The sequence below is a fragment of the Corynebacterium gottingense genome, assembly GCF_003693265.1.
GTDB lineage: Bacteria > Actinomycetota > Actinomycetes > Mycobacteriales > Mycobacteriaceae > Corynebacterium > Corynebacterium gottingense.
Genome location: NZ_RDRE01000014.1, coordinates 1 through 45,923 on the forward strand (window position 1 = coordinate 1; position 45,923 = coordinate 45,923).

The following is a 45,923-nucleotide window of genomic DNA, read 5'->3' on the forward strand; positions in this document are numbered from 1 at the left end:
ACGGCAACATCCACTTCCTCATTACGGACCGCTTTGAGGGGGAAGAGAACCTCACCCGCTACAACGGGTTCAACGATGATTTGGCCCGTTTGATCATCGGCCGCCACGGCAACCTCAAAGCGGAGCATGGCACGGGGCGTGTGATGGCGCCGTTCGTGCGCCAACAGTTCGGCGACGAGCTGTACGAGGTGATGGTTGCGCTCAAGCGCGCGGTGGATCCTCGCGGCACGATGAACCCGGGCGTGATCATCTCCGAGGATCCGGAGGAACACCTGCACAATATGAAGCTCAACCCCACCGTGGAAGAAGCAGTGGATCGCTGTGTGGAGTGCGGGTTTTGCGAGCCCGTCTGCCCGTCGCGGGATGTGACCATGACGCCGCGCCAGCGCATCGTGGTGCGCAGGGCGAGGGCCAAGGCGCTTGCCGACGGCGACTTGGACACCGTGCGCGAACTGGATAAGGCCTACGTGTACGAGGGCGAGCAGACGTGTGCTGCGGATTCCATGTGCGTAAGTGCGTGCCCGGTGGGCATTGATACCGGCAAGTTTGTGAAGTCTCTGCGCGAACAGCGCAACGGAAAGGTCGCGCAGGCGGGGTGGAAAGCTGCAGCGAAGCAGTGGGACACCGTCACGGCGACCGCATCGAAGGCGCTGACCGGCGCGTACTTTCTGCCCGCGGGGTTGGTGCAGAAGGTCACGGATGTGGCCCGCGGCCTGATGAGTACTGAGCTCGTGCCGGGCTACCAGAAGCAGCTGGGGCGGGGAGGTGGGCGTCGACACGCATTGGGCCCCGTGGTTGGCGACATGTATGCCAAGCCCACTGCCGTGTTCTTTCCAGCGTGCGTGAACGCCATGTTCGGTCCGGAGCGGGAAGGGCTTGGCGCGACCGCCGCGTTTGTGCGTTTGGCGGAGCGGGCGGGGCTGTCACTGCTCGTCCCCGAACATGTGGATGGGCTGTGCTGCGGGACTCCGTGGGCGTCGAAAGGCATGTCCCAGGGACTCGGGGTCATGGGCGAGCGGGTACGCGAATCCCTGCTGCGCACCACCGATGGCGGGCGCCTGCCGGTTGTGGTGGACGCGTCATCGTGCGCGCACGGCGTGGCGGAACTCGCCGCCGAGGCTGGCATCGAGGTGCTCGACGCCGTGACCTTCATCGCCCGCGAGGCGCTGGACTCGCTCGAGGTGCGCGCGAAACTTGACTCGGTGACCCTGCACCCGACGTGCTCGACTGCGCACATGGGCACTATTGATGATCTGCGCGCCGTTGCAGAGGCCGCAGCCGAGGACGTGCACATCCCGGTGGACTGGGGGTGCTGCGGGTACGCAGGCGATCGCGGGATGCTGCACCCGGAACTGACGGCGTCGGCGACGAAAGCGGAGGCGACAACGGTGGCGGAGCTGGACTCGCGGTACCACGCGTCGTCGAATCGCACGTGCGAGCTCGGCATGACGCAGGCCACGGGCGAGCCGTACGTGCACGTGCTGGAACTGCTGGAGCGAGCCACGCGCTAGCCTGCGCAGGCTATCAGCGCGGGCTGGGGCGCAGTCTCCGAACATCATAAGCCTCCGACGTTCATATGGTGTACACCACTATCGGAAGGTAGCGTGACGTTCGGTATGTTTTAACATTAAATCTTTGCCCGCCACTCGGCGTAAAATTGCGTGCATGACTGCTACGATTCACGCCCCCAGCGCGCACCTCACCGACACCCTGCACCGCGAACTCGGCACTGACGAGACCGTCCACACCGAACTTGTGGATCGCATTAAGTACGCGCACGACGCCTCCCACTTCCTGTACACGCCGGATGCAGTGGTGGAGGCCCGCGATGCGTTCGACGTCGCCGCCGTATTCCGCGCCGGGCGCGCCTCGGGCACCCCGGTGGTGCTGCGCTCGGGCGGTACTTCGCTGTCGGGCCAGGGCGGAGGCAAGGGCCTGCTTGTCGACGTGCGCAAGCACTTCCGCGACGTCGAAGTCCTCGACCACGGTAACCGCGTGCGCGTGCAACCGGGCGCGACGGTGCGATCCGTCAACGCGCGCCTGAACCTCTACGGCCGTAAGTTGGGGCCGGACCCGGCGTCGGAAAGCGCGGCCACCCTGGGCGGCGTGATCGCGAACAACTCCGCGGGCATGGCCTGCGGCACCGAGTTCAACACCTACCGCACGCTGGAGTCCATGACCTTCGTGCTGCCGTCGGGCACGGTGATCAACACCGCGGACGCAGACGCGAACAACCAGTTCCGTGCGCAGGAACCGGAGCTGTTCGACACGATCGTGCGCCTGCAGAAGCGTGTGCGCGAGAACCCGGAATCGGTGGCAAAGATTGAGCGCCACTTCTCGCTGAAGAACACCATGGGCTACGCAGTGAACGCCTTTTTGGACTTTGAGGACCCGATCAAGGTCTTCGAGCACCTGCTCATTGGCTCCGAGGGCACCCTGGCCTTTATCGCGGAGGCGGTGCTGCGCACGGTGCCGGTGCCGAAGGTGAAGACGACGTCGGTGGCGGTGTTTAAGAGCATTGATGCGGCAACGCGCAGCCTGCCTGACCTCTTCGCTTCCAAGGCGGCGACGCTGGAGTTGATGGACTCGCACTCCATCGAGGTGGGCCGCAGCTTCGCATCCGTGCCGCAGGAGATTACCGGCTTCGACGTGGACGGTCAGGCCGCGCTGCTGATTGAGTACCACGCTGATAATGAGGAAGAGCTCATCGCCCGCGAAAAGGAGGGCGCAGAGATTCTGCGCAACCTGGATCTGCAGAACCCGGCAGTGTTCTCAACAGACGCGGCGGCAGCGGCGAAGGCCTGGGCATTCCGCAAGGGCCTGTACGCCCAGGTGGCCGAGGCCCGCCCGTCGGGTACGACCGCGCTGCTGGAGGATGTCGTCGTTCCGGTCGGGGACCTGGCGGATACGTGCTCGGGCTTGCAGGTCATGTTCGACCAGTACGGCTACGACGATGCGGTGATTTTTGGACACGCCAAGGACGGCAACATCCACTTCCTTATCACCGACCGTTTCGAGGGCGAGGAGAACCTCACCCGCTACAACGGCTTTAACGACGCACTCGTGGACCTGATCCTGGGCGCGGACGGCAACCTGAAGGCCGAGCACGGCACCGGACGCGTGATGGCGCCCTTCGTGCGCCGCCAGTACGGCGACGAGGTCTACGACGTCATGGTGCAGCTTAAGCGCGCGGTCGACCCGCACAACACGATGAACCCGGGCGTCATCATCACCGATGACCCGGAGGAGCACCTCCACAACATGAAGCTGTCCGCCACGGTCGAAGACGCCATCGACAGCTGCGTCGAGTGTGGCTACTGCGAGCCGGTGTGCCCGTCGCGCGACCTGACCATGACTCCGCGCCAGCGCATCGTCGTGCGCCGGGCCCGCGCGCAGGCGCTCCTCGACGGCGACATGGACACCGTCCAAGAGCTGGACAAGGCCTACCAGTACCAGGGCATTGACACGTGCGCGGTGGACTCGATGTGCGTCACCGCCTGCCCGGTGGGCATTGACACCGGCAAGTTCATCAAGTCCCTGCGCCGCGAGCAGGCCACGAAGCTGGAGAACGAGGGCTGGGCCGCGGCCGCGAAGGCATGGGCGCCGGCGAACAAGGTGGCCTCCGTCGCGCTGACCGGCGCGCACTACATGCCGACCGGCCTGGTGCAGAAGGTGACGGACGTCGCCCGCGCGCTGGTCGGCGAGGACACCGTTCCCGAGTACCGTCCCGAGCTGTCCAAGGGCGGCCGGACCCGCTCGAAGGCGTTCGGCGAGCGCATTGGCAGCAAGTTTGCGGAGCCGGTTGGCGTCTTCGTCCCGGCCTGCGTGAACTCCATGTTCGGCCCGCAGGGCGACGGCGTGGGCGCCTCGGAGGCGTTCGCTCGCCTGGTGGAACGCGCCGGGCTGGCGCTCATCGTCCCGGAGGAGATCGACGCGCTGTGCTGCGGCACCCCGTGGTCCTCCAAGGGCATGGCCAAGGGACACGACGTGATGGAGCAACGCGCCCAGGAAGCGCTCATGGCAGCGACCGACGGCGGCCGGCTCCCCGTGGTCGTGGACGCGTCGTCGTGTACGCAGGGCTTCCAGGGCATGGCGGAGAAGGTCGGCATCACTGTCATCGACGCGATCGAGTTTGTGGGGCAGCATGTCGTCGACAAGCTCGATGTGTCCAGCAAGCTGGATTCGGTGACGCTGCACCCCACCTGTTCCTCGACGCACCTGGGCATCAACGAGCAGCTGGTGGCAGTTGCGGAGCACGCGGCGGAGCACGTGCATGTGCCCGCGGACTGGAACTGCTGCGGCTACGCGGGCGACCGCGGCATGCTGCACCCGGAGCTGACCGAGTCGGCCACCAAGCGCGAGGCCCGCGAGGTGGAGCAGCTCGGCGCGCGGCACCACGCGTCGTCGAACCGCACCTGCGAGCTTGGCCTGACCAGCGCGACGGGCGAGGATTACCACCACGTCCTCGAGCTGCTGGAGCGCGTGAGCCGTTAGCTTATCGACGCCACTGTGACCGGGGCCACACCATACCGGTGGCCGTGGTCTGGGAGCTGCCTTAATTTAGAGTGCGTCAACCTCAATGGCTGACTGTCAGTCATCTGAAACCCCGCATTGAAGGAGCTTCACCGTGATGCGTTCCCGTTCGCTCGCACTCGCCACCGCCGCAGCTGTTACTGTCTCTGGCATCCTCGTCCCCGCCGCTTCCGCTGAGCAGCGCGAGGTGACCAACGAGTACATCGCCGACAATTTCCACAGCCCGTTCACGCTGCCGGAGAAGACTCCGGAGGGCGTGATCCTGCAGGTGGGCGGCAACGAGAACGAGGCCATGCTCAACTGGGTGACCCAGAAGGGGATCACCGGCCAGTCTGTGCAGTTCGCGCCGGAGGGCACCGACGTGGCCAAGGGTGAGGTCGTGGCCGCTACCTCTAAGGACTCCGTCGTCTCCCTGACCGAGGGCAAGCTCAAGGACCCCGAGGTCGAGCCGGTGTTCAATTCGAAGTACTACCAGTTCTTCGACTTCAAGACGGGCGAGCGCGACGAGGACACCAAGGAAAACTTCGACCAGACGGTCAAGGAAAAGACCATCCGCGATTACACCGCGCTGTGGAACCAGCAGGAGGTGCCCAACTACACCAACGTTGAGGTCACCCCGGAGGGTCTGAAGGTTTCCACGTTTGCGTACAACACCGGCGACCGCGTCGACGAGTTCACCCTGACCCGCGCTGCCGACGATGCAGGCCAGGCTGATCAGGGCAAGGGCGATCAGGACCCGCAGGAGGGCGGCTCCTCCGACAACACCCTGGCCATCGCGCTGGGCGTGCTGGCCGGCCTGCTCGCAATCCTGGGTGGCGGTGCCTGGGCCGCGCAGCAGGGCCTGATCCCGGGCGTGAACCTGGACAACCTGCTCCCGTAAGGGGTTAGGCCAGCTCTACTCCGGCCACGCGCGCGATGGGGAGGCGGACGACCTTGTCGGTCGCCTCGTCGAGCAGGTCGGCCCGCCCCTCCCGCACCGAGAGCGGCAGCGCCGCGAGTTGGCGCTGCTCGCCGGCACCGGAGAAATAGGTCACGCGCACGTGGCGCCGGCCGCGCGCCGCAGCGCGCAGCACCTCTGCGGGGGCCTCCTTGTCGCTTGTCGACGCCACCTTCGCCCCCGCAGTCAGCGCCCCGACGAGCTGCTCCACGCGGCCCTCGTCGATCTGGTAGTCGCGCGCCAACGTTGCAGGTGTCGCGCGCACCAGCGCCGGTTCCGGGGCGAGGTCGATGGTGGCGCCGTCGGCGTCTTCGGCGGCCGGTTGCAGGCCGGCGTCGCGAAGCCGGGCGATCAGCTGCGGCAGCGGGAGCTGGGAGACGGCGACGGTGGGGGCGAGGATGCGCAGCGGCGCGTGCTGCGCGGCGGCCGCGAGCGCAGCCGGGTCCTCGCTGCGCAGGTAGCTCAGCGCGGAGCCTGCGCGGACGGCACCGTGGGTGCGCGCGACGTCGTCAAGCAAAAAGCCCAACCCCTGCGGAACCTCTCCGCGGGCGTGGGCCTCGAGCCATGCCTTGAGCTCCTCGGCGGTACGTCCGGCGTCGAGGGCGCGGCGCACGGAGGCGTCGCTGACGCGCCAAACGCTGGCCAGGCCGGGTGACTCGAGCTGGGCGAAGGATTCGAGCATGGACGCCATCGCCGGCGGGAGGGGGCCAGGCGCGAGGATGGTGAGGTCCGCCTGGGCGATGACGGCGTCGATTTCCGCGGGGACCAGCTCGCGGGTGGCCGCGGCGACGTCGCCGCGCGCGAGCAGAACCCGCAGCGGCGTGGACGGGGTGGGGGCGAGGGCGCCGAATGTGCGCGCCTCTTCGGCGAGCTGAGCGACGAATTCCGGGCGCAGCCCCGCGGTATCGAGCGGGGCGTGGAAGAGGAGCTGCTCCATGTCGCCGCCGTGGCGAGCGACGACCTCGCGGGTGCGCCGCAGGTCCGGCTGGCGCGACTCGGTGCTGAGCAGGCGGCCCTGGTCAAGACGCCACGGGGAGGCGAGCCAGCCGGCGAGGAGGATCGCCCACTGGTCCGAGATCGGCGCGTCGAGCCAGCTCAACGCGTCCTTGGTGGCCGCGAGCGCGTTCGTGTCGTCCGCGCCGGTGCGGGAGTCGTCGACCGGGCCGCGCCCGATGAGGCCGGCGGCCTCGCCGACGGTGATGGTGAGGCCGGGGTCGAACCCGAGCTCCTTGGTCAGCGCAGCGAGGGTGCGCACGCCCACGGAGCCGTCCTTGTTCAGCGGCGCGGGTGTGCGCAGCAGGCGGGTGAGCAGCTGGCGCGCCTGTCGCACGGCTTCCAGGCCCGCGGCGGTGGCGTCGCGGTCTACGGTCGTCTGGTCTGCCTCTGGCTCCGGCGGGGCGGTAAGCGGGTGGACGCGCGGGGTGCGCCCGCGGAAGGCGAGGAGGACAGGCTCGGGGAGACGGACGGAGTGCGCGTCCATGCGGACCAGGAGTCCGTCCGCGACGAGGCGGGCGGCGGGAGTAGTGGGGTCGGCGTCCGGCGCGGCGGCCTTGGACAAGCCGATGCCGCCGCCTGCGGCCAGCGACTCGATCACTTTGCGCTGGCGCGCATCGAGGGCCGCGAGCTTTGCGTCCAGGTCGGCCGGAGGGCGGTCGGCGACGCGCCAGGCCTGGGGCAGGGGAGCGACGGCGCCGGGGGCCACGCGCACCAGCTCGCCGGAGCCAGCAGCGCCGCCGTCGTAGACGAGCGCTGCGTCGCGCAGCCGGGTCGTGTCGCCGAAGGGGACGGGGTCGATGGGGGAGAGCTCGGCACCGGCGTCGACAAGCGATTGCAACGTGGCGAGGTCTGCGGCGTTGAGCGCGCGCAGCGCACGGGCAGTGGAGGCGGGCTGCGTGAGGCGCGTGGCCAGCGACGCCAGCGAGGACGGAGGCGGGAAGAACGCGTCCGGGCGCAGGGCGATGAGGCGGCGTAGGGCGTCGGGGGTGAGCTGGTTGAGCGCGTCGGCGAAGTCAGTCATGTCGGGGTACAAGCTTAGTGGGTGACTTTGCGTGCGTTTTGACCACGGACGTGACAGAATAAGGGGCATGGCTAAAGATGTAGAGAAGATCGGTCGCGCAAACCCGGCGTGGCCTGAGCACACCCCAGGTAATGGTCACCCCGTGACGGAGATTTCCTCGAAGATCGCCGGCGCTTCCAGCCCCTTCGGCAACGAGCTCGTGCTGCCGATGCCGGCTGAGGAAACCGGTTACGTGCACCCGACCACGCGCATCAACCGCTAGCGCGCCCGCGGCACGAAAAAGCGCCTCCCCGGTTCCCAACAGGGATCCGCGGAGGCGCTTTGCTGTGCGCTGCACAGCCGCCGTTTAGCGCAGTGCCTGTGCCTGCACCTGGGCGATGATGCCGTTGATGTTGCCGTTGAAGACGGCGTCGATCAGCGGCTGGTTCGCCTTGTAGAACGCGTTGTAGTCGTGGCGGTTCGCAGCGTAGGTGCTGTGGACCTGCGCCGGGACGCCGAGGCCGGCGTTGTTCAGCGTGGTGACAACCTGGGAGTACAGCTCGTCGACGGCCAGAGTGGTGTCCTCCTGGACCGGAGCCTGCTCAGCCGGGGCGGCCGGTGCGGGCGCCGGAGCCGGCTCGGGGGCCGGAGCTGGCTGGGCTGCCTGCGCGTCGCGGTTGGTCGGCGCGGAGTTCAGGCCGAGGCTGGCGGAGCAAGCGGGCCATGCGCCCCAGCCCTGCTGCGCCAGGGTGCGCTCGGCGACGATGATCTGCTGCTCGCGGGTGGCCTGGTCTGCGGTCGGGGCAAACTCGCCGCCGCCGTACGCCTGCCAGGTGCCGTAGTTGAACTGCAGGCCACCGTAGTAGCCGTTGCCGGTGTTGATGTGCCAGTTGCCGCCGGCCTCGCAGCCTGCGAGACGGTCCCAGTCGGAGTCGGGAGCGGCGGATGCCTGCGGAGCAAGCGCGCCGGCACCTGCGAGGGCTGCTGCCGCTGCGGTGCCTGCGAGGGCCTTCTTGGCCGGGGAAGTGGTCTGCTTGGAGTGGCGACCCATAGGTGAAAAATCCTCTCTTGGTACTGCCTGTCTAGCGTTGCGGGTCAGCCTAGCGGTTTATAACGATTGAGTCACGCAATGGGCACGAAACGGGTGTCGGTGAGGCGTAGCGTCGACGAAAGCGGACCCGAAATCGCTGCTCACGGCGTTGCAGAAATATTCAGTGAGTTACGCCACAGTGGTGCGGTTTGGAAGCGGGAGGAGGTGGATGGGTACGATCACCTCTTTCGTTAAGGTGAAGGGAACGCCCTTACGGGCACGATACGAGTAAAGGAAGATGCATTATGCCTATCGGAAAGGTGAAGTGGTTCGACGCCGACAAGGGCTTCGGCTTCGCATCCAACCCGGGTGAAGAGGACGTCTTTATTGGCAAGTCCGTGCTTCCCGACGGCGTCGAGGAGCTCGTCCCCGGCCAGCGCATCGAGTTCGATTTCGCGGCCGGGCGCAAGGGCCCGCAGGCGCTACGGGTGAAGGTACTGGAGACGCCGAAGCGCCGCCCCGTGCACAAGCACACCCCGGAGCAGCTGGGAAGCATGCTCGCGGACGTGATGACCATGATTGAGACCGAGGTCCAGCCGGCGCTGACCAACGGCCGCTACCCGGACCGCAAAGAATCCCGCCAGGTGGCGGACATCCTGCGCGCCGTGGCCCGCGAGCTCGACGCGTAGCGGGGCATTGCTTATCGACGCCTACGCGTCACCCACACCAACCGACCACGTGGCGAGGACAGGGATTTCTTCCCCGTCCTCGCCACGATCTATTTCCAGCGCCGAGACCTCCGCAACCACGAGCCGCGCTCCCGACTCCGTCACCGCCTGCACGGTCTGCTCGTTGGACTCGTTCGACTGAAACACTTGCTCGTTGTTCGCCGCGGGGTCGTCGTAGATGGTGAGCAGGCGCCACCCGGAGCTGGAGATCTCTTCCGGCACGTTGAATCGCAGCTCGGTCGCGTCGCCCAGCTCAAGCGCGGGCGGCTCGCCGCCGTCGCACTGCTCATCCAGCGGGCAGACCGTGTACGGCGCCAGCTCCTGCGAATTGTCCCCCGCGGCGACCTGCACGCGGACGTCACGCACCGGTGTCGACGGCGCGGAGCGCTGCCACTCCAGGAACGCGTAGATACCCCCGACCAGCACAATCACGAGCACGGCGATGACCGCGATCTGCTTCAGCGCGCCGCCACCCGACGCCGCTCCGGACTGTTTTGCCGTAGATGCCATGCGCGCCAGTCTAACCGGGCGCGCTAGCCGGACTGGCCGTCGGCCGGTTCGAAGGTGACCCGGTATAGGTCCGGCCAGCGCTTGCCGGCCAGCAGGAATTCGTCCGTGCCCGGCAGGTGTGCGATGCCGTTGAGTACGTTGTTCGGGTCGGGGGAGGCGTGGTTGGGGAGCGCGGAGGCGTCGATAAGCGCTGTGACCTCGCCCGAGTTGGCGTCGATGCGCACAATATCCGTGGTGGTAAACACGTTGGCGTAGATGTCGTCGCCCACGCACTCGAGCTCATTGAGCCCGGTGACGGGGGCGCCGTCGGAGGTGACGCGGAACCGCTCGCGCTCCTCAAGCGAATCCGGATCCATGCGGCGCAGCTCCGCCGAGCCGTCGGAGAAGATGAGCTCCTCGCCCCGGTTGCACAGGCCCCAGCCCTCGCCCTCGTAGGAGACGCGACCCGTCTCTTCCAGCGTGGAGGCGTCGCGGCGGATGGCGGTGTTGTCCTGCCAGGTGAGCTGCCAGAGCGCATCGCCCACGCGGGTGATGCCCTCGCCGAACAGCTCCGGGTCCAGGTCCACCGACTGCGACTCGGCGCCGTCGAGCGAGCGCCGGTAGATGCGGGACTCGCCCTCCTGCCCGGTGCCCACCAGCAGCGAGCCGTCCTGGTCCACCTCCAGGCCCTGGGTAAAGCTGGTGGGGTCGAAATCGTAGCGCTCCTGCACGACCGCGCGCAGGCGCTCGGGGGCAGCATTTGGCACTGTGTCGGGCACGGTGTCGGGCAGGGCGTCGGGCACGGTGTCGCCGTCGCACGCGGTCAGGGATGCGCAGACGGCAAGGGAGGCAGCGGCTACTGCGGCTGCGCGGCGAGTGAAGATCATGCCCCTATCTTGCACCACCTGCACACCCGCTGTACTCGTGCGCCCGGTGTCGCGCATAATGGTGAGCGTGTCACATTCCAACAAACGCTCCCGCAAGCGGCCCGACGCGGCCACGCCACTGCTCAGCGCCAACGCGATCGACACCGCGCGCGAAGCGCTCGAAGAGATCGCGCAGCCCGAGGAAATCGGTGAGCACATCGGCGTGGGCGGGTTGAGCCACAACGTCGCGACGCATCGGTTTGCCGCGCAGGTCCCCGGGTACCCCGGCTGGGAATGGAACGTCGTCGTCGCCTGCGCCACGGGCTCCGACTGGGTGACCATCAACGAGCTCGCGCTCATGCCCGCTGCCGGCGCGCTCGAAGCGCCCGACTGGGTGCCGTACTCCGAGCGGCTGCGCCCCGGCGACCTCGGCCCGGGCGACATCATCGAGATCGCGCCTGACGACGATCGCCTCACCGAAGACTCCTTCTCCCGCCACGCCGTCACGTTCCCGGGGCGGGAAACGAAGCACTACCTCACCGAAAAGGGGCTCAGCGACGCGGAGAAGCGCTGGCGCACCGGCGACTACGGCCCGAACAGCGAGTTTGCAGAGAAGGCAGCGCTGCACTGCCGCAGCTGCGCGTTCTACGTCCCGATGGGCGAGCCGGTCGGCGACAACTTCGGCGTGTGCACCAACGAGTACTCGGCTGACGGTCACGTCGTCGCCGCGTCCTACGGGTGCGGCGCCCACGCCGATACGACGGTGGAATCGGTCGGGCTCTAGCGCGGCGTGCCTAGAGCGGTGTCGCCCGCCCGCGGCGCAGCTCGTTGACCTCGCGGTGCGTCGGCACTTCGCGGCGCTCCACCCAGCGGCGCGCCGGGCGCCGCGTCCCGTACTCCAGCCACGACGTGACCAGGCGCGCGCCGCACAGCGGGTCGACCACCCACACCTCGCTGGTGAGCAGGTCCGAGCGGACGAAGCCGCCGTCGAGGTGGCGCACCTCGACGCCCTGTCCAGCGAGGATGTCCACCACGCCGTCGAGCGCGATCGAGGCGGAGGTGTGCTCGTGGCTCGATACGTACGCGGCCCCGTGCCTGAGCAGGAGGAGGGGGTTCATGATGGCGGAGACGACCCGCCCCGTGGCGTCGACAAGCAGGCCCTCGTCGGCGCCCGCCTGAGCGAGTTCGAGCCGCTGCCACCCCAGGTCCGGGCCGACAAAGGCGGGGGTGGTGCGCTCGTCGCGCACCGGCTGGGCGGCGACCGCGATCTCCAGCGGCATAGGGGCCAGCGGGCGAAGCTCGAGGGAGGCCGAGCTGCCCTCGACCACGAGGACCGCGCGGCGCGTACCGTCGACCAGGCTCAAGCGGAGGCGGAGCCGATGTATCTCGGCGGTGGAAACGCCGAGGTGGCGCAGCTCGGAGGTGTACGCGGCGGCGTCGACAACCGCCCCCTCTTGCACGACGAAGGTGAATGAGTGCACCGCGGGCCTTTCCGTGGGTGGGGCAGTGGTTGCAATGGTCGTATTTGTAAAAATGCCAAGAAAAGTGACAGTCTATGTCACGGAAACGGCTGTATGTATCCAGGCCGTGCCATTCATAATTCAATCATCCTGAAAGGGATAGGGGAGAACATCCGACGTGAGTACCGTCACCTCAAACGCCTCGCCGCAGGGCGGGCTTGACCGATTCTTTCACATCAACGAACGCGGCTCCACCGTCGGCACGGAGATCCGCGCCGGCGTAGTGACCTTCTTCGCAATGGCCTACATCGTGCTGCTCAACCCGCTGATCCTGGGCACCAGCGCGGACCGCGACGGCGTGGTGCTGGGAATCCCGCAGGTCGCCGCCGTGACCGCGCTCGCCGCGGGCGTGATGAGCATTCTCTTCGGCGTGATTGCCAAGTACCCCTTCGGCATCGCCACCGGCCTCGGCCTGAACACGCTCGTGGCCGTCACGCTCGTGGGGCAGCAGGGGCTGACCTGGCCGGAGGCCATGGGCCTGGTGGTTATCGACGGCATTATCATCGTCCTGCTCGCCATCTCCGGCTTCCGCACCGCAGTGTTTGACGCGATTCCGGACTCCATGAAGGTGGCCATGAGCGTGGGCATCGGCATGTTCATCGCCATGATCGGCCTCGTGGACGCAGGCTTTGTCCGCCGCGTGCCCGATGCGGCAATGACCACCGTGCCGGTCCAGCTGGGCTTTAGCGGCTCCATCGCCTCCTGGCCCACCTTCGTCTTTGTGATCGGCCTGATCATCTGCGGCTTCATGGTCGCACGCAACGTGCCTGGCGGACTGTTCATCGGGATCGTCATCACCACCATCATCTCCCTGATCGTGGAGCACTTCGCCGGCGCCGGTTCCTCCGCGGATGATCCGCACGGCTGGTCGCTCGCCGTGCCGGAGCTGCCCAGCTCGCTCGGAGGCGTCCCCGACCTGTCACTCGTGGGCAACATCGACCTGGCGGGCGCGTTCGTGCACCTGGGCGTCATCGCCGCCTCGCTGCTGGTGTTCACCCTGGTCCTCGCCAACTTCTTCGACGCGATGGGCACCATGACGGCGCTCGGCCGCCAGGCCGAGGTGACCGACGAGCACGGCAACCTGCCCGACATGAAGCGCGCCCTGGTTGTCGAGGGCTTCGGCGCGGTGCTCGGCGGCGCCGCCTCCTCGTCCTCCAACACCGTCTTCGTCGACTCCTCCGCGGGCATCGCCGACGGCGCGCGCACCGGCCTGGCCAACGTGGTCACCGGCGTGCTCTTCCTCGCCGCCATGTTCTTCACCCCGCTGTATGAGATGGTGCCCATCGAGGCCGCAGCACCGGTCCTCGTCGTCGTGGGCGCCCTGATGATGATGCAGGTGGGCAGCATTGACTGGACCCGCTTCGACGTCGCCTTCCCGGCGTTTCTCACCATCGTCGTCATGCCGCTGACCTACTCCATTGCCAACGGCATCGGCGTCGGCTTCATCGCGTTCACCGTGATGGCCGTGTTCACCGGCAAGCACAAGCAGATCCACTGGATCATGTGGCTCATCTCGGCCCTATTCGTGGTCTACTTCGCGCAGGGCCCGCTGCTCGCCGCACTAAGCTAGGAGATTCATGCTTATCGACGACCCCCAGGACCCCCGACTCGACGACATCCGCGACCTCAAACACTCCGATAAGGAGAAAGGGCTGGTCTTCGCCGAAGGCCCGCTCGTCGCGGGCCGTCTCGTGGAGTCCCGCTTCCCGGTCCGCGCCATCTACGGCTTCGGCGGCCGGCTCGAATCCTTCCTTCAGGACTACGGCGAGGAGCTCGAGCGCCGCGAGATCCCGGTCTACGAGATCACCCGGAAGATCATGGGCGAGGTCGCCGGCTACGACATGCACCGCGGCCTGCTCGCCTCCGCGGACAAGGCGCCCGAGCGCAGCGTCGCCGAGGTCCTCGACGGCGCGCGCACGCTTGTCATCCTGGAGGGCGTGGGCGACCACGAAAACATCGGCTCGATCTTCCGCAACGCGGCGGGCATGGGCGTGGACGGCGTCCTGTTCGGCGCGGCGACCGCCGACCCGCTGTATCGCCGCAGCGTGCGCGTCTCCATGGGCCACGTCCTGCGCACCCCGTTTGCGCACCTCGAGGGCACGACCACGACCTGGCAGCGCTCCCTGCAAGAGCTCAAGGACGACGGATGGTGGCTCGTTTCGCTCACGCCGGCCGACGACGCAGTGCTGCTGCGCGAGGCCGTGGAAGATCACGACAAGATCGCCTTCCTCGTCGGTGGGGAGGGCCCGGGCCTGACGCGCCACGCCATGGCCGCGACCGACGTACGCGCGAAGATCCCCATGGCGCCGGGAACCGACTCGCTGAACGTGGCGACGTCAGCCGCGATTGCGTTCTACGAGGCGCAGCGCTCCCGGTCCTAGCGGTCCGAGTGCCGGATGCGGTCCTGGATCTGCGCCGCCAGCCGCTTGAGGCGGCGCGAGAGGCCGCGGCCGATGCGCTTGGTAGCGGCGAGGGAGGCGTCGGCAAGCTGCGCAAACTCGTGCCCGTCCTCATCCGGGGCTTCGACCTCGTAGTCGTCGTAGTCCTTCTCCGTATCTGCGAAGCGGGCGGCGACCTCATTGACCGACTTGGTCCGCGGCTTCGCCGGGCCGATCTTCGGCTCCGGGCGGCCGTCGATGGCGTAGCCCACCACGTGCACGTCCGGCCCCTCCGGGCTGACGGGGACACCCAGCCAGGCCTCCTGCGCCGCATCGGTAAGGTCCGACGGCTCGAAGGGGAGCGTGATCCCTCCCAGCTGCTCCGCTTTCTCGCCCGCCCAGTAGGGGGCCTCGAACGGGTCGGGCAGGCCGACGTCCTCGAGCACTACCTCGCGGGTCGCGGCCAGCGCGCGGCGTACCTGCGTGCCCGTGTAGTGGGCAAATCCGGCGTAGTCCGAGTCCGTGCCCTGCGCGAACACGTAGGTGTCCGTCGCCGGCAGCGCCTCGCGGAGGTGGGCGGTGACCTCGGAGGCGTCGGTCACGGTGTCCATCGATTCCACGAAGGTCTGCACGACGGCGACGCCCGGGTAGCCCGCGATGTAGAACTCGTCCGGCCCCGGGGTGGAGGAGCGGTTGAGGGGGAACTCGCCGATCGGGGTGATCGGCCAGGCGGGGTTGATCTGGCTGAGCAGTTTGCGGCCGAAGCCGCGGTCGGCCTTCGGCTCGGAGCGCAGCACGGCAGCGGGGGCGTCGGTGCTGACAAACCACACGGTCACAATGGCAGGGTATGACATGTCACTTAGTTTAAGGAATGTGGCGTCCGCTGCGCGGCCTTTGCTCGGCGTGTTCGCCCGCTACTTCTTTGGGCGCTTGGTATTTGTACGGACCCCGAGTAGGACGTCTTCCCAGTGCGGGGTCACTGCTTTGCGGCGCCGCTTCTGCGGGGCCTGGCTCTCCGGGTGCTGCAGGAAATCGCCCTCGGTCACTGCGGACTCTGTTGGCGCGGTGGGCGTGGTGGGTGCAGTGGGATCGGCCGGCGCGCCGGTTTCGCCGTCGGCCTCGTTGGCTTCCGGCGCGTTGAGCTCTTCCGGTGCTTCGCCGTCGTCCGCGCTCACCGCGGTGAGCGAGCGCACCGGCTGCACAAAGTTGGGGTCCGTGAGATCCGCCGCGACGCCGTTGCGCGCCTCGGTCGACGCGGTCGCGCCCATCGAGCGTTGCAGCGTCCACTGCGCCTCGTTCTCTGTCAGGCCGGCGCGCCAGCGCAGGTGCACGACCCACGCGTCGCCCGGCTGGCGGGTGGCGTCCCACTCCGCCTCGCTCAGCGAGTGGCCGCGGGCGGCGAACGCGGTGGCAAGGATCTCAAATAGGGAGAGCTTCGCGGGGCCGTCGTTGCGAACCGGGTGCGATTGCTTGGCGGCCTCCGCGATCTGCGCGCGCTCCAGCATGACGGGGTGGGCGTAGGGGTCGACGCGGCTTTCCGCCACGCCCATCTCCTGCGCCAGCTCGGCGGCCGTCGCGCCGGCGCGGATGCGCGCCTGGATTTCCTTCGGCGGGAGGGAAAGGGGAGTGGACAGGAGCGGGTCCGGCTCCGGCAGGGGGCGCTGCTTGGCCATCTGGCTCAAGGCGCTGTACTCCGGGGTGTCGTCGGGTACTGAGGGCTCTGAGGGTTCAGAGGGCTCTGGCGCCTCCTGCGGCTCCGGTGCTTCTGCGGGCGCGTCCTCGGCCTCGGTCGGCGCCGGGTGGAGCGGGTGGATGGTGCTGCCGGACGCGGGCGTGTCGGCGACATCGGGGGCGCTGTCGGCACTGTAGACGCTGTCAAACTCGGAGCGGGCGATCTGGAAGCTCACGCCGTCTGCGTCACGAAGCACAAAAAACTTCGCCGTCGATTCATCTGCCATCAGGTGCAGCTCGCGCATGGATCTCCCTTCGCCCGGTCAGTTCACCCCAGCCTAGCGCACCCCGCCGGGGCGCTGCGGTAGACACGGGGCGTTTGTGCTGGCCCTCGGGTTGTCGTTACTTTTGGCCGACGCCCTGGCCGAGCAACCAATCGATCGCCTGCGTGAGCGTGCGCACGTCCTGCGACTCAATCGCCGGGAACATACCGATGCGCAGCTGGTTCCGGCCCAGCTTGCGGTAGGGCTCGGTGTCCAGGATGCCGTTGGCGCGCAGCGCCTTGGCCAGCTCGGCGGCGTCGACGCGCGCATCAAAGTCGATCGTGCCCACGACCAGGGAGCGCTGCGCGGGGTCCTGGACAAAGGGGGCGGCTAGCTCGTGTGCGTCGGCCCAGCCGTAGAGCGCTTGTGCATTTGCGGAGGTGCGCTCGACCATGCCGTCCAGGCCGCCGTTCGCGTTCATCCACGACACCTGCTCCGCCAGCATGAGCAGCGTGGCGACGGCGGGGGTGTTGTAGGTCTGGTTCTTGCGTGAGTTGTCCACTGCGGTCTGCAGGTCCAGGAATGCGGGAATGAAGCGGTTGGACGCTTTGACCTCGGCGATGCGGTCGAGGGCGGCGGGGCTCATCGCCGCCAGCCACAGGCCGCCGTCGGAGGCGAAGCACTTCTGCGGGGAGAAGTAATAGATGTCCGCGTCCTGCATGGAAACGGGGAGTCCCCCGGCGCCCGAGGTGGCGTCGATAAGCACGAGCGCGTCGGTGTCGGGGCGGGTAACGGGCACCATGGCGCCTGTCGACGTCTCGTTGTGGGCCCAGGCGACGACGTCGGCGTCCTCGCTGTCGAGGCCGTTGAACTCGGCGGGGCTCGGGGCGGATCCGGGGTCGGCCTGAACGAGCCGCGGCTCGTCGAGCCAGGGCGCCTTCGCAGCGGCCTTGGCAAACTTGGAGGAGAACTCGCCGAAAGTCAGGTGCGCGGACCGCTGCTTGATCACGCCGAAGGTTGCGGCATCCCAGAAGGCGGTGGCGCCGCCGAGAGAGAGGACGACCTCGTAGCCGTCCGGCAGGTCGAAGAGCGCGGCGAGCCCCTCGCGGACCTCGCCCACCAGGTTCTTCACCGCCGGCTGGCGGTGGGAGGTACCGATCACGTCTGCGCCGCGGGCGATCGCTTCGAGCTGCGCCGGGCGGACCTTGGACGGACCGCACCCGAAGCGACCGTCGGTGGGGATCAGGTTGGAGGGGAGGGTGGGGTAGGTGCTCATGTGGCGTCTTTCCTCGTTTGGAGCCGGGAAACTTGCAGTGCAATGCATAATATAATGCATGACAAAACGGGGGTGGAACAGTTTAGTTTCACAGATTCTTGCGATTGCTGTTGTGGGCTGTGTGGCGGACGGGCTGCTCACGGCTACTTGTCATACGGATCACAAACTTTGCTAGGATGGCGGAGGTAATTCTTCGGCTTGCGCCGAACAACGCGATCAATCGTGGAAAGGCACACTGTGGCTACTGAGAACAACGAGAAGGCGGTACTCCACTACCCGGGTGGCGAGTACGAGATGGACATCATGAAGGCTTCCGAGGGCAACGACGGCGTTGTCCTTGGCAAGATGCTGGGCGAGACCGGCCTGGTGACCTTCGACCCGGGCTACGTTTCCACAGGTTCCACCGAGTCCAAGATCACCTACATTGACGGTGACGCTGGCATTCTGCGCTACCGCGGTTACGACATTGCGGACCTGGCCAACAACGCCAGCTTCAACGAGGTCTCCTACCTGCTGATCCGCGGCGAGCTGCCGACCACGGATGAGCTGGAGAAGTTCAACACCGAGATTCGCCACCACACGCTGCTGGATGAGGACTTTAAGGCGGCGTTCAACGTCTTCCCGCGCAACGCGCACCCGATGGCCGTGCTGGCTTCCTCGGTGAACATCCTCTCCGCGTACTACCAGGACCAGCTCGACCCGTTGGACGAGGAGCAGCTGGACAAGGCCACCGTGCGCCTGATGGCAAAGGTGCCGATGCTGGCTGCGTACGCTTACCGCGCATCGCAGGGCAAGCCGTACATGTACCCGGATAACTCGCTCAACGCGCGCGAGAACTTCCTGCGCATGATGTTTGGTTACCCGACCGAGCCGTACGAGGTCGACCCGGTCCTGGTCAAGGCGCTGGACAAGTTGCTGATCCTGCACGCTGACCACGAGCAGAACTGCTCCACCTCCACCGTCCGCATGATCGGCTCCGCGCAGGCGAACATGTTCGTCTCCATTGCCGGCGGCATCAACGCGCTGGCTGGCCCGCTGCACGGCGGCGCAAACCAGGCGGTGCTGGAGATGCTCGAGGACATCAAGACGAACCACGACGGCGACGCCACCGACTTCATGAACCGCGTGAAGAACAAGGAAAAGGGCGTCCGCCTGATGGGCTTCGGCCACCGCGTGTACAAGAACTACGACCCGCGCGCCGCGATCGTCAAAGACACCGCGCACGAGGTGCTCGAGCACCTGGGCGGCGACGAGCTGCTTGACCTGGCGATGAAGCTCGAGGAGATCGCCCTGAAGGACGATTACTTCGTCTCCCGCAAGCTCTACCCGAACGTGGACTTCTACACCGGCCTGATCTACCGTGCGATGGGCTTCCCCACCGACTTCTTTACGGTCCTCTTCGCCATCGGCCGCCTCCCGGGCTGGATCGCGCAGTACCGCGAGCAGCTGGAGATGAACACCAAGATCAACCGCCCGCGCCAGATCTACACCGGCTACCAGCAGCGCGACTTCATCCCGCGCGACCAGCGATAGGAAAACCGCAGGTAGCAGGCGCGGATAACCGTCGAGAATGAGATTTCCCTTATACTTCGGGGAAAACCGTTCTCGGCGGTTTCGCGTTTTCACGATTGTTTCTTCAAGGAGAATTCACATACATGGAAAAGCCGACCATCACTGTTCCGAACGAGCCGGCGCCGAAAGACCTGGTCATCAATGACCTCGTTGTCGGTGACGGCGCTGAAGCGGTGCCAGGCGGCTACGTCAAGGTGCACTACCTCGGCGTGTTCTACGAGTCTGGCGAGGAGTTCGACTCCTCGTGGGACCGCGGTAGCGTGGCAGAGTTCTGGCTCAGCGGCCTGATTGAAGGCTGGCAGGAGGGCATCCCCGGCATGAAGGTCGGCGGCCGCCGCGAGCTGATCGTCCCGCCGGAGAAGGGCTACGGTCCTGCGGGTGCCCCCAGCCCGCTCGCTGGGCGTACCCTCGTCTTTGTCATCGACTTGATCGACGTCCGCTAAGAGAGGACCACGCATGCGCATCCCAGTCACCACGCTCAACGACGGCTACGATTTCCCGCTCCTCGGCCTGGGCACCTACAAGCTTTCCGACGAGGACGTGAACAAGGTCATCCGCCGCGCCATCGAGCTCGGCTACCGTCACATCGACACCGCCTCCTTCTACGGCAACGAGGAGGCCGTGGGCAAGGCGCTCAACGACGCCATCTCGGCCGGTGATGTCACCCGCGAGGACCTGTTCGTGACCACCAAGCTGTGGAACGACGACCAGGACCGCGTCGCGGCCGCATACCAGGAGTCGCTCAAGCGTCTGGACCTCGAGTTCATCGACCTCTACCTGGTCCACTGGCCGTGGCCGCAGAAGGGGCTCTACGTGTCGGCCTTTGAGGAGCTGGTGCACCTCCAGGGGATGGGCCAGCTACAGTCCGTCGGCGTGGCCAACTTCTACCCGGAGGTCCTGGACGAAATCACAAAGGCCACCGGTGTCACGCCGGTGCTCAACCAGGTCGAGCTGCACGCCGGGTTCACCCAGCCGGAGCTGCGCGAGTATCACGCCAAGCACGGCATCGTCACCGAGGCGTGGGCTCCGCTGGCGCGCGGGAAGAACTTCGACGATCCCGCCATCGCCGGTGTTGCGGACAAGCATGGCGTGACGCCCGCCCAGGTCGTGCTGGCGTACCTGCTGCAGATGGGCGTGTCCGTCGTGCCGAAGACGGCGAACCCCGCACGCTTGGAGGAAAACCTCGGTGCGCTGAGCGTCAAGCTTGACGACGCCGACGTGGCCGCCCTCGACGGCGTGCAGGGTGAGCGCATGTCCGGCGATCCGCTGACGTTCCCCGGAGACGTGGAGTAGTAGTCCACTCAGCGCACACGGAGGGTCTACCCGATGGCGGGTAGGCCCTTTTTGCTGCGCGTTTTGGCGGGGGAGGGGCGCTGTACGGGGGTAGTCGTATGATCATTGGTTTTTCCTGCTAAAAGCATGTTTTGGATATTGGGATCACGTTTGTGTGAAAACGTTATCTGTTAATCATGCATGGCCCGCGTGTGGGGTAGGTAACATCCAGAGTGTCGAGTTGAAGGTGGCACATCATGATACTGCAAGCCGTGCTGGTCCGCCTCTGCAGACATTGCAAACAGAGCACTCGTGAACTTGTAAAAGACAAGAAAGGATAGAAGCCGTGACTGGATCGACTTCCATCCCACAACGTCGGGAACCCACCCCCGACGAATTTGTGGCTATGCAGCGCAGTCCCGAATTCCAAGACCTCCGCAAGACGTTCCGCGGATTTACGTTCCCCGTATCGGTGGCGTTCTTCCTCTGGTTCCTCGTCTTCGTCGTCGTGGCGACGCTGATGCCGGAGGCAATGGCCACGCCCTTCCTCGGGCTTAACGTCGGGCTGTGGCTCGGCCTGGCACAGTTCTTCACCACGTTCCTCATCACCTGGGTGTACGTGAAGTGGGCGAACAAGAACCTGGAGCCGCGCGCGGCTCACATCCGAGAGATCATGGAGGGCTAACACATGCAGGAATACATCCTCGCGGCGCCAGAGGCGGAAGGCGCCGGCAACCCGCTGCTGAACATTGCGGTCTTTGCCATCTTCATCATCGTCACCCTCTTCGTGGTGACCCGCGCTGGTAAGACGACCAGTGAGTCCGCCGACTTCTACACCGGCGGTTCCTCCTTCAGCGGTACCCAGAACGGCCTGGCCATTGCGGGCGACTACCTGTCCGCCGCATCCTTCCTGGGGATTGTGGGCTCCATCGCGCTGAGCGGCTACGACGGCTTCCTGTACTCCATCGGCTTCTTCGTCGCGTGGCTCGTCGCCCTGCTGCTGGTGGCAGAGCCGCTGCGCAACGTCGGCCGCTTCACCATGGCGGACGTCCTGTCCTTCCGCCTGCGCCAGAAGCCGGTGCGCGTCGCCGCGGCGTTTGGCACCCTGTTCGTGTCGCTGTTCTACCTCATCGCCCAGATGGCGGGCGCGGGCTCGCTGGTTTCGGTCCTCCTGAACCTGCACAGCTACTCCGCCCAGGCGATTTGCGTGGGCATCGTCGGCGTGATCATGATCGTCTACGTCCTCGTCGGCGGTATGAAGGGTACCACCTACGTGCAGATGATTAAGGCCGTGCTGCTCGTCGCCGGTGTTGCCGTGATGACGGTGCTGGTGTTTGTCAAGATCCGCGGCGGCATGAACACGCTCTTCGACGATGCGATCAGCGCCCACGCCGCCTCCGACTACCTGGCGTCGAAGGGCTACGAAGCCGAAGAGATTATGAAGCCGGGCCTGAAGTACGGCGCGACCCTGACCCAGCAGATTGACTTCATCTCGCTCGGTGTCACCCTGGTGCTCGGCACCGCGGGCCTGCCCCACGTGCTGATGCGCTTCTACACCGTGCCCACCGCGAAGGAAGCGCGCAAGTCCGTGACCTGGGCCATCGTGCTCATCGGTGTGTTCTACCTGTTCACCCTGGTGCTGGGCTACGCAGCCGCAGCCCTGGTCGGCCCGGACCGCATCCTCGCCGCTCCCGGCGGCGCGAACTCCGCGGCCCCGCTGCTGGCGTTCGAGCTGGGTGGCTCCTTCTTCATGGCGCTCATCTCCGCGGTCGCCTTCGCAACGGTGCTCGCCGTGGTCTCCGGCCTGGCCATCACCGCCTCCGCGTCCATCGCGCACGATGTGTACGCCTCGGTGATCCGTGACGGCGAGGCCACCGAGGACGAGCAGGTCCGCGTCTCCCGCATCACCGTGGTGATCCTGGGCATCGTTTCGATCGTCCTGGGCATCCTGGCGATGTCCCAGAACGTGGCGTTCCTGGTCTCCCTGGCGTTCGCCATCGCGGCGTCCGCAAACCTGCCGACCATCCTGTTCTCCCTGTATTGGAAGCGGTTCAACACCACCGGCGCGGTCGTGTCCATCTACACCGGCCTCATCTCCGCCCTGGTGCTGATCTTCCTGTCCCCGGCAGTCTCCGGCGCGGAGACCGCGATGTTCCCCAACGCCGACTGGGCCATCTTCCCGCTGTCCAGCCCGGGCATCGTGTCCATCCCGCTCGGATTCCTCGCCGGCATCGTTGGCACCTTCATGGGCAAGCCGGACAACTTTGAGGAGAAGCAGGCGGAGATGGAAGTCCGCTCCCTGACCGGTGTGGGCGTGGAGGCTCCGGTCGACCACTAGCCACACTCACCGCGTGCGACGCCGGCCTGACGTTGAAGTTGGGTCGGCGTTGGCGTCGTTAAGCGGGGGTGCCCTCGCCGAGCTGGACGAAGCGGACCTGGCCGTGGAGCTCCTCGATGGCCTGGCGCACGCCGGCGGCGGTGCCCGACTGCGGGTGGTTCATGTGCATGAGGACGATCGCGCCGTCGGGAGCGTGGCGGATCTGCTGCGTGACCTGGGCGGGGGAGGCGGTGGCGCCGAAATCACCGTTGGTGGCAAACCCGGCGATACGCGCGCCACTGTCGGCGAGGATGCGCACCGCGATGTCGTCGTAGTGGGCGGTGGCGGCCCGGAACCAGGTGGAGTTGACCCCGAAGGCGCGCAGCGTCTCCGCGTTCTCGGCGACCTCCTGAATCGCCTCGGCGGGGCTTGCGGTGCCCGGGATGCCGTAGACGTGCTGGCCGTTTACGCTCAGCGGGAGGTGGCGGGCCCCGTGGTTTTCCAGCTGGAAGAGGGGGTCGTTGGCCAACTCGCGGGTGAGGTCCGGGTGCGCCTGGATCCACGGGCCGGCGAGGAACAGGGTGGCGGGGACGCGGAGCTCGCGCAGAGTATCCACCAGCGCGTGGTCCACCTCGCCACCGCACGCGTCGAAGGTGAGCGCGAGGGTGCGCAGCGGGGGCTGGGTGGGGAGAAAATCCGTGATCCCCGGCAAGTGCATGCCAAACTGCGTCGGCTGCGCGTCCGCGTAGGCGGCGGGGGAGGGGAAGCGCAGCGCGGCGGGCGTGCTCGGCCGTGGCTGACTCGTCTGCGTCTGGCTCGGCTGTGAAGAGCGCGAGGTCCGCTGGACGGGGCGCGTGCTTCGCTCCGCCTCGCAGGCGGCGAGCGCCAGGCCGGAGGCGATAGTCAGCAGCGCGGTACGTCGATTCACACGAGAGAGCTTAAGCGGTCAGCGGGGGTTCCGCTGGCTTCGTCTCGACGGCCTTGCGCGACAGCGGCCCCTTGAGCAGTGCCCACAGGAGGGCGAGCGTACTGACGGTCATAGCGGAGTACATCGCCGCCGGTCCGAGTTGCATCATGCCGACCGCGATCGAGTTGAACGCGATGTGGATGGCTACGGCGGCGAGCCACAGGACCCAGCGGTGCTCGCGAACCGCACGCAGCACGAGGACCGACATGGCGACGTGGAGGGTGATGGCCAGGATGCGCTCGTAGAGACTCATGCCTGCCAGCGCGGCGGTGATGCTGTGAACCGCGTCGATCTGTTGGTTGACCGCTTCGGTGGCCTCAGGGTTCTGCTGCGATTCGACGGCCTCCAGGATCTGGTCCGCGGCGAGGAGCAGGACAATATTGTTGATGCTCACAGACCCGATGGTGAGGAGTGCCTCGATCCCGCCGTGGCCGAGGCCGAAGCCGACGCCGTCGCGCCAGGCGCGAGTGCGCTTGGCCCAGAAGCGCATGACCACCCAGCGGGTCGCCTCCTCGAACAGGCCGGAGGTGGCGATGAGGGTCAGCGTTGTGGCGATGAGGGCTGTGTGGGCGTCGAAAATAGCTCCCCACAGCATGTTGACCGGGTATATGAGCAGGAAGCGGAATACCTGTGAAAGGGGGAACGCGAGGACGCCCCATCCGAGCGCGGACCACGGGTAGCCGAGGAGCTTCTTGCCGAGGAACCACGCGGCCAGGACGATGGCGACGATGCCGATGAGCTGCAGGCCCACGAGAACAATTGGGGTCATGGGGGAGAGGCTACCAACCCTTGGCCTGCAAATGCGCTCAGCCGGCTTGCACCACGACCATCCAGATGGCAACGAGGTGGCAGACGGCTGCGGCGATCGTCGCCGCGTGGAAGTGCTCGTGGTAGCCGTAGTAGCGGGCGGTGCGGCCGGGCCACTTGAAGCCGTAGATGAGCGCGCCGAGGGTGTAGACGATCCCGCCGGCGAGCAGTAGCCACACGACGGCCGGGCCCGCGGAGTGCCACAGCGTGGGGATCAGCGGGACGATGATCCAACCGAGCCCAACGTAGACCACTACGTCCAGCCAACGCGGGTGGTTGATCCAGACCAGGTTGAGGATTGCCCCGCCCACGCCTCCAAGCCACGCCACGGTGAGCATGATTGCTGCGGTCTTCGGCGCGAAGACGATGAGGCACAGCGGCGTGTACGTCGCGGCGATGAAGATGGAGATCGTCGCGTGATCCGCCCGCCGCCACCACTGCACGGCCTCCGAGGTCCGCCAGGGCACCAGGTGGTACGCGGAGGAGACGCCGAAGAGGAGCACGACGCCCGCGCCGTAGAGGGTGACGCCGAGCGCTTCATGCCAGTGCAGCGTCATCCACGCAAACGTGATGAGCACCGCCGACGACAGCGCGGACAGCGCCGCCGCAACGAGGTGGAACCACCCGCGGATGATGGGCCGCTCCCCGCGGTCAGCCACGATGTAGGAACGCTGAATCTGTCCTTCGCGCAACGCTGTCATGATTCTCCCGAGTCTCGGTGTACCTGGGACTCACCCTAGCGCGGTTTCGCCTATCGACGCCCCCGCCTACGGCAGGAAACGCCGCCAATCCACCTGCGACGAGAGCTGGCTCGACCCCTGGACCAGCGCGTTGATGTCCGGGATGGGCAGCGGGTTTGCGCGCCCCGGGGTCCACTGGCCCCAGTCGGAGGCGTACACGTTGTTGATGTCCACTTGCACGCCGCCCACCGTGCCGACGAACCCAGCCTTCTGGTGGATGTTGGCGCTGGGGTGGAGTCGACCGTTGGAGCCCCAGTCGTGCTGCCAGAAGAACGAGCCGATGCGGTCTTCGACGCACCACTGGATCACGTTGTAGTTGCCGTACACACCGGTGAGCAGCCCGGCCGCCTTCAGTGCGAGCTGGAATGCCTGCAGGTAGGGGCGGATCTGGTTGACGTACTGGTCGCGAGTGGGGTTGTCATCAATCGCGATGTAGACCGGCCGCCCGTTCGGGCCGCCCGCAGCCTGGTGGAGGCGGATGGCCTGCGGGGCATGCTTAGCGACGCCAGCCGCCCCCTCCTTCCAATCCGCATTCTCCGCCCGCCCGAACTGGTACACCGACGCGGTAGCCAGCCCGTTGGCGGCGAAGTCCTGGGTCTCGCCGATCGTGACCGGCTTACCCTTCATCCATTCCGCGCCGGGGCGGGGCTGGGAGACGTACCGGACCGCGCCCATGTGCCCGGCGGCCTTGACGGCTGCGCCGGACGGGACGCCCGCTGAGTAGTCGATCACGGTGCCGAGGATGCGGGACTGTGCGTGGGCTTGCACGGTGGAGCCAAGGGTTGCGCCCGCGACTGCGAGTGCGGTGGTTTGAAGGAGGCGGCGTCGATTGAAAGTAGTCACAACCGTGACTCTAGCAACATTACGGTGTGGGTTGGGGAGCGCGGATCGTCCATGCGGCAATCGCCGTGGTGATCGGCACCGCCAGGACTAATGCGATCGCGCCGATACTCGAGCGCATGATCTCGGTGGCCACCACGTCGGAGGTGAGCACCTGCGTGAGGGGACGATCGGCGACCTGGAGCAGCATCGACAGCGGGAGGGCAGCGCCCATGTATGCCAGCACCAGGGTATAGACCATCGAGGCGATGTGATCGTGGCCGACCTTCATTGCGGAGGCGAACACGGCGCGGGGCCGCGCATCGGGCGAAGTTTCGTACAGCTCCTGCACCGTCGAGGCCTGTGCAATGGTGGCGTCGTTGAGCATGCCGAGCGCGCCGATGATGAATCCGGCGAGCATGATTCCTGGCACTTGCACCTGGGGGAGGTACATGTGAATGAGGAGGTTGTTTTCGTCGGCAAGCCCGCGAAGCTGCGTCGTGTCGATGGCGAGGTGTGCCGCGAGCGCCGCAAGCCCCAGCGCCGTCAGGGTGCCGGCCAGGGCCGACGCGGACTTCCAATTCCTGCCGTGCACAACAAAAATGACAGGGAACAGCACCGCGGCACCCGTCACCAGGGAAAGCCCCACGGGGCTGTAGCCGAGCAGAAGCCCGGGGACTAGGAAGCCGAAGATGACAAGTAAGGTGCACAGCAGACCGAAGATTGCGCGCAAGCCGCGCCACGCCCCAACGGCAACCACCACCAGCAGCGTGAGCGCGAGCCACAGGCCGAGCGGCACCGAGCGGTCCATGTCGAGGAAAGAATACGAAGTCTTAGGGTTGTGGTGCACTGAGAGCACTACGCGGTCGCCGACCGAAAGCTCTGGGGTGCCCGGCTGCTGGGCAGCCTCGATGGTTGTGGTTCCCCCGGATTCGAGCTCGACGCGTAGGAAGTCGCACTCAGGGTGGTTTGGCGTTGCGACGCCACCACAGGGAGCCACCGAATGTTCAATGACGGTGGCCTTCACAGTTTCAGCCGTCGACGTCTGTGTCTGCTCAAACCCGGGCAGGACCTCCGGGTGCTTGCCGCCCGGCCACAGTAGTGCGAGCCCGGCTACGGTGACGACGCCCGCAATCGCGAGGAACGCTGCGAGCACGCCGCGCGCCGTGCGCAGCGGAGACGGTGAGGACTGGGTTGCGTGGCGTGCCAACGGAGCTCCCTTGTGAGATCAGTACTGGGACAATCAGACTGATTTTAAAGCTACTTCACGACAAGCGCGCGATGCGCCGCTTCGAAGCGGTCGCGGAGCTCCCTGAAATACTCGCGGTGTGCATTGACGCTGCGGTGGCCTTGCCCGAACGGCGGGGTTGCCCGCCGCACCTCGGGGGGCGACGACGTCCAGCGCGATGAGCACGGTGCCACGTAGAGTGGCGCGCTTCATCTCCAGGGGAACGACCTCGCAGCCGAGCGCATCTGCGAGCACCGACAGCCATGTCGGGTGGTCGGCCGTGACACGACCGGAGGCCACGACGCGCTCGGGGAGCGCGCCTGCCTCCTTGAGCTGCTCGTAGACGCGCAGATACGACATTGCGATGCCTTCAAACACACCCCGCCACAGGTCGGCTGGTGTGGTTGCCGCAGTGACGCCCAAGAGCTGCGCCTGCGCGGTGGCGGCCCAGCCCGTGGAACGCTCGCCGGTGAAGAACGGAAGCACTAACGGTTAGGTGATTGTGCGCGGTCGAAGTGTGATCTTGATTCTGCTGTTGTTGCTCGCTTTTGTGCGCTTGTACGGACGACCCAGCAAAAACGCTCCATGTCCCTATCCGCACTCGAACACACCAAACACCGCATGCACCGCACAGGAGACAACCATGGTGACGAACACCAGCTAGCCGCCTAACCCAACCCTGAACTTCAAACCGAGCCGAAAGTTAGACGGCTACACCACTCCACGGGACTTGACCGCGGGCAACCCCACGTCTTTGTAACTGGTGCGGTGGTTGTTGCCAGTTGGGCCTTGCGTAGGTCCGTTTTATGGAACATGTCACTCTGCGGCCGCAGAGCGCAACGCCGATCGCAACCGTTTTGCGTAGCGCACGTCACAGAAGTCGGCCATAATGGAGAGGCCTGAAAGCAGATCAAGATGGGGGATTGATGGGGAAGTATAAGACGATCGTGCTTGGCGCGGTTCTGGTGGCGATGCTTCTCGCGGGGTGCGGCGACCAGAACGCGGTGCTCGAACAGCACGCCGAGGCTGAAGCAGCTTCAAGTCCGGGGACTACCGAGGTTCCGGCATTCCATTTCGAAAGTGGGACTCTCGAACTCGGGGACTTTGATCCGCAAACGCTTGGCGACGACCTCTTCGATCCTTGCACCGAGATCTCTGAAGAGGAATTTGCTGCGGCGGGGATTACGGGGGTTGCGAAAACTCAAAGCATCGGAAATTTTGCAAATGGTCTCGCCCAGGGGTGCCGCACTGATCAGCCTGAACCTGGGTTAACCCGAATGATTTTATCGACTCGAACGGACGAAGCTGATGCATCTAGCGCTCCAGGCTATATCTTTAATATTGCGGACTCCGGCGTAAACGGCCTTTTTACGTTCCAAGATCCCGCGGCTAACCCTTATATGTGTGTAGCGCAAGTAGATACTGTCCGCGGTGGCGTAGGTGTTGGCATTACGGTCAGCGGATTGAAGAAGCGAAAGGTAGAGCCTTGCCAGCGAGCGATTGAGGAATTCGAAAGCCTATTCTTTACCGTCAACGAAGACTAAGTGGGTGTAGCGAACAATCGCGAGATTGCGGTAGATTTATTGAGCGTGGGGCAGGGGGCTCCACGTACTTGAAAATGGGGAACGAGAAATTTAGTGGGGGGACAATGGGGAATCGAATTAACTTAGACGTAGATGCAGTTTTCAAAGCTGCTGATGCTCTCGCAGTGCTTACCGAAACCTTGGATGGTGGAGGAATTGGAAGCCTCTTCAACGGAATGGCCGCCTTCTCGCCGGTCTCCGGCTTGGACGGCGCGGGACGGACACACTCGCGGGTGTCGTCGACATCGGCGCCCGAGGCGAACCGCGTGCTGGGGGAGTGGCTGCAGACGATTGCCGACGTGCTCCGCGTGAGCACCGAGAACACGGCGCGGGCGGACAACTCCGTCGCAGGGATTCTTGGCTCGATCGGCGTGGTGGAGCGCTCCGGCGGCGCGGGGGCCGTGTCTGGGCTGATGACGCAGGCGATGTCGCACTATGACAACGCCAAGAACTTTTCTAATCCACGGCCGACGGCTGGGGCGCAGGCGTCGTTACCCGTGCTCCATGGGCAGCTGATGACCACGCAGGTTGCGCAGGCCACCGCGGCGGCCGCGTTTTGGGGCCAGAATGCGGCGCTGATCCAGTCGGTGATTGCGCAGCTGCCTGGGGTCGCCGCGATGCTCGCTGATTCGGCGGATACTGAGTTTGTGGCGCGTGCCGTCGATAAGCTTGGCGACGTCGCCCGCGTCGGCCAAGAATACGTCGCTAGGTCCGTCGCGATGCAGGGGCACGCGGCGGGCCTCGCGCAGGTCGCGGGCGCGGAGCAGCTTATGGCACACGGCGCGATGTCCGTGTACGCGGGGTTGCCGGGCCCGTCGCGGCTCGCGTTTGAGCGCTCCTACCTGGGCGTGTTCCCGCCGCGGCTCACCGCGTCGCTGCAGCCGGTGGTCCCGGTCTTTGACCGTCTGCTGCCTGACCTCGGATCCATCCCGGGCAACGGGTTTGCGGTGCCGGACATGCCGGAGGCAGTATCTGCCGCATTCGAGGATTCGCCGTTGCCGCGCACGCTTCGCGACGCCTTCTCCGCCGCCGGCCTCTCCGCGCTCGGGAACGCAGCAACGCCAGCACACGTCGTGGCCGAGTACGGGATGCCAAACCCGGAGGTCCTCGAGCAGGTGGCCGCGAAGGCACCGGGCGGATCCGCAGCAACGCAGGCCGCCTCCGCGGGGCTCGGGCAGATTGCCCCGCAGCCCGGCGCCGCATTCGGCGGCGGGGCAGTCCCGGCCGGCGGCGCGCCCCTCGGCGGTGCCGCGATGCCCGGCCCGGCAGGCGCCGGTGCTGGAGCGGGCGCTGGTGCTGGCGTTGCCGGCGGGTTCGCGCCCGGCCAAACCATCGCCGCGGGCAGCGGATTCGGCTCGGGTGCTGGTGGCGCAGCCGCCGGGCCGATGGGCGCTGGTGCACGAGGTCGAGGCGCAGGGCGCGTCGGTGGCGGTCGTCATGCTGCGCGCGAGGTTGGGGGCTCCGCGGCGTCGGCGGCGGGCGCTATTGGCGCCGGGGCGGCCGGAGCGGGCGTCGGCGGCGCACTGGGCGCAGGGGCCGGGATGGCGGGTCGCCCGCTGTCCGGAGCTGGCAACGGCATGCCTGGCGCGGGCGGGAATGGAGCACCGGGTCTCGCGCAGGGCGCAGCGGGCGGCACCGGCGGTAACGCGGCGGGGAGCCGCGGCGGCGCGATGGCTGCCGGGCCCATGGGTGCGTCCCGCGGCGCCGACAAGAAAGGGAAGCCGAACGCCAAGGTGAAGGCGGTGACGAGCGCGGTCGAGCGCGACGGCAACCTGGAGGCGCTGCTTGGGGAGTCGCCGCTGGTCCTGCCGACGGTGATAGGCAGCAACGTCCGCGGGTAAGAAGCAACCCCCGTTGACCTATTTATGCAGGTCATCGGGGGATTTTGCGCCCCAGAGAGGAATCGAACCTCCGGCACCGGCTTTCGATCGTCCGAAAGGTCACGCCGGTGCCAAAGAACGACTGAAGCCCTCGGGGACGGCTAATTGAGGGAGATCCCCGCGTCGTTGAGCGCTGCCCGCCCGGCGGGAGTGAGACGCACGGCCCGGGTACGACCCCTGCGGGAAAGCCATTCCTTATCCAGCAGAGTCTTGCAGATTCCCGTGCCGAGAGGGCCGGCGAGGTGGAAGCGGCGTTCGGTGGAGTCCATGCACGACCTGCCCGTGTCGAGCATCTTCGGGGGCACACCCCACTGTATGAACAAGCGATGACCTTGATTAGTGACCTGACAGTGCGAGTCGATGAACTCGCGCTCTTCCAGTTGTTCAGCCAGGCGCACCCCGAGCTTACCGGCGAGGTGCTGATAACAGGTGCGGCCTTCACGTAGGTTCGCATTCGCCCGTGACGCGCTGAGGCTGTGAGGAGTGGGCAGGGGCGAGCGGGCGACCACGCCAAGGCTCTCGACCACTCGTGCGATGTCTTCCCCGGCCAGGCGAATGTAGCGGTGCCGGCCCTGCCGAATGTCGTGGACGAGACCGTGGGTGACGAGCACGTCAACATGCTCGCTCGCCGTCGACCGGGCTAGGCCCGCGTACCTGCCCAGTTCACCAACCGTCCAGGCCCGCCCGTCCATGAGCGCAGCACACATGGCCGCCCGCGACGAGTCAGCCAGAGCCGACGCGACTGTCGAGATATCCGGGACCGCTTCAGGAAACACGCGCGCAACCATGCCTCCAGTGTGCACCCGGAACTGTTCGGTGACGACCGAACAATCGCAGACGTAGTCTGAACTCACCAGATTCATTGCATCAGGAGACGAAGGGAGCGATCGCGATGAACGGGGACCGCCAACGGCTACGCGGGCACTACGATGAGGACTTCTACTGGGAACGCGTTGACCGCAACCTGGGTTGGCTCGGCGACACCACCGAGGAACAGCGTGAACGCCAAGCACGGTTGCGCGATGCCGTGATCGGCATCGTCGGCACCGGGGGCATCGGCGGTGCCGCAGCCGCCCGCCTGGTGCGCATGGGCGCACTCAACCTGAAACTGGCCGATCCCGACCACTTCGACCTGACTAACGTGCAACGCCAGTACGGCGCCGGGCGAGACACGATCGGCCGCAACAAGGCCGAGATCCGGGACATGCACTTCGCCGCGTCCTGGCGCCTGTTCGATCTGGTGCTGCCGACACTGCTGGACCGGTCCTACCGGACCTGGGATCAAGACCTGAGCAAGCGCACCTACTTCGGCCACCCGCCCGCCGAGGCTTCGCTGGAGTCTCGCGTATGACCGCGCATCGGCGCACGGCGCTGGTCGCGACCCTCCTTGGTTTCTTCATCGTCATGCTCGATACGACCATCGTCAATGTCGCCCTCGCCGAGATCGGCACTGACCTCGACATGACGGTGGGCTCACTGCAGTGGGTCGTCGACGCTTACACCCTCGTGTTCGCCGCGTTCCTTCTCACAGCTGGGGCCGCATGCGACCGTCTTGGGGCCCGCAGGGTCTACCTCGCTGGCCTGGTGGTCTTTGCTGTGCTCTCGGCCGTGTGCGCCCTCGCTCCCACAGGCGGGTTCCTCGTCGCTGGTCGCGCCGTCCAGGGCGTGGGCGCGGCAGCGATCGTGCCGGGCTCTCTGGCATTGCTGTCGGCTGTGTACGACGATCCGAAGGAACGAGCACGCGCCATCGGGCTGTGGGGCGGCGCAGGAGGTGTTGCCGCCGCGATCGGACCGGTCCTGGGCGGAGCGCTGGTGTCGGCGATCGGGTGGCGGGCGGTGTTCTGGGTCAACCTCCCCATCGTCGCGATCGGCTGTCTGCTCACCTTGTGGGCAATTCCCGTGCTCACGGGCAGTCGCGCGAGACGGGTGGACCTACCCGGACAGGTGCTCTCCGTGCTCACGCTGGTGGCAGTAACCTATACAGTCATCACCGCAGGCGAACACGGATGGTCACCCTGGCAGGTAGCCGTGCTGATCGCCGGGGGCGTCTTCCTCGCCCTGTTCATCATCGCAGAGCGACGACACCCGGACCCGATGCTGCCGATGGCCTTGTTCACTCGTGCCCGGTTCTCCGTGGCCGCAATGGTAGGGCTCGCGCTCAACTTCAGCTTCTTCGGACAACTCTTCGTGCTCTCCCTCTTCTTCCAGCAGTACCTGGGATACGAGCCGTGGCTGGCAGGCCTCGCGCTGGCACCACAGGCGTGCAGCGCCGTGGTCGCGTCACCGCTGGGCGGCCGTGCCGTCGCCCGGTGGGGCGCGTTCCCCACCATGCTCACCGGCCTGGTAGTCGGCACGATCGGCTTCAGCAGCCTCGTGCTGCTCACCGCAGAAACCCCTTACGTGGTGGTCGCGGTGTTGACCTTCACGGCTGGATTCGGGATGGCCTTCGCGATGCCGGCCGCGACCTCGGCCGCAGTGGCCTCGGCCCCGCCGGAACATGTCGGCATCGCAGGAGGAGTCATCAATGCCGCCCGCCAGACCGGCAGCGTCGTCGGCGTCGCAGTCCTCGGCGAAATGGTCGCCAGTGGAGCGTTCCTCACAGGCTTCCGCAGAGCCGTCGCGGTCGCCGGTGGAGTCTTCGGTGCCGCAGCGCTCGTAGTTGCTGCCACCATCATCAGTCACCTACAGGAGCCAGTTACACCTGAAGTTTAGAATCATTGTGTGATGAAGCACCATCGGAGGAGGTCGAAGAAGCCGCCAGTCGAACGCGTACTGTGCTCCGAAACTGGTAAACGCGAATACGAGCACTATGATGACGCCGTGCATGTAGCACTGAAATGGTCGCGACGGGCAGGGCCGCTGCGGATCTACGAATGCCCCTCGTGCGGGTCGTGGCACCTAACCAAGCGCCCTGACTGGGGCAAACCACCGGCGAACTAATGACACTGTACGGGTCTGTCTCGGCGAGGAACGCTCCGGAGCGCGTCTTTCCTGGACGCTCCAGGAGTTTCGTTCTCATGCATAGGCAGCCGAGGCGCGCTGCAAGGCTTGTAGCCCTGAGGTCAGTACACCTAGGGCTTTGTACAACGTGAGGGGGTTAAAAGAGACCGGCGAAATCATCGCCGAGCACTACATCGACACTTCCCGCAACTACCAAAAACCATACTGGCGAAAAGGCCAACCCCCACTGACCTAAAACACAAAACCGGTGCCTCGGAAAAATAAAAACCGAGGCACCGGTTTGTCCACCATGTCGCGACTGAGTTGTCAACTATGTCGCGACTGAGGACAAGAGCGCCCCAGAGAGGAATCGAACCTCCGACACCGGCTTTAGGAGAGCCGTGCTCTATCCACTGAGCTACTAGGGCATTGGTGCGAGCGTACCGCACCCGCGCGCGGCACAGAAAATCAGCTACGCACCGGCGAGCTCGGCCTGCTTCTCGCGCACGGCGGATGCGGGCGGGTTCGTCGCGTGGGTGCCGTCGGAGTAGAGCACGGTCGGCACGACGCGGTTGCCGTCGTTGACGGACTCCACCCATGCGGCCGCGTCCTCGTTGCCGGCGGCCTCGACGTCTACCACGTCGTAGGGCGTCTCGGTGCGGTCCAGGTTCTGGCGCAGCTTCGCGCAGAACGGGCACCAGCTGGTGGCGAAGACGGTCACGTGAGCGTTGGTTTCGGGGGTCGCAGTCATGCTACGAGTCGGTCCTTTCAAATCGTTGGTGCTTAAAGCGGGTGCCAGTTCGGGAAATATTCCACTCGCCGTCGCGCACGAGCGCAAATTCGGCGCCGAGGCGGGGTGCATAGACCGGGTGGGGGAGGGAATCGGCCACGCGGGCGTCGATAAGCGTGAGCTCGACGACGTCGACCTCGTCGAGCGTGGCTTCGTAGATCTGGCCACCGCCGATGATCCACGCGTCCGTCTTCAGGTCGGGAAGATCGGGAGACACGAACGCCCCGTCCGACCACGCGCCCGCTTCGCGCGAGCTGAGCACGTGGTTTGGGCGGCCCGGCAGCGGCTTGAACGGCAGCGACTCCCACGTTTTGCGGCCCATGATGACGGGGTGGCCCATCGTCACCTCTTTGAAGAACTTCAGGTCCTCCGGCACGTCCCAGGGCATGCCGGTGCCGTCGCCGATGACGCCGTCGAGCGATTGCGCCCAGATTGCGCCCAGCACTAGACGGACACCTGCGCCTTGATCGTCGGGTGCGGGTCGTAGCCCTCCACCTCGATGTCGTCGAAGTCGTAGTCAAACAGCGACTTCGCTTTGCGCAGCTTGAGCTGCGGGTACGGGCGCGGCTCGCGGGAGAGCTGCTCGCGCACCTGCTCGACGTGGTCGTTGTAGATGTGACAGTCGCCGCCGGTCCAGATGAGCTCGCCAACCTTGAGGCCCGCCTGCTGCGCGAACATGTGCGTGAGCAGCGCGTAGGAGGCGATGTTGAAGGGCACGCCGAGGAACATGTCGGCCGAGCGCTGGTAGACCTGCATGCTCAGCGTCCCGTCCACCACGTAAAGCTGGAAGAGCAGGTGGCAGGGCAACAGCGCCATCTTGTCCAGCTCGGCGACGTTCCAGGCGGAAACGATGTTGCGGCGCGAATCCGGGTTCTCTTTCAGCGTGCGCAGCGCCTCCGCGATCTGGTCCACGTGTGTCCCGTCGGGGGTGGGCCAGGAGCGCCACTGCACGCCGTAGACCGGGCCGAGCTCGCCGTCCTCGTCGGCCCACTCGTTCCAGATGCGGATGCCGTTGTCCTTGAGCCAGGCGATGTTGGACTCGCCGCGCAGGAACCAGAGCAGCTCGCCGACAACACCTTTGAAAAAGACCTTCTTGGTGGTCAGCAGCGGGAAGGAGTCGGCCAAGTCGTAGCGCAGCTGGTGGCCGAACAGGCTCACCGTGCCGGTGCCGGTGCGGTCACCCTTCGCCTTGCCGTGTTCGGAGATCTCGCGCAGCAGGTCCTCGTACGGGGTGGGGACCGTCACTTCGTTGCGACCCCCTCGTAGCTGCCGTGCTCGTCGTGGTACTTCGCGCAGGCGGCGAGGATGTCGTCCGCGATCTCCGGGCGGCAGATGAGCACGTCTGGCACGTAGGTGTCCTTGTTGTTAAAGCGCAGCGGGGAGCCGTCGAGGCGGGAGCAGTGCAGGCCCGCGGCCAGGGATACGCCTACCGGCGCGGCCTGGTCCCACTCGTACTGCCCGCCGGCGTGGACGTAGGCGTCATAATCACCAAGCAGGACGTGCATCGCTTTCGCGCCGGCGGAGCCCACCTTCGCAGTTTCAAACCCGAGCGCGTCCGCCACTGCCTCCGCCACGGCCGGCGGGCGGTTGCGGGAGATCGCAATCTTCTTGGCAAAGGGGCCGGCGACGTGGCGCACGTCTGAGGACTTGAACACCACGCCCAGGTCCGGCAGGCCGACCGCGGCGTGGGTGGGCACGCCGTCTTCCACGAGCGCGATGTGCACAGCCCAGTCCTGGCGGCCGGTGGCGAACTCCTTGGTGCCGTCGAGCGGGTCCACGATCCACACACGCTTGTTGCTCAGGCGGGTCTGGTCATCCGCAGCTTCTTCGGAGAGGAATCCGTCGCCCGGGCGGTGCTGCTCCAGCACGCGGGCGATCCAGTTCTGGGCCAGGTCATCGCCCGCCTCGCCGAGTTCGCGCCCTCGCAGCAAGCCGACGCCGCGGATCCCCTTGAGGATCTCGCCGGTGCCTTGGGCAATCAGGTTGGTCAGCCGGGAGTCTGAATACTGCGCAGTCATAGTTCAAACACTACCGCAGTTGGCGGCCCATTATCCTTGCAGCCATGAGCACGGAGATCCTCAACCGCTTCCACCCCCAGGTGGCCACCTGGTTTTCGGAGGTCTTCGCGGAACCGACCCCGGTCCAGCAGGGGGCGTGGGGAGCGATTGCCGACGGCGAGAACGCCCTGGTGGTCGCGCCCACCGGCTCGGGTAAAACGCTCGCGGCCTTTCTCTGGTCGCTGAACTCGCTGGTCGAGCGCGCGGGCCAGCAGGCATTGCCTATCGACGGCGCGCAGTCCTCCACCCACGGAGGTGTGCGCGTCCTCTACATCTCCCCCTTGAAGGCGCTGGGTGTGGACGTGGAGAACAACTTGCGCGCGCCGCTCGGCGGGATCGCCCGCGTGGCCCAGCGCATGGGCCGCGACATGCCGGACATCTCCGTCGGCGTGCGCTCCGGCGACACCCCGCAGGCGGAGCGCAACCGGCAGCTCCGGAAGCCGCCGGACATCTTGATCACCACGCCGGAGTCGCTCTACCTCATGCTCACCTCCAAGGCGGCGGGCATCCTGAAAACGGTCGACACCGTAATTGTGGACGAGATCCACGCGCTGGCCGGCACGAAGCGCGGCGTGCACCTCACGCTCTCGCTCGAGCGCCTGCGCCGCCTCGCGGGGAACTTCCAGCGCATCGGCCTGTCCGCCACGGTGCGCCCGCTGGAGGCGGTGGCGAACTTCCTGGGCGACAAGACCACCATCATCAATCCGCCCGCGGAGAAGCGCTGGCAGCTGGACGTTCACGTCCCCGTCGAGGACATGTCGGACCTGCCGGTGCCGGAGGATGCTTCCACGATTGGGGAGGCCGTGATTGAGGGTGACGTCGAAAAGCTTTTGCTTGACGACGCCACCGAGCCCCCACCACCGGGCGCCGCGAAATCCATCTGGCCACACATCGAGCGCGCCGTGTACGACGAGGTGATGGCGCACCGCTCGACCATCGTCTTCGTCAACTCCCGGCGCACCGCGGAGCGGCTGACCAGCCAGCTCAACGAGCTGTGGGCGAAGGAGCACGACCCGGATGCGCTCTCGCCGCAGACCCGGCGCCCGCCCGCGCAGCTGATGAAGTCGGTGGACACGGCGGGCCACGCGGAGCAGGTCATCGCGCGCGCCCACCACGGCAGCGTGTCCAAGGACGAGCGGCTGCAGACCGAGACGATGCTCAAGGAGGGTGCGCTGCGGGCGGTGATTTCGACCTCGTCGCTGGAGCTGGGCATCGACATGGGCGCGGTGGACCTGGTGATCCAGGTCGAATCGGCGCCGTCGGTGGCCTCGGGGCTGCAGCGCGTGGGCCGCGCCGGGCACACCGTGGGCGCGGTCTCGCAGGGCAGCTTCTACCCCAAGCACCGCTCCGACCTGGTGCAAACTGCGGTGACGGTGCCGCGGATGCGCGAGGGCGCGATCGAGGAGCTGCACACCCCGCGCAGCCCGCTGGACGTGCTCGCGCAGCAGACGGTCGCCGCGGTCGCGTTCGAGGACCTTGACGTAGACGAGTGGTTCGACACTGTGCGCCGCGCCTGGCCCTACCGGGACCTGGCGCGCGAAGTTTTCGACTCCGTGATCGACCTGGTCACTGGGGTCTACCCGTCGACTGACTTCGCGGAGCTTCGGCCCCGCGCCATTCTGGAAGGCACGACGCTAAAGGCCCGGCCGGGCGCGCAGCGCGTCGCGGTGACGAACGCGGGAACGATCCCGGACCGCGGCATGTTCGGCGTGTTCTTGCTCGGCGCGGACGACAAAGCGCCCCGCCGCGTCGGCGAGCTGGACGAGGAGATGGTCTACGAATCCCGCGTGGGCGACGTGTTTACCCTCGGCGCGTCGAGCTGGCGCATCGAGAACATCACCCGCGACCAGGTGCAGGTCACGCCCGCGCCCGGGCACACTGGCCGGCTCCCGTTCTGGAACGGCGACGGCCTGGGTCGCCCATACGAGCTGGGCAAGGCGCTCGGCGAGTTCCGCCGCCAGGCGCGCTCGGGCGAGGGCATCGACCCGGCGCTCGACGAGTTCGCGCGCTCCAACCTCGTTGCCTACCTGCAGGAACAGGAAGAGGCCACGGGCGTGCTGCCGGATGAGCAGACGCTGGTGCTCGAGCGCTTCACTGACGAACTTGGCGATTGGCGCGTGGTCCTGCACACCCCCTTTGGCAAGGGCGTGAACGCCGCCTGGGCGCTGGCCACTGGCTGGCGCGTGGCGCAGGAGACCGGCATGGACGCCCAAGCGGTCGCCGGCGACGACGGCATCGTCCTGCGCCTGCCGCAGGGGGAGAAGGAGCCGGACGGGTCGCTCTTCCAATTCGACGCCGACGAGATCGCCGACATCGTCACCGAGCAGGTCGGTAACTCCGCCCTGTTCGCGGCCCGCTTCCGCGAGTGCGCCGCCCGCGCCCTGCTCCTGCCGCGCCGCAACCCGGGCAAGCGCGCGCCACTGTGGCAGCAGCGCCAGCGCGCGGAGCAGCTGCTCGACGTCGCGCGCAACTACCCGTCGTTCCCCATCATCTTGGAGACGGTCCGCGAGTGCCTCCAGGACGTCTACGACCTGCCCGCGCTCCAGGAAGTCGTGCGCGAGCTGTCCACCCGCCGCATCCGCATCGCGGAGGTGACCACGGATCAGCCGAGCCCGTTCGCCTCGTCGCTGCTGTTCAACTACACCGGCGCCTTCATGTACGAGGGCGACACCCCGCTCGCCGAAAAGCGCGCCGCCGCCCTCTCGCTCGACCCGTCGCTGTTGGCCAAGCTCTTGGGCACCGTGGAGCTGCGGGAGCTTCTCGACGCCGACGTGATCGCCGAAACCGACGCGAAACTCCGCCGCCTGGGGCGCGCGAAAACCAGCGAGCAGTTTGCAGACACACTGCGGATGGTGGGGCCAGTCGCCGTGGATGCGCTTGCGGACTACACCGACGTCCCCCTGGCCACGCTGGAGGAGAGCCTGCACGGCCGGGTGATGCGGGTGCGCATCGGCGGGCGCGAGCACCTCGCGCAAACGCTCGACGCCCCGCTGCTTCGCGACGGCTTGGGCATCCCCATCCCGCCCGGGGTGGCAGCACAAGTGGCCACCATCCCGGACGCGCTGCAGCAGCTGGTCGGGCGCTGGGTACGCACCCGTGGCCCGTTCACCCTGCGCGACCTGGCCGACGCCTTTGGGCTTGCGGTGGGAGCGGCCCACGAACCCTTGACCCGACTGGTGGACCAGGACAAAGTGATCCCGGGGCGCTACCGCCAGGGCGTGGACGAGGAAGAGTACGTCGCCGCCGAAGTCTTGCGCATCATCCGTTCGCGCTCGCTGGCAGTCGCCCGCGCGCAAACCCAGCCGGTGACGCAGTCCGCCTACGGGCGTTTCTTGCCGGCCTGGCACAACGTGGCCCCAGCCGGCGTGCGTCCGGCACTCCGCGGCGCGGACGGCGTGTTCACCGTGCTCGAGCAACTAGCCGGAGTACGCCTGCCTGCCAGCGCGTGGGAGTCGCACATTCTGCCCTCGCGCGTGGGCGACTACTCGCCGGTAATGCTCGACGAGCTCACGGCGGGCGGCGAAATCCTCATCGTCGGCGCGGGCAAGGCCGGCGCGCGCGACCCGTGGATCATGCTGCTGCCCACCGACTACGCCGAGCAGCTCATGCCGCAGGTGGAAGAACCGCAGCTCAGCCTCACCCAGACGCAGGTGATGGAGCGCATCCGCGGTGGCGGCGGCTACCTGTTCGCGGACCTACTCGGCCCGGTCACCGAGCGCACCACGACCACTAAGGAGCTGCGCGAGGCCATGTGGGACCTGGTCGAGGCCGGCAGCGTTTCACCCGACTCCTTCGCGCCCATCCGCGCCCGCCTCGCCGGTGGCAAAGGCAAGTCGGCGCACCGCACGCGGCGCCGCCCGCAGCGCAGCCGCATCCGCTCGGGGCGCACCTCCTTCGCCAACACCACGCCGCCGGACATGGTGGGGCGCTGGGCCGCGACACCCCGCGCGGACACCGACGCCACGCGCCGCTCCGTCGCGCTGGGGGAGAGCCTGCTCGACCGTTACGGCGTGGTCACCCGCGGCTCCGTCGTGGCAGAGGACATCCTCGGCGGCTTCGCTCTGGCGTATAAGACGCTGTCCGGCTTCGAATCCTCCGGCAAGGCGATGCGCGGCTACCTCATCGAGGGCCTCGGCGCGGCGCAGTTTTCCACCCCGGCCACCATCGACCGCCTGCGTGGTCACGCCGATTCCGACGACGTCATCGGCTGGCCGTCGGGCACCCGCGAACCGCACGTCCACGTGCTCGCCGCCACGGACCCCGCCAACCCTTACGGCGCCGCCCTGCCGTGGCCCGTGCAGGGCCCCACTAGGGCAGCAGGGGCCATCGTCGTGCTTATCGACGGCCTCCTCGCCGCCCACATCACCCGCGGCGGCAAAACCATGACCACATTCTTCGACGGCTTCCCGGAGGGGGTGGGCGACCCGCTCCCGCTGGTCATCGGTGCGTTGGATGAGGCGGTGCGCGCCGGGCGGATGCAGCCCGTGGGCGTCGAGAAGCTCAATGGTGGCCCAGCGTTTGGCCTGCGCGACTACGGGGCGCGGGTGACGCACAAGGGCGTGAAGATTGGCGCGAAAGCTGCGGCGCCGCCGAAGCGGCGGGGCAGGAGCGTGGCTGAGGCGCTGGGGGAGATGGACGAGGCGCGCGGGCCCGCCGAGGGGCTCAGCTTCGACGATTAGCGCGCCAAAAATCTGCAAAACATCAAGTACGATGTCTGCAAAACATAAAGTATAAATCCTGCAATATGTAAAACAGGGGGAGTTTTGGATACACAACAGCTGGCTGGCCGTCGATACCGCCCGAGAATCGTCGATAAGCGGCTTGAGTTTCTGCTCGAGGCGAGCGGTGCAGTGATTATTGAAGGACCTCGCGGGTGCGGGAAGACGATGACAGGGCTCCACCACTGTGCGTCGTATGCGCTTATCGATGACCCGGCGACAAACCACATTGCGAAACTCGCGCCGGCCGCGGTGATAGACGGTCCTCGACCGCGGCTCCTCGATGAGTGGCAAGCTGCCCCCGACCTGTTTAATCTCGCCCGACGAGAAGTGGACCTAGCAGCAGCACCTGGACAATTTATTTTAGCCGGTTCAGCGGTTCCTGCGGATAGCATTACTCGACATACCGGTGCGGCTCGATTTCTTCGGCTTCGGCAACGCACACTCACGCTGTGTGAGAAGGCAGATTACGCCCCCGTTGTATCGCTGGCTGGACTCCTACAGGGGGAGCCGGTCACCCCCGACGCTGGTCAGATTTCCTACACCCACGTCATCCAAAATCTGCTCACTCCGGGGTTTCCGGGATTCCAGACCGGAAATGAGCAGATCGTGTTGGCCCAGTTACACGGATACCTGTCGGAGGCGGCGCGTTCGGACATGCACCGCGTGGCGGACTTGCGCGTCACTCCACTTGCTACAGAGCGGCTGATTGCGGCAATCGCAAGGTCCGTTTCTGGGGAAGTTTCCGTCTCCACACTGCGAAAGGATTTGGATACGGTAAGTCCAGGAATCTCGCTACCGACGGTGACGAAACTCCTCGACAGTCTGCAGCGGATCTTTGTCGTGGAGGCGGTCTCCGCATGGGCCCCGCGGCTCCGCTCGAAAGCGAGGTTGCGTGTCTCGCCCAAGTATCATCTGGCCGATCCCGGGCTAGCCATTGCGGCACTCGGAGCAACATCCGCCTCATTGACCGCGGATCCTGAGACAGTGGGCCTTCTCTTCGAATCGGCCGTGATCCACGACCTCGCAGTCATGATCGAAGCAATGGGAGGTTCCATCTACCACTACCGGGACTCAAACGGCAACGAGATCGATGCGGTGCTCACACTGCCTGATGGGCGCTGGGGTGCTGTCGAAGTGAAAACTGGGTTCAGTGGGGTTGAGCGAGGCGTAGCCTCGCTGAAAAAGGCGATCGCCTCGATAGATCACGAATCCGGACCTCCAACGTTTAGCGCGGTGATCACGGGCACAGGCATCACAGCTCCGCTCGACGACGGGATTGTCACCTTCCCGCTGCACCAACTCCGTCCCTAACCCGCGACTAGCGCCCCCGGGGCCTAGAATCGCACCATGCCTGAAGGGGATTCCGTCTACCAGCTGTCCAAGCGCCTGCAGTGGATGACCGGCCGGGAGGTCACGCGCACGAGCCTGCGCGTGCCCCGCTACGCCACGGTCGACTTCACCGGCATGACCTGCGAGCGCGTGTGGCCCTACGGCAAGCACCTGTTTATGCAGTTCGGCGCGCCCGACCACGCGGCGCAGATCCTGCACACACACCTGAAGATGGAGGGCACCTGGGCCTTCCACCGGGCGGGCCAGCGGTGGCGCAAGCCCGGCCACGCCGCCCGCGTCGTGCTCTCGCTTGCCGACGCCCCCGCCCCCGACATCGAGCTCGTCGGGTTTTGGCTCGGACTCGTCCGGGTCTTCCCGGCCCGCGAGTACCCCCAGGAGATGGGGTATTTGGGCCCGGACCTGCTTGCCGATGACTTCGACGCCGCCGAGGCGATCCGCCGCATCGAGGCGGACCCGGACATGGAGATCGGGCGGGCGCTGTTGGATCAGCGCAACCTCGCCGGGATCGGCAACGAGTACCGGGCCGAGATCAACTTTCTGGCGGGGACCCACCCGGCGTTGAAGGTGGGGGACGTGGACGTCGCAAAGCATGTGGCCCTTGCGCGCCGGCTGATGTGGGCAAACAAAGACTCGCCCGTGCGCGTGACCACCGGGATCAAGCGTGCGGGCGAGACGAGCTACGTGTTTGGGCGGAACCGGAAACCGTGCAGGCGCTGCGGCACGCTCATTACCAAGGGGTTTCTCGGGGGCGAGGGTGACCTGGAGCGCGTGATCTGGTGGTGCCCGCGGTGCCAGCCCGCGCCGTGAGCCGCTACTGGGCGGGGGCGCCTTCCTTGCGCTCCTTCATGGCGCGGCGGATGAAGAAGGCGAGGAAGCCGACGATGATCAGGATGAGAATGACGTAGATGACCTTGGAATACGCATCGACGTACCCGGTGACCTCCTCCCACCGGTCGCCGAGCGCGTAGCCGAGGGAGACCAGGATGGTGTTCCAGATCGCGGAGCCGAGCGTGGTCCAGATACCAAACGTGAGCAGGCTCATGCGGTCCAGGCCGGCGGGGATGGAGATCAGGGAACGGATGCCCGGGATGAGGCGGCCGATGAATACGGAGGTCCTGCCGTACTTGTCAAAGAATTTCAGCGACGCATCCACGTCGGAGGCTTTGACCAGCCACATCCAGTCCGCGATCTTGCGCAGGCGGGCGGCACCCAGCCAGGCGCCGATGCCGTAGAGGAGGTACGCGCCGACGACGGAGCCGACGATGGACCAGATGAGCACGGAGGCGAAGGACAGGGAGCCCTGCGCCACGGTGAAGCCGCCGAGCGGGAGGACCACCTCAGATGGGATTGGCGGGAAGAGGTTTTCTAGCAGGATGGCGATGCCAACGCCCGGGCCGCCGAGGATCTCCATGAGGTGGATGATCCAGTCGATGATTCCTTGCACGGCTACTCCTTGTATTCCATTTGGGCCGAAGCTAAACGCTTATTGTGCCCTACGAGACCTCCAAGGACCAAGTGTGCACAGGCGCGCCGGACTGCTGGTTTGCTACGTATTGCCTGAGCACGCGGGCGAGCGCGTCGCCGCGCTCCTTGGTGGCCGGCCGCGACTGCGGGGCGATGGAGTTGAGCGCGTTGAGCTGCCACATCGCCCCGTTTTGGCGCGTGCGGGCTCGGCCCTCGATGATGCCGAGGTATTCGTCGGCGAGGTGGGGTGCGACGTCGAGAAGCTCCAAACCCTCGTGGGCGAGGGGCAGCAGGTGCTTTGCGACGAGCTCCGTGACGTCAATACTGCCCAGCGTCGGCCAGGTCATCTGCGCGGTGAGCCCGTGGCGCGCGCCCTCGTGGAAGTTGCGCTCGGCGTCCTCGAAGCTGAGGCGCGACCAGACGGGGCGGGTCTGCTCGCTGAGCGCCTTGACCATGCCGTAGTAGAAGGCGGCGTCCGCGATGATGTCCTTGACAGTGGGGCCTGCGGGCAGGAGGCGGTTTTCCACGCGGATGTGGGAGAGCTCCGTGTTCGGGTCGTAGATGGCGCGGTTCCAGCGCCAGATCGTGCCGTTGTGCAGGTTGAGGTAGTGCAGCCCGGGGCTGTCGCCCCTCATGAACGGGGCGCCGGCCTGCATGCGGCCCTCCGGGAGCAGCGGGGAGAAGTACCGGACGTTCTCCTCGAAGAGGTCGAAGACGCTGGTGATCCAGCGCTCGCCGAACCAGACACGCGGGCGCGCGCCCTGGTTAATCAGCTCCTGGGTGCGCGTATCGATGGACTGCTGGAACACGGGGATGCGCGATTCGTGCCAGACCCGGTGCCCCATAAAGAGCGGGGAGTTCGCGGATAGCGCGGCCTGCACGCCCGCGATCGCCTGGGACGCGTTCCACGCGTTGGCAAAGCGCGCGGGGGAAACCTGCAGGTGCAACTGGATGGACGTGCAGGTGGATTCGGTGGCGATGTCCTCGAAGTTGTGGCGGTAGCGCTCCTCGCGCCACAGGTTGAGGTGGACGAGCTCACCGCGGGTATCCATGATGGAGTTGTTCAGCCCCGCGTAGCGGTTCTCCGGCGTCATCCACGCCGGGTTTTTGAGGAACTTCGAGGTCATGGTGGGCAGGGTGCCGATCATCGCGACGGTGGAGCCGGCGGCCTCCGCGGCCTCGGACACCTCTTTGAGGCGCCGGCTGAGCCCCTCCTCGAGCTTGGTCAGGCCGTCGCCCGCAATGGACAGCGGCGGGTGGTTGAGCTCGACGTTGTAGGCGCCGATTTCAGACTGGAACTCGTCGCCGAGGCGCTCGAGCACGGCCTGGTTGTTGGCGTGCGGGCGCATCTCCGCGTCCACCAGGTTGAGCTCCAGCTCCAGCCCGATCGTGCCGTGGCTGACAAACTCCGCCTCCTGCAGGTGGCGGTCGAAGAGCTCGAGCTCGTCCTCCAGGCGCCTCCGGTACACAGAGCGCTGGCGCGGGGTGTAGGAATCTGCGGAGATTTGCTCGCCCATGGGTGCCTACTTCTTGCTGCGGTACCAGGAAATCAGTGCATCGGTGGAGGCATCGCCGGTGTTCGGTGCCTCCTTGCCCGCGACGGCGGCTGCGAGGTCGTTGGCCTGCTGCTTGCCCAGCTCAACGCCCCACTGGTCGAAGGAGTTGATGTCCCAGATGACGCCCTCGGTGAACACGATGTGCTCGTAGAGCGCGATGAGCGCGCCCAGGG

41 protein-coding genes, 1 tRNA gene and 1 pseudogene are annotated in these 45,923 nt (G+C 66.5%); 20 read left to right on the forward strand and 23 right to left on the reverse strand.

Features of this window, described 5'->3' with window-relative positions; translation table 11 throughout:
* The 3 genes from EAW56_RS08710 to EAW56_RS08720 all read left to right on the forward strand — a co-directional run.
* On the forward strand, positions 1-1,511 hold a 1,511-nt coding region (locus EAW56_RS08710), incomplete at its 5' end, for a (Fe-S)-binding protein (protein ID WP_122086154.1).
* A 154-nt stretch (positions 1,512-1,665) separates the two neighbouring features.
* Positions 1,666-4,494, forward strand: a complete 2,829-nt coding sequence (locus EAW56_RS08715) for an FAD-binding and (Fe-S)-binding domain-containing protein (RefSeq protein WP_122086156.1) — start codon at positions 1,666-1,668, stop codon at positions 4,492-4,494.
* Positions 4,495-4,627: 133 nt separating this feature from the next.
* The gene (locus EAW56_RS08720; protein WP_147453270.1) at positions 4,628-5,413 is read left to right on the forward strand and encodes a fibronectin type III domain-containing protein; all 786 of its coding nucleotides are present in this window, start codon (positions 4,628-4,630) and stop codon (positions 5,411-5,413) included.
* A gap of 4 nt (positions 5,414-5,417) precedes the next feature.
* Here the strand turns inward: EAW56_RS08720 and EAW56_RS08725 are convergent, their stop codons facing one another.
* Entirely contained in the window at positions 5,418-7,487 is a 2,070-nt protein-coding gene (locus tag EAW56_RS08725; RefSeq protein WP_122086159.1) for a helicase-associated domain-containing protein, read from the reverse strand.
* 67 nt (positions 7,488-7,554) lie between these two features.
* On the opposite strand from EAW56_RS08725, the gene EAW56_RS08730 reads away from it, so the two are divergent.
* Positions 7,555-7,749, forward strand: coding sequence for a hypothetical protein (locus tag EAW56_RS08730; RefSeq protein WP_095277162.1), 195 nt, complete (start codon positions 7,555-7,557; stop codon positions 7,747-7,749).
* An 84-nt stretch (positions 7,750-7,833) separates the two neighbouring features.
* Here EAW56_RS08730 and EAW56_RS08735 read toward each other — a convergent pair whose 3' ends face one another.
* Positions 7,834-8,517, reverse strand: coding sequence for a resuscitation-promoting factor Rpf1 domain-containing protein (locus EAW56_RS08735; RefSeq protein ID WP_095535798.1), 684 nt, complete (start codon positions 8,515-8,517; stop codon positions 7,834-7,836).
* A 284-nt stretch (positions 8,518-8,801) separates the two neighbouring features.
* Here EAW56_RS08735 and EAW56_RS08740 point away from each other — a divergent pair, with 284 nt between their 5' ends.
* On the forward strand, positions 8,802-9,185 hold the full coding sequence (locus EAW56_RS08740) for a cold-shock protein (RefSeq protein ID WP_095277157.1): 384 nt from the start codon (positions 8,802-8,804) through the stop codon (positions 9,183-9,185).
* A 21-nt stretch (positions 9,186-9,206) separates the two neighbouring features.
* Here the strand turns inward: EAW56_RS08740 and EAW56_RS08745 are convergent, their stop codons facing one another.
* Together EAW56_RS08745 and EAW56_RS08750 are read right to left on the reverse strand one after the other, a co-directional pair.
* On the reverse strand, positions 9,207-9,734 hold the full coding sequence (locus EAW56_RS08745; RefSeq protein WP_095277155.1) for a DUF2771 domain-containing protein: 528 nt from the start codon (positions 9,732-9,734) through the stop codon (positions 9,207-9,209).
* A gap of 23 nt (positions 9,735-9,757) precedes the next feature.
* Positions 9,758-10,600 carry a glutaminyl-peptide cyclotransferase gene (locus tag EAW56_RS08750; RefSeq protein ID WP_122086188.1) on the reverse strand — a complete coding sequence of 281 codons (843 nt, stop codon included), beginning with the start codon at positions 10,598-10,600 and terminating at the stop codon, positions 9,758-9,760.
* A gap of 58 nt (positions 10,601-10,658) precedes the next feature.
* Here EAW56_RS08750 and EAW56_RS08755 point away from each other — a divergent pair, with 58 nt between their 5' ends.
* A complete protein-coding gene (locus EAW56_RS08755) occupies positions 10,659-11,363 on the forward strand; it encodes a DUF3027 domain-containing protein (RefSeq protein WP_095277153.1) in 705 nt (234 codons plus the stop codon).
* A 10-nt stretch (positions 11,364-11,373) separates the two neighbouring features.
* On the opposite strand, the gene EAW56_RS08760 is transcribed toward EAW56_RS08755, so the two are convergent.
* Positions 11,374-12,060 (reverse strand): hypothetical protein, encoded by a 687-nt coding sequence (locus tag EAW56_RS08760; RefSeq protein ID WP_122086160.1) that lies wholly within the window; start codon positions 12,058-12,060, stop codon positions 11,374-11,376.
* Between the two features lie 157 nt (positions 12,061-12,217).
* Between EAW56_RS08760 and EAW56_RS08765 the strand changes: the two genes are divergently transcribed.
* Both EAW56_RS08765 and EAW56_RS08770 read left to right on the forward strand, forming a co-directional pair.
* Positions 12,218-13,669 carry an NCS2 family permease gene (locus EAW56_RS08765; protein WP_122086162.1) on the forward strand — a complete coding sequence of 484 codons (1,452 nt, stop codon included), beginning with the start codon at positions 12,218-12,220 and terminating at the stop codon, positions 13,667-13,669.
* A 7-nt stretch (positions 13,670-13,676) separates the two neighbouring features.
* On the forward strand, positions 13,677-14,480 hold the full coding sequence (locus tag EAW56_RS08770; RefSeq protein ID WP_122086164.1) for a TrmH family RNA methyltransferase: 804 nt from the start codon (positions 13,677-13,679) through the stop codon (positions 14,478-14,480).
* On the opposite strand, the gene EAW56_RS08775 is transcribed toward EAW56_RS08770, so the two are convergent.
* The 3 genes from EAW56_RS08775 to serC form a co-directional block, all read right to left on the reverse strand.
* Positions 14,477-15,331, reverse strand: coding sequence for a DUF6928 family protein (locus EAW56_RS08775; protein ID WP_122086165.1), 855 nt, complete (start codon positions 15,329-15,331; stop codon positions 14,477-14,479). The two genes, EAW56_RS08770 and EAW56_RS08775, sit on opposite strands and share 4 nt — an antisense overlap.
* Positions 15,332-15,391: 60 nt before the next feature.
* A complete protein-coding gene (gene sepH, locus EAW56_RS08780; protein ID WP_122086167.1) occupies positions 15,392-16,453 on the reverse strand; it encodes a septation protein SepH in 1,062 nt (353 codons plus the stop codon).
* A 97-nt stretch (positions 16,454-16,550) separates the two neighbouring features.
* A complete protein-coding gene (gene serC / locus EAW56_RS08785) occupies positions 16,551-17,687 on the reverse strand; it encodes a phosphoserine transaminase (RefSeq protein ID WP_122086168.1) in 1,137 nt (378 codons plus the stop codon).
* Between the two features lie 219 nt (positions 17,688-17,906).
* Between serC and EAW56_RS08790 the strand changes: the two genes are divergently transcribed.
* The 5 genes from EAW56_RS08790 (at position 17,907) to EAW56_RS08810 (ending at position 22,869) form a co-directional block, all read left to right on the forward strand.
* The gene (locus EAW56_RS08790) at positions 17,907-19,220 is read left to right on the forward strand and encodes a citrate synthase (protein ID WP_095555684.1); all 1,314 of its coding nucleotides are present in this window, start codon (positions 17,907-17,909) and stop codon (positions 19,218-19,220) included.
* Between the two features lie 122 nt (positions 19,221-19,342).
* Positions 19,343-19,702: an FKBP-type peptidyl-prolyl cis-trans isomerase gene (locus EAW56_RS08795; protein WP_095277137.1), complete on the forward strand. Its 360-nt coding sequence runs from the start codon at positions 19,343-19,345 to the stop codon at positions 19,700-19,702.
* Positions 19,703-19,715: 13 nt separating this feature from the next.
* Entirely contained in the window at positions 19,716-20,552 is an 837-nt protein-coding gene (locus tag EAW56_RS08800; RefSeq protein ID WP_095548535.1) for an aldo/keto reductase, read from the forward strand.
* A 385-nt stretch (positions 20,553-20,937) separates the two neighbouring features.
* Positions 20,938-21,216 carry a DUF485 domain-containing protein gene (locus EAW56_RS08805; RefSeq protein WP_122086170.1) on the forward strand — a complete coding sequence of 93 codons (279 nt, stop codon included), beginning with the start codon at positions 20,938-20,940 and terminating at the stop codon, positions 21,214-21,216.
* 3 nt (positions 21,217-21,219) lie between these two features.
* On the forward strand, positions 21,220-22,869 hold the full coding sequence (locus EAW56_RS08810) for a solute symporter family protein (RefSeq protein WP_122086171.1): 1,650 nt from the start codon (positions 21,220-21,222) through the stop codon (positions 22,867-22,869).
* A 58-nt stretch (positions 22,870-22,927) separates the two neighbouring features.
* Here the strand turns inward: EAW56_RS08810 and EAW56_RS08815 are convergent, their stop codons facing one another.
* The 6 genes from EAW56_RS08815 to EAW56_RS08840 all read right to left on the reverse strand — a co-directional run bounded on the left by EAW56_RS08815 (position 22,928) and on the right by EAW56_RS08840 (position 27,895).
* A complete protein-coding gene (locus EAW56_RS08815; RefSeq protein WP_233125476.1) occupies positions 22,928-23,776 on the reverse strand; it encodes a polysaccharide deacetylase family protein in 849 nt (282 codons plus the stop codon).
* A 10-nt stretch (positions 23,777-23,786) separates the two neighbouring features.
* Entirely contained in the window at positions 23,787-24,584 is a 798-nt protein-coding gene (locus EAW56_RS08820) for a YhfC family glutamic-type intramembrane protease (RefSeq protein ID WP_122086173.1), read from the reverse strand.
* Positions 24,585-24,621: 37 nt separating this feature from the next.
* Positions 24,622-25,323, reverse strand: a complete 702-nt coding sequence (gene trhA / locus EAW56_RS08825; RefSeq protein WP_122086174.1) for a PAQR family membrane homeostasis protein TrhA — start codon at positions 25,321-25,323, stop codon at positions 24,622-24,624.
* 66 nt (positions 25,324-25,389) lie between these two features.
* Positions 25,390-26,205: a DUF1906 domain-containing protein gene (locus EAW56_RS08830; protein WP_122086176.1), complete on the reverse strand. Its 816-nt coding sequence runs from the start codon at positions 26,203-26,205 to the stop codon at positions 25,390-25,392.
* Between the two features lie 19 nt (positions 26,206-26,224).
* On the reverse strand, positions 26,225-27,391 hold the full coding sequence (locus tag EAW56_RS08835; RefSeq protein WP_122086178.1) for a YibE/F family protein: 1,167 nt from the start codon (positions 27,389-27,391) through the stop codon (positions 26,225-26,227).
* A 33-nt stretch (positions 27,392-27,424) separates the two neighbouring features.
* Positions 27,425-27,895 carry an FGGY-family carbohydrate kinase gene (locus EAW56_RS08840; RefSeq protein WP_341867420.1) on the reverse strand — a complete coding sequence of 157 codons (471 nt, stop codon included), beginning with the start codon at positions 27,893-27,895 and terminating at the stop codon, positions 27,425-27,427.
* A 440-nt stretch (positions 27,896-28,335) separates the two neighbouring features.
* Here EAW56_RS08840 and EAW56_RS08845 point away from each other — a divergent pair, with 440 nt between their 5' ends.
* Both EAW56_RS08845 and EAW56_RS08850 read left to right on the forward strand, forming a co-directional pair.
* A complete protein-coding gene (locus EAW56_RS08845; RefSeq protein ID WP_122086179.1) occupies positions 28,336-28,953 on the forward strand; it encodes a DUF3558 family protein in 618 nt (205 codons plus the stop codon).
* A 215-nt stretch (positions 28,954-29,168) separates the two neighbouring features.
* Complete coding sequence (locus tag EAW56_RS08850) at positions 29,169-30,833, forward strand: hypothetical protein (RefSeq protein ID WP_122086181.1); 1,665 nt, start codon at positions 29,169-29,171, stop codon at positions 30,831-30,833.
* 140 nt (positions 30,834-30,973) lie between these two features.
* On the opposite strand, the gene EAW56_RS08855 is transcribed toward EAW56_RS08850, so the two are convergent.
* Positions 30,974-31,735: an ArsR/SmtB family transcription factor gene (locus tag EAW56_RS08855; RefSeq protein ID WP_198949232.1), complete on the reverse strand. Its 762-nt coding sequence runs from the start codon at positions 31,733-31,735 to the stop codon at positions 30,974-30,976.
* A 29-nt stretch (positions 31,736-31,764) separates the two neighbouring features.
* Here EAW56_RS08855 and EAW56_RS08860 point away from each other — a divergent pair, with 29 nt between their 5' ends.
* Both EAW56_RS08860 and EAW56_RS08865 read left to right on the forward strand, forming a co-directional pair.
* Positions 31,765-32,223, forward strand: a complete 459-nt coding sequence (locus tag EAW56_RS08860; protein ID WP_095537752.1) for a ThiF family adenylyltransferase — start codon at positions 31,765-31,767, stop codon at positions 32,221-32,223.
* Entirely contained in the window at positions 32,220-33,584 is a 1,365-nt protein-coding gene (locus EAW56_RS08865) for an MFS transporter (RefSeq protein ID WP_095553245.1), read from the forward strand. Before EAW56_RS08860 ends, EAW56_RS08865 begins: the two co-directional genes overlap by 4 nt.
* A 583-nt stretch (positions 33,585-34,167) precedes the next feature.
* Here the strand turns inward: EAW56_RS08865 and EAW56_RS08875 are convergent.
* The 5 genes from EAW56_RS08875 to EAW56_RS08895 all read right to left on the reverse strand — a co-directional run bounded on the left by EAW56_RS08875 (position 34,168) and on the right by EAW56_RS08895 (position 36,620).
* Positions 34,168-34,240, reverse strand: a tRNA-Arg gene (locus EAW56_RS08875).
* Between the two features lie 44 nt (positions 34,241-34,284).
* Positions 34,285-34,563 carry a mycoredoxin gene (locus EAW56_RS08880; protein ID WP_095277107.1) on the reverse strand — a complete coding sequence of 93 codons (279 nt, stop codon included), beginning with the start codon at positions 34,561-34,563 and terminating at the stop codon, positions 34,285-34,287.
* A 1-nt stretch (position 34,564) separates the two neighbouring features.
* Complete coding sequence (locus tag EAW56_RS08885) at positions 34,565-35,047, reverse strand: dihydrofolate reductase (RefSeq protein ID WP_095548523.1); 483 nt, start codon at positions 35,045-35,047, stop codon at positions 34,565-34,567.
* Positions 35,047-35,847, reverse strand: coding sequence for a thymidylate synthase (locus EAW56_RS08890; RefSeq protein ID WP_122086182.1), 801 nt, complete (start codon positions 35,845-35,847; stop codon positions 35,047-35,049). The genes EAW56_RS08885 and EAW56_RS08890 overlap by 1 nt, the downstream gene beginning before the upstream one ends.
* Positions 35,844-36,620, reverse strand: coding sequence for a 3'(2'),5'-bisphosphate nucleotidase CysQ (locus EAW56_RS08895; protein WP_095535766.1), 777 nt, complete (start codon positions 36,618-36,620; stop codon positions 35,844-35,846). Before EAW56_RS08895 ends, EAW56_RS08890 begins: the two co-directional genes overlap by 4 nt.
* 44 nt (positions 36,621-36,664) lie before the next feature.
* On the opposite strand from EAW56_RS08895, the gene EAW56_RS08900 reads away from it, so the two are divergent.
* The 3 genes from EAW56_RS08900 (at position 36,665) to EAW56_RS08910 (ending at position 43,537) form a co-directional block, all read left to right on the forward strand.
* The gene (locus tag EAW56_RS08900) at positions 36,665-41,338 is read left to right on the forward strand and encodes an ATP-dependent helicase (RefSeq protein ID WP_122086184.1); all 4,674 of its coding nucleotides are present in this window, start codon (positions 36,665-36,667) and stop codon (positions 41,336-41,338) included.
* 84 nt (positions 41,339-41,422) lie between these two features.
* Positions 41,423-42,691 carry an ATP-binding protein gene (locus EAW56_RS08905; protein ID WP_233125475.1) on the forward strand — a complete coding sequence of 423 codons (1,269 nt, stop codon included), beginning with the start codon at positions 41,423-41,425 and terminating at the stop codon, positions 42,689-42,691.
* Between the two features lie 36 nt (positions 42,692-42,727).
* Positions 42,728-43,537, forward strand: coding sequence for a DNA-formamidopyrimidine glycosylase family protein (locus EAW56_RS08910; RefSeq protein ID WP_122086185.1), 810 nt, complete (start codon positions 42,728-42,730; stop codon positions 43,535-43,537).
* 4 nt (positions 43,538-43,541) lie between these two features.
* Here the strand turns inward: EAW56_RS08910 and EAW56_RS08915 are convergent, their stop codons facing one another.
* The 3 genes and pseudogenes from EAW56_RS08915 to EAW56_RS08925 all read right to left on the reverse strand — a co-directional run.
* Positions 43,542-44,174, reverse strand: a complete 633-nt coding sequence (locus EAW56_RS08915; protein ID WP_095277091.1) for a DedA family protein — start codon at positions 44,172-44,174, stop codon at positions 43,542-43,544.
* A gap of 49 nt (positions 44,175-44,223) precedes the next feature.
* Entirely contained in the window at positions 44,224-45,711 is a 1,488-nt protein-coding gene (locus EAW56_RS08920) for a glutamate-cysteine ligase family protein (protein ID WP_122086187.1), read from the reverse strand.
* A 6-nt stretch (positions 45,712-45,717) separates the two neighbouring features.
* A pseudogene (locus EAW56_RS08925) lies at positions 45,718-45,923 on the reverse strand (glucose-6-phosphate isomerase); the annotation flags it as partial.

Excerpts from the sequence above, each read along its gene's own strand:
- EAW56_RS08715 (WP_122086156.1), top strand. The coding sequence starts at position 1,666 with ATGACTGCTACGATTCACGCCCCCAGCGCGCACCTCACCGACACCCTG.
- EAW56_RS08725 (WP_122086159.1), bottom strand. The coding sequence starts at position 7,487 with ATGACTGACTTCGCCGACGCGCTCAACCAGCTCACCCCCGACGCCCTA.
- EAW56_RS08730 (WP_095277162.1), top strand. The coding sequence starts at position 7,555 with ATGGCTAAAGATGTAGAGAAGATCGGTCGCGCAAACCCGGCGTGGCCT.
- EAW56_RS08735 (WP_095535798.1), bottom strand. The coding sequence starts at position 8,517 with ATGGGTCGCCACTCCAAGCAGACCACTTCCCCGGCCAAGAAGGCCCTC.
- EAW56_RS08740 (WP_095277157.1), top strand. The coding sequence starts at position 8,802 with ATGCCTATCGGAAAGGTGAAGTGGTTCGACGCCGACAAGGGCTTCGGC.
- EAW56_RS08745 (WP_095277155.1), bottom strand. The coding sequence starts at position 9,734 with ATGGCATCTACGGCAAAACAGTCCGGAGCGGCGTCGGGTGGCGGCGCG.
- EAW56_RS08750 (WP_122086188.1), bottom strand. The coding sequence starts at position 10,600 with ATGATCTTCACTCGCCGCGCAGCCGCAGTAGCCGCTGCCTCCCTTGCC.
- EAW56_RS08755 (WP_095277153.1), top strand. The coding sequence starts at position 10,659 with ATGGTGAGCGTGTCACATTCCAACAAACGCTCCCGCAAGCGGCCCGAC.
- EAW56_RS08770 (WP_122086164.1), top strand. The coding sequence starts at position 13,677 with ATGCTTATCGACGACCCCCAGGACCCCCGACTCGACGACATCCGCGAC.
- EAW56_RS08775 (WP_122086165.1), bottom strand. The coding sequence starts at position 15,331 with ATGTCATACCCTGCCATTGTGACCGTGTGGTTTGTCAGCACCGACGCC.
- sepH (WP_122086167.1), bottom strand. The coding sequence starts at position 16,453 with ATGCGCGAGCTGCACCTGATGGCAGATGAATCGACGGCGAAGTTTTTT.
- serC (WP_122086168.1), bottom strand. The coding sequence starts at position 17,687 with ATGAGCACCTACCCCACCCTCCCCTCCAACCTGATCCCCACCGACGGT.
- EAW56_RS08795 (WP_095277137.1), top strand. The coding sequence starts at position 19,343 with ATGGAAAAGCCGACCATCACTGTTCCGAACGAGCCGGCGCCGAAAGAC.
- EAW56_RS08800 (WP_095548535.1), top strand. The coding sequence starts at position 19,716 with ATGCGCATCCCAGTCACCACGCTCAACGACGGCTACGATTTCCCGCTC.
- EAW56_RS08805 (WP_122086170.1), top strand. The coding sequence starts at position 20,938 with ATGCAGCGCAGTCCCGAATTCCAAGACCTCCGCAAGACGTTCCGCGGA.
- EAW56_RS08810 (WP_122086171.1), top strand. The coding sequence starts at position 21,220 with ATGCAGGAATACATCCTCGCGGCGCCAGAGGCGGAAGGCGCCGGCAAC.
- EAW56_RS08820 (WP_122086173.1), bottom strand. The coding sequence starts at position 24,584 with ATGACCCCAATTGTTCTCGTGGGCCTGCAGCTCATCGGCATCGTCGCC.
- trhA (WP_122086174.1), bottom strand. The coding sequence starts at position 25,323 with ATGACAGCGTTGCGCGAAGGACAGATTCAGCGTTCCTACATCGTGGCT.
- EAW56_RS08845 (WP_122086179.1), top strand. The coding sequence starts at position 28,336 with ATGGGGAAGTATAAGACGATCGTGCTTGGCGCGGTTCTGGTGGCGATG.
- EAW56_RS08850 (WP_122086181.1), top strand. The coding sequence starts at position 29,169 with ATGGCCGCCTTCTCGCCGGTCTCCGGCTTGGACGGCGCGGGACGGACA.
- EAW56_RS08855 (WP_198949232.1), bottom strand. The coding sequence starts at position 31,735 with ATGAATCTGGTGAGTTCAGACTACGTCTGCGATTGTTCGGTCGTCACC.
- EAW56_RS08860 (WP_095537752.1), top strand. The coding sequence starts at position 31,765 with ATGAACGGGGACCGCCAACGGCTACGCGGGCACTACGATGAGGACTTC.
- EAW56_RS08865 (WP_095553245.1), top strand. The coding sequence starts at position 32,220 with ATGACCGCGCATCGGCGCACGGCGCTGGTCGCGACCCTCCTTGGTTTC.
- EAW56_RS08880 (WP_095277107.1), bottom strand. The coding sequence starts at position 34,563 with ATGACTGCGACCCCCGAAACCAACGCTCACGTGACCGTCTTCGCCACC.
- EAW56_RS08895 (WP_095535766.1), bottom strand. The coding sequence starts at position 36,620 with ATGACTGCGCAGTATTCAGACTCCCGGCTGACCAACCTGATTGCCCAA.
- EAW56_RS08900 (WP_122086184.1), top strand. The coding sequence starts at position 36,665 with ATGAGCACGGAGATCCTCAACCGCTTCCACCCCCAGGTGGCCACCTGG.
- EAW56_RS08910 (WP_122086185.1), top strand. The coding sequence starts at position 42,728 with ATGCCTGAAGGGGATTCCGTCTACCAGCTGTCCAAGCGCCTGCAGTGG.
- EAW56_RS08920 (WP_122086187.1), bottom strand. The coding sequence starts at position 45,711 with ATGGGCGAGCAAATCTCCGCAGATTCCTACACCCCGCGCCAGCGCTCT.